The following is a 57,006-nucleotide window of genomic DNA, read 5'->3' as shown; positions in this document are numbered from 1 at the left end:
GCCGGGCAAGGTCGCATCACAGCCATCCTAGACAACAGCAGAAAGCGCGGCCTGATTGACCAAGACAAGCAGGAGGCTCTGACCGCCGCTTTATCAACCACGACCACATTCGAAGCTCTGACCGAAACCGATCTGATCATCGAGGCTGTATTCGAGGACATGGAGCTGAAAACGCAGGTCTTTCAGGAGCTTGATAAGCATATCCGGCGCGACGCCATTCTAGCCAGCAACACGTCGTATCTGAATATCAGCGCCATGGCCGCCCAAACCAGACACCCCGAACGTGTGATCGGCCTGCACTTTTTCTCACCCGCCCACATCATGAAACTGGTTGAGGTCATCATCCCAGACAATGCCGCCTCATCCGTTGTGGCCACTGGCTTTGCGCTGGCCCGCAGGCTTGGAAAGATCGCCGTACCCGCCGGAGTATGTGACGGATTTATCGGCAACCGCATCATGTCTGCCTATCGACGTGAATGCGAATACATGCTCGAAGACGGTGCCCTCCCATGGGACGTTGATCAGGCGATGCGCGATTTTGGTTTTCCCATGGGCGTGTTTGAGATGCAGGACCTTGCGGGCCTCGACATCAGATGGGCCAAGCGCAAAAGCCAAGCCGCGACCCGCGACCCCGCCCAGCGCTATGTTCACATTGCCGACAAGCTGTGTGAGGCGGGACGTTTCGGGCGCAAGGCTAGCCAAGGTTGGTACGATTACGCGGACGACAAAGCGACCCCATCGCAATGGGTGGAAAACCTTGTTCTCGCGGAATCCGCGCGCAAAAAGATCGCGCGCACTCCGATATCCGACACCGAGATCGTCCAGCGCATTCTGACCACTATGCAGACCGAGGCGCAGGCCCTTTTGACGGAAGGCATAGCGCGGCGCCCCGAGGATATCGACGTGGTCATGGTCAACGGTTATGGCTTTCCACGCTGGCGCGGCGGCCCGATGTTCCTGAAACACCACCCATAGTTGGATTGAACACCCTCAGAAACTCGGCGCGATCATGTTGGCATAGTTGTTGGCCAGCACCTCGGCATCAGCGCGGTTGAACTTGACCGAGGGCAGCGCCTGCATGTCGATCTGTGCCGCATTGTCGAATAGTTTCGCCAGATCGACGATCAGACGAACCTCTTGCTTTCCGTCTGCCAAAACCTCTGCCGGAACTGAAAATTCGACCTCGCGCGCGTTCTCGGAAAACCCCACGTGATAGACTAGGGGGGACACGTCCCCACCCACTTGCAGCGCCCCTTCGAATACAACGAACTTATACCCGACCTCCCAATTCCAGGCCATCTGACTGTTGGGGTCCAGGTCCCCGCGCACCTCAATCGAGCTGTTCGCAGCCGGATCGACACCGATCAGAAACCGCACAGTTTCAATCGATGGCAATGGCACGGCAGGCAAGGTGATCGAATGCGCGCTGTCCGCATTGTCAAAGCGCAGCAAATGATAACTTTCGGGTTCGGGATAGGTTTCATCCCCGTGCCCGAAAGACAGGTTGCTTAGGTAGAACCTGAAGTCGCGCACCCTGAAAAGACCCTGCCCGCCCGGATTATCATAGATGAATTGATCATAGATCAGAGGCTCATCCCCCATCTGGGCGTGGAATGTCAGCGTGATCGGCGTGGCTTTGTTTTGCCCCGGGTTCAGCACGAACCACCCCGCGATCAGGACCACCAAGGCTGAAACTACAATGATCGGACGCATCACGACCCTCCCTCGAACGGGTTGGAAAACTGCGGGTTGGTCAGAAACGCCTCATCCGTCAGAGTGTGCAAAAAGGCGATGATGGCCTGGATTTCATCGGGCGTCATGCGCAGGCCCACCGTTTCCTGCCCCGCCTCGGGCGCGTTGTCGGCCTCAAGGATCAACGGGCTGAGTGTATCGCTGACCACGATACCATCGTTGTAATGGTCCATTACATCCTCCAGCGTGTCGAACCGACCGTCATGCATGTAGGGAGCTGTGACGGCGATGTTGCGCAGGGTCGGAACCTTGAAAAACCCCTTATGCGCCGGGTTGCCCGTCACCGCCATCAGACCGTCGGGCAAGGTCTCATCCGGATCCAGCCCGTTGTTGGAAAACCCGTCCAGCGCATCGCGAAAGCCCGAGGTCAGGAACTGACTGTGGCAATCGATGCAATTGCCGCCCCTCAGGGACACCTTGGTATCGGGATGCGCCATGAACAGCTTGCGCCCATGTTCTTCCTGCGCGGTCAGCCGGACCTCACCCCGTAGGTATTGATCGTATTTCGAGTTTGACGAGATCAAAAGCCGCATGAAAGTCGCCAGCGCCTTGGCCGTATTTTCGGGCGTGACCGCACCATAGGCCTGACGAAACATCTTGCGATAAGACCCTGAGGCCTGAAGCTCTTCCATCAGCGCATCGATATCCTGCCCCATCTCATCCGGATGTTGGATCGGCATCAAAGCCTGCTCTTCCAACGAGGTCGCACGGCCGTTCCAGAAAAACCTCTCCTGCCCCCAAAGCAAATTGGCGAGGCTCATCGAACTAAAGTCCAGCTCACCCCCGGACAATGTCGGCGACTTTGCCAGCCCATCGGTAAACGCCAATTCCTGCACGTGACAGGTTGCGCAGGACACCTCATTGTTGCCCGACAGGATGGGGTCATAGAACAGGTGCCGGCCCAACGTGAACGCCTCTTGCGTCAGCGGGTTGTCGGGCGGAACGGCAAACCGCCCGAACACAAAAGGGGCTGAGAAATCGGCAATGGGCGTTGCCGTCGGGCCGCGCATCCGATCCCAGACCATCCAACCAGCCACCGCAATCCCTGCGGCGGCCAGGATCAACACAACCCAACGCATTCCGTCCCCCAACGGCCGTCAGTGGTGGTGAACAAACCCCGAGCCGAACAGTCCTTCGAGGTTATCCACTCCCTTGTTGTAACGCTCTTTGAAATCAATCGTGGCCAGACGCTCTCCGGTCTCCAGATCATGAACCGAGATCGTATGGCTGGCCAGATCGGCGATGAAATCCACATCGGTCGGATCATCTTCAGCCCCGTTGCCCAGATTCAGCAGATTGTTCTGAACGGCAATCAAATCGCGCCCCGAAGCCGAGGTGAAAAAGATCATATGATGCGCCCCCGGATCGGCGACGATATCCGGCCCGCTGGGCACCAGCTCGGGCAACGCGGCCAATTCATAGCGTTTCACCACACCCGGCAGGGCATGCGAGATGAACAGCTCATCCTCGGTGCCGTAGAATTCCAGAGGTACAGCCGTTTCATTGGCAACACCGCTATAGATCACTTCGGCCTCACCAAAACTCTTGGAACTGGCGTCATAAGGTACTTTCCACGTCTCGAACCCGAACATCGTATTGGCCAGAATGGCCGGTTCGATATCTGGATGGATGCCCGGGCGGGCAAACAGCACCTCGACCGGAGAGGACGGAAAGTCCAGCGGCTTTTCTTTCTCAACCACGATGTTTTCAATGGGCTCCAGCGCGTTCAGATCAATGATCGTCAACATGTTGCCAACACCGGTGGCCAGATCCGGATGCACGGTCGAGGTCACGACCATGCGGTCCTCAAAAGCCGAGATACCATGCGGATACATGATATAGGGCGCGCCTTCGCCCACCTGGCTTTTGCGGGCTTCGATCACTTTTACGACCTCATTCGTCTGTGGATCAAAAACGCCCACCGAACCGCCATCATCGCCGCCGGTTCCGCCCATGAAGGTCACGAACATGTATTCCTGACCGTTCGAATTGGCCCACATGATGTCTTCACCCACCATCTGTCCCTGCGTATCCAGACAGGTAAAGCCCGAAATTACCGGCGCACCGCCCGCATCGCGGGCCAACCCGACCTCGGCCAGGCTGCACGAGGGATCAAGCCCCGTGGCATAGAGCCTGCCATTCGGGCTGTAATACAGATGGTGCAAGGGATGCTCCATCTCAGGCTGTTCAACCTCGCTGAGGATTTCTCCGAACCGATCCGACTCCGGGTCCAGCTCAATGATTGCGATACTGTGACTCGTATCCAGCGTCGGCAGCCCGCGCAGCAGCACCATGCCCTGGCTTTCCTCGCGGTCCTGCGACAATGCAGGCGACAGACCTGCCAGTATCAGGCCCGCACCGATCAGAACACTGCGTGTAGTATGGCTGAATTTCATAACTTCCCCCCCTGAGATGAAATTTAGGAATACTTGAGAATAAGATGCACCTTACCCTACGTCATATCACAATATTGGAATGGAACCAAATTCATGGGGGCCGAAAGATTTGTTGACGGATGGGGCATTCCTCACTCAATGTTCTAGGCATCAGAGGATAAGGAACCGAAGCTGTGACAGCCACCCTTCGACAACCGATGATGCGTCGCGACACCGGGTGCGATCTGGTCGTCTAACCCGCGGGGACAGACCGTTATCATCTGACCCGGCTTCGGGTTTGTTCCACCTTTTCAGGCTGATACCCAAATGATCCAACCAGATGGATTGCGCATGGCAATCGATATCGGCGGTACGTTTACTGATACCGTCCTGCTGAACAGCGCATCGCAGGTGGTGGCAACCACCAAAACTCCCACCACTCCACATCGCCCTGCCCTTGGTGCCGTTGCGGGTGCCACGCATGTGCTTGAAGCCGCTGGTGCCGATTGGCATCGGGTAACCGGTTTCATTCATGGCACCACGCTGGCCACCAATGCGTTGATCGAACGGCGCGGGGCCGCGACCGCCACCATAACCACGCGAGGGTTCCGGGATATCCTCGAAATCGCTTATGAACGGCGCTACAGCCAATATGCGATTGATCTGGTCAAACCCGACCTGATCGTGCCGCGTACCCATTCGCTGACCATCGGTGGGCGCATGGACGTCAACGGGCAGGAACTGGAACCGTTGGACGCTGCGGCCATCGCGCCTTTGGTGGACGAACTGACGGCGCTTGAGGTCGAGGCCGTCGCCATCTGCCTGCTGCACGCCTATGCCAACCCTGCACACGAACTGGCCCTGCGCGATCTGCTGGCGCTGCATATGCCCGATTTGGTCATCTCACTCAGCCACGAGGTCAGCCCCGAAGCGCGCGAGTTCGACCGGCTGTGTACCACCATTGCCAATGCCTACGTGCAGCCGCTCATGGCCGGATATCTGCAGGATTTTGAGGCGCGCTTTCGGCAGATGGGGTTAACCTGCCCGATCCTGATGATGACGGCAGGCGGCGGCATGACCACGCTCGACACCGCTGCCCGGCTACCGATCCGTCTGGTCGAATCCGGCCCCGCCGGTGGCGCCGTTCTCGCCGCCCGCATCGCCGAGGCCACTGGAGAGGCGGACGTGCTGTCCTTTGACATGGGCGGCACCACGGCCAAGCTGTGCCTGATCGACGAGTACCGCCCTCAGACCGCGCGCAAATTCGAAATCTCGCGGGCTGAACGCTTTATCAAGGGGTCGGGTATGCCGGTCCGGATACCGGTGATCGAGATGATCGAGATCGGTGCCGGGGGCGGTTCTATCGCCAGTGTAGACCGCCTGGGCCGCATTCAGGTTGGCCCCCATAGCGCGGGATCAGACCCCGGCCCGGCAGCCTTTGGAAAGGGTGGGGAAAACCCCACGGTCACCGATTCCGATCTGACGCTGGGCTTGATCGAGCCTGGGCATTTTGCCGAAGGACGTCTGCAGATCGATCAGACCGCAGCACAACAGGCGATGGCGAAGGATGTCGGCGAGCCGTTGGGTTTGAGCCCCGATCAGGCCGCCTTTGCGGTCAGTGAGATTGTCGACGAAAGCATGGCCAGCGCAGGTCGTATGCATGCGGTCGAATCCGGCAAGGACCTTGGCAATCGGCTTATGATCGCGTTTGGCGGCAACGGTCCACTGCACGCCACCCGTGTGGCCCGTCGCGCCCAGATGCGGCGCGTTCTGATCCCACGTGATCCCGGCGTCGGCTCGGCTGTTGGGTTTCTGTTCGCGCCGGTTTCGTACGAGGTCATCCGGTCACGCTATGCCCGGTTGGACAGCTTGGATATCGACGGATTGAACCGGTTCTTCGATGGTATGCAGGCCGAAGCGGAACAGGTTGTCCGCACCGGTGCGCCCGACGGCGAATTGCTGCAACGCCGGATCGCCTATATGCGATATCACGGGCAAGGGCATGAGATCGAAATCCGCCTGCCGGATCGGGCTATGGCCGCCTCGGACCTCGACGCGCTGAGGCAAGCGTTTGAGACGGAATACAGCCGACAATTCAGCCGGATCGTGCCCGGCATGACCATCGAGATTCTGAACTGGGGGCTGTCTGTTTCATCGCCCGCACCTGCGCATGAACCTTATCCCGATAACCCGGTCCATCAACAGGCTGAAACCACCGAACAGCGCCAGATCCTGTGCGACATCAACGGAGAATGGCGCTCTGCAGACGTCTACAACCGCACCGACCTGACGTCCGGAGCCGCGCTCAGCGGTCCGGCGCTGATTGTCGAGGCACAAACGACCACATTTGTTAGCGCAGATTTCAGCGCAACCGTGGATGGCCAGGGCAATATCTGGTTGACGCGGCAAGAGGAGGCACAGGGATGATCCAATCAAATACACGCCTGCAAGTGATGTGGAACCGACTTCTGGCCGTGGTCGAGGAACAGGGTCAGGCGCTGATCCGCGCGGCCTTCAGCCCCATTGTGCGCGAATGCGGCGATATCTCGGCCGGGATATTCGACATGCAGGGCCGGATGCTGGCACAAGCTGTCACCGGCACGCCCGGACATATCAACACCATGGCCGAGGCGGTCAAAACCCTGCGCGCCAGATTTGCCCAGACCGATATGAAACCCGGCGACATCTATATGACCAACGATCCTTGGATTGCCTCGGGTCACCTGAACGACTTTTTGCTGATGATGCCCGTGTTCTTCGGCGACACTGTTATCGGCTATACAGCCTGCACCTCGCATCTGGTCGATCTCGGCGGGTTGGGCATGGGGCCGGAAGGGTCGGATATCTATGACGAAGGGCTGCTGATCCCCCCCTGCAAACTGGTCAGCCAAGGCGAGGTCAACGCGCTGGTGCTTGAGATCGTCAAAGCCAACTCTCGCGAGCCCATAGCCAACGAGGGCGACATTTATGCCCTGATCGCCTGTTGCGAGGCCGGGTCAACAAGGCTGGTTCAGATGATGCAGGAATTTGGCATCACCGAACTGAGCGCGCTGTCCGATTACATCATCGAAACGTCACGTCGCGGCACGCTAGATGCTATCGCCGGCCTGCCCAAGGGCACATGGCAACACGTGCTGAAAGTAGATGGTTACGACGAAGAGATTGAACTGCACGCAGCGCTGACCATCGCCGATGATCACCTGTTGCTGGACTTCGATGGCACAGCGGCCTGTGTGGGTAAAGGGATCAACGTGCCACTGAACTATGCAACCGCCTATTCCGTCTTTGCCCTGCGTTGCATCATCGGGGCGGATATCCCGAACAATGCGGGTTCGCTCGATCCGTTTCGGGTGACGGGCCCCGAGGGTTGTATCCTGAACGCGCAACCTCCGGCACCGGTGGCGATGCGGCATACGTTGGGGCAGATGACCCCCGACCTGGTCTATGGCTGCCTGTCGCAGGCCCTGCCTGAAAAGGTTCCGGCCGAGGGGGCATCATGCATGTACGATCTGCCCCTGCGCCACGCGCCTGAAGCGATCGACCGGGGCGATAACCAGTTCGCGTTGGAATTAGTGTTCAATGGCGGCACAGGCGCACGCCCCGGGCTGGACGGTCTGTCGGCCACGGCCTTTCCCAGCGGCGTTTGGGGCAGTCAGGTCGAAACCACCGAGGCGGTTGCCCCTGTGCTGTTTCACCGTCGTGAACTGCGGCCCGATTCCGGTGGCGCCGGGCGTCTGCGCGGCGGTCTGGGGCAGCATATCGAACTCAGCGCGTCCAAGGATCAGGATTTGATGCTGTTCCTGTCGGTCGAGCGGATCAAGAACCCTGCCAACGGCCGAGAAGGTGGGTTGGACGGCGCGCCCGGTCGCATCACCGTGATGCCGGAAAACCGCCAACTGCCGGGCAAAGGTGAGGTTCGGATCAAGGCCGGTGAAACGCTGATCTTTGAAACTCCGGGTGGGGGTGGCTTTGGCCTGCCCGAGGAACGCCCGGAGGAGGCGGTGCAAAGCGACGTCCGCGCGGGTCTTGTCAGCGAGGCGATGGCCCAAACCCAGTATCGGAGGCAAACATGACCCAACCGCACCCGCATATTGCGTGCATGTCCCCCTATGCGCTGGCCAACCTTGACGCGCCCGAGGGCAAAACCCTGATCTCGCTGTCGCAAAATGAAAGCCTGCGCCCGCCCAGCCCCAAGGCGACCGAGGCGGCAGCGCAGGCGTTGGGCAGCTCGATGCTCTATCCCGATCCGGACTGGACGGACCTGCGGCACGCACTGGCCGAACTGCACGGAATAGATCCCGATGGTATTTTGTGCGGCAACGGATCGCTCGACCTGATCGGTTGCCTTGCGCGCGTGTTCGCAGGGCCAGACCGGGCGGTGCTGGCGCCCGCCCATGCCTATCCGTTCTTTCAAACGGCGGCGCAGGTGACAAACGCGCGGTTCGACCCTGCCGCCGAAGTAGATGCCGTCGTCAGTGTCGACGCCATGCTTGCCGCGGTCCAACCGGATACCGGGATCGTCTTTGTCGCAAACCCCGGCAACCCGACCGGCACGCGCATTCCGAAAGCCGAACTTGTCCGCCTGCGTCAGGGCCTGCGGCCTGACATCCTGTTGGTGATCGATGAAGCGTATGGCGAATTTTCTGATCACCTAGGCGAGCGGTTTTTCGATCTGGTTCAGGGCGGCAATACGGTCGTTTTACGCACGTTTTCAAAAGCATACGGCATGGCGGGGTTTCGCGTCGGGTGGGGTCTGTTCCCACCTGCCATCGCCAGCGAGTTGCGTAAAGTGATGAACCCGAACAACGTCCCGGCCAGCGCCCAAATAGCTGCCGCGGCAGCCGTGCGGGACGATGCCTATATGCGCGAAACCTGCGCGATCACCGCAAGCTTGCGGGATCAGGCAACGGCCCAGTTGAAACAGGCCGGGTTCGCGCCTTATCCCAGTTTCACCAACTTTGTGCTGCTCAACATGGGCAGCACCGAAGCCGCAGCAAGCGCGGATCAAAGGTTGCGGTCCGAGGGCGTATTCCTGCGCCCGCAAGGCGGCGCGGGCCTGCCTCATACCCTGCGCATGACCGTCGGTCCGCAGGCGGCGATGGTCAAAGCGATAGAAACCCTGACGCAATGGAAACAGGAGGGACAGATATGACAGCGTCCAGAGGGCGGGCCCGGTTCGGCCTGCTGGTGCCCTTCACCAACACCAATTTTGAGCCTGACCTGGCCCTGATGTCCCCTGCAGGCGTTTCACTACACGTAGCCCGATTGGGTGGGTATGACGAGGACGAAATTCCCGACGAATCCCAGATGCACGATCTAGGGGCCGCCGACTTGGATGAGCCTTTGCGCCTGTTGATGGGAACCAAGCCGGACGTTGTCTTTTATGGATGCACCTCGGCCACGCTGACTCATGGCCCCGAGTTCGACCGAGATCTGGCCAACCGGATCAGCGCCGATAGCGGGGCCAAGACGGTGACCGCAGCGGGGGCGTTGGTGCATGCGTTGTCCACCTTGGGGGCCAAGCGTATCGGTTTCGCCTCGCCCTATGTTCCGGCGATCAACGACATGGCGATTGCTTTTCTGGGCAAGCTGGGGGTGGACTCGATCCAACGCTCGGAAGTGTCTGAACCGCTTGGCAATGAAGGCCAGGGGGCGTTAGAGCCGGATGCCGTATTCGAACTGGGCCGCGGGGCTGATCACCCCGAGGCCGACGCGCTGGTTCTGTCCTGCACCGACATGCGCAGCGTCGAGGTCATAGCCCGGCTGGAAGACGCGGTTGGGAAACCGGTGATCAGCTCGAACCAGGCGATGCTGTTTCAGGCGTTGCAACTGTTGAATATCGATGAACCCATCCCCGGGTACGGACAGCTATTGGAACGCGAAAGGTGATCCGAGCGGTCAATCCTTCAGTTCACCAACGGATGTCACTCCGATTTGGGCCATGGTGATGCTGAATTCTTCGCTCAACACATCCCAAAGCTGCTGCAGGCCCGCCTCGCCTGCGGCGGCCATGGCAAATTGCAGGATGCGGCCAAAGAACACATAATCCGCACCCGCGGATATGGCCTTTATGGCGTCCTCACCGGACTGCAACCCGCTGTCATAGAACAACGGGTATTCGTCGCCCACAGCGGAGCGTATCTCTCGCAGCGCTTCAATCGCTGCCGGGGCGCTGTCCAGCTGCCGCGCGCCATGGCTTGAGACCTGAAGGGCATCAGCGCCCGCTGCTTTCACGGCCAGCGCGTCCTCGGGGTCCAGCACCCCTTTGACGACCAGCTTGCCCTCCCATTGATCGCGCAGACGGGCCAGCGTCTCCCATGTTGCCTTTGCGCGGCTTTCGGTGCGGTCGAACTCGTAACCCTCAGTCAGAAAGTTCGCCATCTGAGGTTTACCTGCCATCAGGGTTGAAAGGGACCACTTCGGATGCAGGGCAAAGTCCACGAATTGGCGTGGGCCGATCCGAAAGGGCATCTTGAACCCATGGCGCAGCTCACGTGGGCGCCGCCCGACCTCGGGAACATCCACGGTCAGCACCAGCGTCTCGTAACCTGCAGCGCGGGCGCGATCGACCAGCTTGAACGTGCCCGAGCCGTCGCCGCTGAAATAAAGCTGGAACCAGGCGTTGCCTTCGGCTTCGACAACAATCTCCTCCATCGACGTCGAAGCGACCGTGGACACACCCAACGGCACGGAATACCGCGCGGCCAGACGGGCCAGCATCAGATCAGCCCCGGGTGCGGACAGGTTACACATGCCCATTGGCGCGATGCCGAAGGGGCGTTGTGTGGGCTGGCCGAAGACTTCGGTCGCCAGAGACCGTTCGCTGACGTCCCGCAACACCCGCGGGCGTATTGTCATAGCGTCCAGGGCGGCACGGTTGCGGGCCGCGCCGGTTCCAAGCCCCGCCGCGCCGTCAATGTAGTCGAATACCATCCACGGCAGACGCCGCCGCGAAATGCGGCGAGCGTCTTCTGCGCTGTGGATCGCGTTGCTTGGGATCAAGCCTGAACGGCCTTCATAAAGCGGTCACGGATGACTACCGGATCCATTGTGATGACAGGCATCTTGGCATTCCCGCTTTCGCATTTGCTGACAATGATGGTCATCTGTTTGGCATCCAGCGCCTCTTGCAGCACACGGCCTGTATCTTCGGCCTGGCATTCGATCACACGTTCGCACCCGGCGGCCTCGGCCATTTTCGCCAGAGATGTTTTTTGCCCCGCATAGGTCGGTTGATCCCCGGTTGAGCCATAAGAGCCATTGTCGACGATCAGCAGGATATAGTTATCGGCCACGTTGTTGGCGATGGTCGGCAGCGTGCCGAGATTGGTCAGGATCGAACCATCCCCGTCAATCACGATCACCGGCTTCGGCTGCGACAGCGACAGCCCAAGACCGATGGATGAGGCCAGCCCCATCGTGCCCAGCATATAAAAATTGGTCGGCTGATCATCGATTGCGTGCAGTTCCTGGCTGGGGATACCGATGTTGCAGACAACCAGTTGATCACGCAGGATCGGGGCGATTTCTTTCAGAATCTCAGAACGGATCATTGGTCGCCGTAGCCTCCCCAGAAATTGGCATCGGTCAGGATTGCGACCGGCTTGTTGCACATGAAGGTGTATTTCAGGATTGCATCCAGTTCCTCGACATCCGCCTGATGGTGAAAGTGGTAGGTCGGGATGTTCATCTGCGCCAGCAAGGCTTTGGTGTGCACAGCCATCTCGACCTGGCAGGCCACGGGCTCGCGCAGCTCTCCACGATACGATATTAGCATAGGCAGCGGCATGCGATAATACTGGATCAGCGTTGCCAGCGTGTTGATGGTCACTCCAATCGCCGTGTTCTGCATGATGATGGCCGGGCGCTTACCGCCCATCCACGCGCCTGCGCACAGGCCCATCCCTTCGTCTTCCTTGTTTGACGGGATGTGGAAAATCTCTTCCCGCGCGTCGATCTCCTCGATCACGCCAGCAAGCTGCTTACACGGGACGGTGGTTACAAACGAAATATCGTTCGCCACCAGATCGTCAGTGATCTTCTTGTCTATGTTCATTTCCGGTCTGTCAGTCCTGTTTGGGGCGCCCGGGGCGCGATTGATGGTTCAGATGCCACGATGCACATGCACCGCACATCCGGCATGACGGACAACGCGCGACGCGGTCGATCCCAGAAAATAGTCGCTGAGGCCCGGCTTGTGCGAACCGATGACGATGCAGTCAAAATTATTGCTGTTGGCGTAGTCAATGATGCTCCGGGCGGTGTGGCCCTTGACGATCTCGGGCTGGATGCCCTCAAGATCCTCAGTCTTTTCTTTCAATACTCTGGCAGCGGCCCGAAAGCCTTCCGCGACCATCTCTTTGTCCAGATAGGCACTGACCGAACCCTGTGGCATCTCATAGACGTGCAGCGCGACGATCTCGCCACCCTCGGCGGTCAGCGCGCGGGCGACCTCTAGCGTGTGTTGCGAAATATCGTGATCCAACGCCATTGGAACCAGAATTTTCTTGTACATGAATCCCTCCGTTTCTTCCGGGCCTATGCCCACGGCATGAGGATGATTTTCGGTGCCGCAACGACCCCATTGCGCAAGTCACGAAACGCCTCGGCGCCTTCAGACAGGGCCCGTTCTTCAACCCAATCCAAACCACCCAATCGGCCATCAAAAATGGCCTGCGCGGTTTGCCGGAAATCCTCGGCCGTATATGTATAGGTGCCGATAAAAGTGATTTCCTGCAAGGTCATGCGGCGTATATCCAGCCCACCGGCGTCTTCGCCCAACCCGACATGGGCAATTACCCCGCCCGGCTGAACCATCGTTGAGGCCATGGACCTAGTGGCAGCAAAGCCGACCGCGTCGATCACAAGGGGGAAGTCTTGCATCGTCTCTTTGACCACGTTGAACGCACCAGTGCTCTGCAAATATGCGCGCCGTCCGTCGCTGGGTTCGACGATAACCACATCATCAACATCCATCGCAGACAATGCCAGCGCTGCGGCCACACCGATGGCGCCGCCGCCAATCACCAACGCTTTGCGATCCATCGTGGGATGCAGCGCCTCTAGGCCCAGCCGGACCGCGTGCCAACTGACCGCCAGAGGCTCGGCCAGCGCAGCCATTGCAAAGCTCACATGTGCCGGTACTTCGACCAGATTGCTGGCGGGCATGGCGACATATTGGGCAAAGGCCCCTTCACGCGGTGGCATTGAAATGATCTGACGGTCGGCGCACAGGTTCTCGCGCCCCGACTTGCACGCGCTGCACTTGCTACAACTCACCAGCGGGTTGATGGTGACGCGCGCGCCATCGCGTGGGCCGCCTACAATCGTGCCTGCGGCCTCGTGCCCAAGGATCAAGGGTGCCGGGCGGCGTGCATCGTGGCCCAGATAGGCGTGCATGTCCGATCCGCAGATGCCAGCGGCCTCGATCCGGATAAGATGTTCGGCTTCCCGCGGCGCAGCATCCGGGACATCCCGAAAGGCCACTTGTTCTACACCTTCATAGACTAGAGCTTTCATTTCGCCGTAAACCCTCCGTCAACCATCAGCACCTGCCCGGTGACGTAATCCGAGGCTTTCGAGCACAAAAACAGGATCGGCCCGTCGATATCCTCAACCCGCCCGTTGCGCTGGGTACAAGTCTGAGCCGCGTTGCGAGCGGCACGTTCGGGATCATCGAACACGGCTTGGGTCAGTTCGGTCGGGAAGAACCCCGGCCCGATGGCGTTGGCGGTGATCCCGTGCGGCGACCAAGCCTCGGCCATGGCGCGCGTTAGTTGCCCGATCCCGGCCTTGGTTGCACCATAAGCAATACCCCCCGGAAAAGCCCGTGTGGTTTGCAGCGAGGCGAAATTCACAATCCGTCCCCAACCGCGTTTCTTCATGGCAGGCACCATCGCCTGGCTCAGGAAAAACGGCGCGCTGAGGTTCAGCGCGAGCGTGGCATCCCAACCTTCAGCGGTGACATCATCCGCTGCTTCACGCGTGTTTACCCCGGCCGCGTGAATAACAATGTCCGGCGATCCGAATTTCGAGCCTATCTGTTCCACCAACGCCCCTGTCACCGACCGATCGGCCACATCGGCAACCACGGTTTCGGCACGCTCACCGATTTCGCGTTTCAAATCTGACAATGCCTCGGCCCGGCGGGCCACGCCAACCACCTGAGCACCGGCAGCAGCCAGAACAACCGCCACCCGGCGACCAAGCCCCGAACTGGCCCCGGTCACGCAGGCCACCTGCCCCGTCAGATCAAAGAGAGATCGGGGGTCATCCATCTGACGTCAGGTCAAACTGTTCATCAGGAAAATACTTGGCCAGACGAACATCTGCCGCCCGGGCGTGCCCCTCCATCCCTTCCAGGCGGGAAATCCGGGCAGTTGCCACAGCAATGGGCTTTGAACCTTCGCGCGTGGCCCTCTGCCAGGTGACGATTTTCATGTACTTGTGAACACTCAGACCGCCGGTATAACTGGCGGCACCCGATGTCGGCAGCACATGGTTGGTTCCGGTCGCCTTATCGCCGTAAGAAACCGTCGTTTCCTCACCCAGAAACAACGAGCCATAGCAGGTCAGCCGATTCAGCCACCAATCCAGATCTTCGGCCTGAACGGTCAAATGCTCGGGCGCGTATTCGTCAGAACAGGCCGCCATTTCTTCACGATCCGAACAAACGATCACCTCGGCATAGTCACGCCACGCGGCCGAGGCGTTTTCTCGGTTCAGTTCCGGCAAGTCTTCAATAAGCGTTGGCACCAACTCCATCACTTTTTCGGCCAGGGCACGATCATCAGTGACCAGCCAAACCGGCGAGTTGTAGCCGTGTTCAGCCTGAGAGACCAAATCGGTCGCAACCACATGCGCATCGGATGAACTGTCGGCAAGGATCAGGCTGTCAGTAGGCCCTGCGATCATGTCGATGCCGACCTTGCCGTAAAGGATACGTTTCGCTTCGGCGACAAACTGATTGCCAGGGCCAACAAGGATATTGGCGCGCGGCAATCCGAACAGGCCATAGGTCATCGCGGCCACACCCTGCACGCCGCCCATGGCCAGAATGCTGTCAGCACCACAGATATGCGCCGCATAAACTATCGCCGGGGCCACCCCTGCACCAGGGCGTGGAGGGGAACAGGCCGTGATATGGCGGCACCCGGCAACCTTGGCCGTCGTGACCGTCATGATCGCGCTGGCGATATGGCTGTACCGGCCACCAGGCACATAGCATCCCGCCGCATCCACCGGGATCGCCTTTTGGCCAGCGACGAAACCCGGCACGATCTCCATCTGAACATCGGACACGGTTGCCTTTTGCGTTTCCGCAAAGCGGCGCACGTTATCATGGGCAAATCGGATGTCAGCCTTCAGTTTTTCCGGCACCAGCGCGATGGCGGCGTCAATCTCGTCCTGAGTCATCAGGACATTGCCGTCGAATTTGTCGAACTTGGCGGCATATTCCATGGCCTTGGCGTCGCCACCTGCCTCGATATCGGCAAGGATGGTCTTGACCGTTTCATGCACTTCGGACGCATGAGATTCAGGGGTCAGCGTCGCCTTTTTCAGATAGTCACGAGGCATAGTCAGCAAGTCCTATTGGTAGATTTCAGGTAGCAAAGTGGTCGACACCGCCGGGACATACGCAATCAGCAGTACCACGATCAGCATCGTTAATACGAAAGGCACAGCACGCGCGGCAATCTTCAGAATGGACTCGCCTGTAATGCCAGATACGACAAACAGGTTCAGGCCCAGAGGCGGGGTAATGAAACCCACACCCAACGCGGTGATCATCATGATACAGAACTGAATTTCGTTCATGCCGATATTGTCCGCCAACGGCTTGAGGATGGGGGCAAGGATGACGATATTCGGTGTCGTTTCCATGACGCAGCCAGCGGCGATCAGGATGCCGATCATCAGCAGGATCAACAGATAGGGGTCATCGGTCAACGATGTGATCGAGGCCACGAAACCCTGCGGCACACCCATGATCGCCAGCGCCTCGGCTAAGGGGGCAGAGAAAGCGATGATGGGCAGGATAACGCCGTTCACCTTGGCGGAACTGACCAGCATTGAGGGGAAATCGGCCAGCGTCAGCGTACGCAGGATAAAGCCCATGATGATAGTGACAACAACGGCGGTGGCGCCGGCCTCCGTCGGAGTCAGACGCCCCGAGAAGATACCGTAAAAGATAATGCCTGGCACGATAAAGGCGTACCAGCCGGATTTCAGCGCTTTGCCTAGATTGGCCAGCCATTCGCCCATGGTCATCATGCCGCCGCCCTCATAGGCATAGAGGCGATTCATGATGATGTTGGTGACCAGAATCGACACCAGAATGGCCAAACCGGGGATCAACGCCGCCAAGAACAGGGTCGAGGCGGAAATTCCCAACACAAGGCCGATGATGATATAGGCGATGGACGGCGGGATCAGTATACCAGTACAGGCACCGGCGGCCACCAGCGCGCAGGCATAGGGGCGCGGATAACCACTTTCGACCAGCCGGTTGATGGTCATGCGGCCCACTGCGGCAGCCCCCGCCGCGTCCGAGCCGGAAATGGCCGCGAACATGCCGCAGACCAAAACGGTGGCGGATCCGAAACCGCCCTTGGCGAAACAGGTCAGCGCCTCGGCTACATCCAGAAACTTGCGCGATAGCCCAGTGCGCACCAGCACGTCGCCGGTCAGGATAAACAGCGGCACGGCGGTCAGCGCAAAAGCGTCGATGCCGGTGAACAGGCTTTCGCCAACAAGGCTGAGCGGCAGGTCGCCCGACATAATCAGCATGACAATCGCAGCCGTACCAATTGCGGCCCATACCGGAACCGCAAGCGCGATCAGGCCCACGAACAAGATTACAGGCAGATAAAAATCCCAGCCCAGCTCAACGGTTTGATTGAGGGAATTCCAGAGCATTCTGTTTCTCCTCAGTCAAACAGCTTGTCGCCTTCGAAAACGGGCGTGCCGTCACGAAGGGATTTCAAATCACGCAGGAAGGATTGGATCAGACGCCAGATCATCAGCGCGAATCCGGTGGGCACCGCCATCAGGAACCACACCTTGGACACTCGCAGCCCGTCCGTCACCGAGCCAAACTTGGCCGAAACGTGGACCGCCTCGAACGACCAGTAAAGTGCAATGATCGCCACGACGAACATCACCAGGTCGCCGAATATATACAACAGCGCTTTGGGTCGTTGCGGCAAGTAATGCATGATTACGTCGATGCGGATATGGGCGCGTTCCCGGACCGCAGCCGCAGCCCCGATCCACGCAAGATAAATGAAGGAATAGCGAACGATTTCCTCACCCCAGATCGAGGAAAACGCGAAAATCTCTCGTCGCAGAACCTCGATGGCCATCGTAATCACCAGCATCACGTAGAACACCAGCAGCAGCCAGCGTTCGGCGTTGCGGTCTATGTTTTGAAGAACGGTCATCGTATCCCTCGACAAAAGAGCAGTCAGGCGTTGGCCTTCTGTTACGGGCCGGTTTCGGCCTGACTGCTAAGGATGATAGCGGGCACGTTGGCTGCGCCCGTCGGCTTGGTATTACGCGTCGTGGACGTAGTATTTGCCCTGCGTTCCGGCCGCTTCGACCAGCTTTTCAAAATTGTCCATTGATCCGGCCAACTCGGTCTTGAACGGATCCCATTCCGACCGCTGATAGCCACCGACATCTTTCCACTCGGCCAACTGATCATCTGTCAGCGACTGGAATTGCACACCGGCCTTGTTCAGTTCAGCCATGGCAAAGGCGCGGGCCGAGGGTACTTTGGACAGGTTCTGGTGGCTGGTCATTTCCGCCCCCCACATGATGCCTTCCTGCACATCCGCAGGCATCGAGTTGAACCATTCCAGGTTACAGGAATAAACCTGACTGTCCGGCACCGCCTGCGTGAAGGTCACGTTGCTGAGAATGTCTTTAAACCCAAAGACATAAAGCGCGCCGACCGACGGATCGAGCGCATCGGCCACGCCTTGTTTGATTGCCGAAGGTGTTTCACCCCAGGCCACCGGCGTCGGGTTCGCGCCAACCATCCGGTAGTATTGTTGCAGCATTTTTGAGCCCGGCACGCGGAACTTCACGCCGCTCATATCTGCTGGTGTGACAATGGGGTTCCCGCCCTGACGCACCGCAACGACACGCGGGTCGATCACCACATAGAACAGCGCCTTGAACCCGGCGGCCTCGACCTTGGGATGGACCTCATTCTTCCAAGTTTCGGAATGCACCAGGTTGGTGAAACGCTGGTTCGAGCCGCACAGATACGGCATGTTAATCAGGTCAACGGTGGACGCGAAAGGCGCAAAGTTCGACAGCGAATGTTGCGCGGCCTGAATGGTGCCACCTTGCACTTTCTGCACCAGCGAACCGCCTGCACCCAACTGACCACCCGGCGCCAGTTTCACATAAACTTTGCCGTTGGTGGCATTCTGGATGTTTTCCTTCAGATCCAGCTGCATGATCGGATAGCTGCGCGACGCGCCCAGCACATAGGCCGTGGCGATCGTCATCACATGATCCGCAGCGTTTTCACGCTCTTTTTCCTCTTTTGCGGTTTGCGCTGCCGCTTCGGATGACCACAACACGCCGCCTGCTCCGGCCACGAGTGCAGCAGTGAATGCACCGCTAGCGCTGAGCTTCAGGAAATTGCGGCGCTCTGCAGAGGCCAGTTCTTTTTTGTCGTTGTTCATTAATTGCCCTCCCAAGCAAAAAAAGTCAGCCGTCGCTTTCTGCGTCGCGGTCAGCTTCCCTTTTCAGAATTGCGACAACGAACAGGATCGACGCCGCGAACAGGACCAACATCTCTCCTACGTCCCCAAGAAACGCGCTGCCCGCAAATGCCCCCATGGCAACGTTCGCAAAATAGATGACGAACACGATGATGGATGCGGTCAGAAACATTTCTCAGGACTCCCTTTGGAATCGGTCCGGCCTCATTTGTAAGCGCTTACATGAAAAATGCAAGCGCTTACATAACGGCTTTCCTTGCGACCCGGTTAAGTTTAGACTTATTGGCAAAAGTGAATGGCGGATTTGAAAATGTCGAAACTTGGATCGGCGCCAACATTGGATGATGTGGCCAAACTGGCTGGCGTTTCGACCGCAACCGTATCACGTTGCCTCAACAACCCAGATCAGGTGGTCAAGGCGACGCGCCAGCGTGTTCAGTCAGCTGTAGACGCGCTGGGTTACGTGCCAAACTTTGCTGCGCGCGTGATGGCAGCCAAGCGGTCCTCGACGATTGGTGCGATTATTCCGACGATGGAGAACGCCATCTTCGCCCGTGGCCTGCAGGCGTTTCAGGAAGAATTGCACCAGCACGGATATACGCTGCTGGTCTCAAGTTCGGCCTACAAGCCGGAGATCGAGGAAGAGCAGATCCGAACGCTGGTCGCGCGTGGCGCGGACGGCTTGCTGTTGATCGGACATGATCGCAAACCGCAGATTTACGAAAACCTTGAGCGATGGAAAATTCCAACTTTGGTCGCTTGGTCATACCTGCCCGATGGGCAGCTTCCCTGTATCGGCTTTGACAACCGTGCGGCAATGGCCGAACTGGCAAACCGTGTGATCGGTTTGGGCCACAGAAGGATCGGCGTGATTTCAGGCATCAGCGCAGGCAATGATCGCGCCCGCCTGCGGATCGAAGGTGTACAGGATGCGGTCAGACAGAATGATCTGACCTTGTCAGACCTGACTATCATCGAAACCCCTTATGAGATTGAAAACGGGGCCGCGGCCTTCTCGGGCTTGATGACGAAGGATATGCCGCCCACCGCGATCCTGTGCGGCAACGATGTTTTAGCCGTGGGCGCCCTGCATCGGGCGCAGGAAATGGGATTGAATGTGCCCGGGGATGTCTCCATCACCGGATTTGACGATATCGAGCTGGCCCGGATTGTCACGCCCCGCCTGACAACCGTACACGTCCCGCACCGGGAAATGGGCCGCAGGGCCGCATCAGAGCTGATCGGAATGCTTGAAAACCAGGCAGGTGGCAGCGGTAAGCGGCTAGACACACATATCGTAGAGGGCCAATCCCTCGGGCCGCCTGCTGACAGCTAGGCGGCTTCGGCCTCCATGGTGCGGAAATCGTCTTTTAGCCAGGCATGGCTCGCACTCATGGGGTCGGTGAAATGCTGCCGTATCAGCGTAGCCATTACCTTTTGGATAAGTTTCGAGGTTGTTTCGGGATACACCTCGGTTGTGAACAGCGACACGGTGCGCACAAAGTTCCGCCCCGGAAACGGGATCGCCCTAAGACTGTCGTGGAACCTCTGAGCGCGATGGAAACAGGCGGCGGTCGTAATTGCCCAGCCGCTACCCTCGGCAACCAGCCCGATGATCGAGTGATTGCATTCCAATTCGAACCGGTTGGGCAGGTTGTATTTGCTGCGGGTCAGCTGAATCTCGATCTGTTTGCCGATCATAAGGTCGCGTGAATAGCGCAGCAGAGGCAACTCTGCATCAGGCGTAAGCAGATCTTCGGGTGTACCCTGATATCCAATGGGCAGGATCACAATAAACGGATCGCGCATCAGCGGGTATTCGATCAGCCCTTCCGTCCGTTCCGAAGGCCGCGTCGCGACGCCAGCGTCCAGTTTATGCTCTTGCAGGTTGGCGATGATCTCGTGACTAGGGCGCGTATAATGGCGGAAACTGCATCGCGGCAGGGCCTGAGCCAGAAAGCGGAATAAATCAGGCGCGATCTGATTGTCGAAATCGTCGATCAGGGCCAGCCGCAGGTCTGTTGCATGCTGCCAGTTGCCGGATCGGATTTCAGCCTCGCCCCGTTTCAGCACAGTCAGCCCATCGCGAACATATCGCGCAAAAACCTCACCCGCAGGAGTCAGACCCATTGGGCGACGCCCGTGATCGACCAGATCGACGCCCAGCGCGCCCTCAAGGCTACGCAGGTGGTTCGAGACGGTGCTGATCGACAGCCCCGTCTCGGATGCGACCTGTTGGATCGACCCTGATTTGGCCACCAGCCGGAAGACTTCCAGCCAACGAAGGCTCAGAGATTTCGACACCGCAAACACCCATTGTTTCGATTTCTTCGAAACGAACCCAAGCAAAGTTTTGCGCTGGCGGCAATGGTGAAGTCGACTGACGGGCTGGAATTACTCTCGCATCCGCTCGAATCCCGGATCGTAAGGTGACGGCGGTATGACCGTAGCGCGCACGCGATGACCGCAGGAATCCAGCTCCATTTCAGCCCCGAAATCGGCCAGTTCGGGATCGACAAACCCATGTGCCAGATTGAGCCCGGTGCGGTGCCCCCAATCGCCCGAGGTAATTGTGCCCACAACACGCTCACCTTGCATCAATGACGCGCCGGGATGCGCAGGCTGTTGTGTTGCGTGGACCTGCAGAGCAACCAGTTTTTTGCGCGCGCCCTCTGCCTGCCGTTTCAGTAATGCGTCGCGTCCGATAAATTCACCCTTGTTCAGCTTCACAAAGCGATCCAGCCCCGTCTCAAACGGATCAAATTCGGTGATCAGATCGGCCTTCCAATGTAGAAAGCTCTTCTCCATGCGCATGGATTCCACTGCCCGCGCGCCGAACAGTTTCAACCCGTACGCGCCCCCGGCCTGACGCAATGCCAGATAGGCTGCATAAAGCGAGGCGTTGGGCACATGTATTTCATAAGCTAGCTCGCCCGAGAAACTGACACCCATTACCGTCGCCGGGGCGAACCCGACAAAACATTCCCGCACGCTGAGCCATGGAAAAGCCGCGGCGGACCAATCGCCACGTGCGCAGACGGACAATACTTCGCGGGCTTTCGGGCCAGCAAGCACCAGAATGGTCTGATCGCTGGTCAAGCTGCGCAGTTGCACATCTTCACTGGCCCTAACATGCTGTCCCAGCCAATCCATGTCGTGAAATTCACTGGCGGCGGCCGAGCCATACCACAGACGGGCAGACCCCCGATCGCTGGCCGGCAGGTTGGCAACGGTCGCCTCGGCCTTGACCATGCCGTGATGGTTCAACAAATACCCCAGCCCCACCCGGCCCTCGCGCCGGGTGACGGTGCCGCAGAACATCCGATCCAGAAATGCGTGCCGATCCGCACCCGTGATTTCGATCCGGTTGAAACCATTCACCTCGGCCAGCCCGACGCCGGTTTGCACACTTGCCACCTCAGCCGCGACCAGATCAAAGGTTTCGTCAAAATCGAAACTAAGCGTCGGAGAAAAGCTGGGGGAAGGCTTGATGTACTCCACCCTTTCCCACCCGTTGACCACGGTGAATTCCGCCCCTTCTGCCGCCAACACCGGCGTTAACGGCGTCGTCTTGGCCGGTCGTCCGGCAGGGCGATGTTCATGGGGGAAGTGAAACCGGAATTCGTTCTGATAGTCTTCAATTGCTTTCAGCGCCGTGAGTTCCACATTCGCATGACCCGTGAACCGGCGCGGGTCCAGACACCAAGTGTCATAACAGGCCTCGCCATGCACGATCTGCTGGGCCAGCAACCAGCCATGGCCGCCCCCTTCACCCAACCCCGCACGCAGCCCAATGATACAGAAGGCATTGCGCTTGCCGGGGATCGGCCCGACCAAAGGCGCGCCGTCAATCGTATAAGTAATCGGCCCGTTGACAATCGTGTGGACCCCGACCTCCATCAGTGCGGGCATTCGGGCAAACGCGCCTTCGAGCACGTCAGTCACCCGATCCAGATCATCAGGGCACAAGGCGTTGACAAAGTTTGGGTCGATCCCGTCCATCCCCCAGGTCTTGCAATCCTGCTCATAAAACCCCAGCAGCAGCCCGTTCTTTTCCTGGCGGCAGTAATAGTCGCTGATCGGACAGCGCAGCAGCGGCATCCGGTGTCCTGCGTCCCGGATGGCGGGGATTTCTTCGGTCAGGAAATACTGATGCTCCATCGACGCGACCGGATGGTGAACCCCCATCATCGCGCCAACCTCGTTAACCCTGTAGCCGCAGGCATTCACCACAACATCGCAGTCGATGTCGCCATGTTCGGTATGCACGGTCCAAGTGTCGTCGCTGTGTTGTGTCAAGGCCGTAACGGGGGTGTTGCGATAGACCTCGGCCCCGGCTTTGCGCGCCCTGCGCGCCAGCGCCTGACACAGCTGGGCCGGGTCGATGTCTCCATCCATGGGATCCCACAGCCCGCCAATCAGATTCTCGGTCGAGATCAGCGGGTGGCGACGGGCGCATTCCTCGGCGTCGATCACTTCGAATTCCACATCCATCCCGCGTGCCATCGATGCGAAATGGCGATAGCCTTGCATCTGCGCCTGCGTGTTGGCCAGACGGATACCACCATCGCCATGATGATAGTTGATCGGATAATCCGGGTCCTCGGCCAGTTCCTTGTACAACCGGATCGAATGAGATTTCAGACCAACCATTGTCTGGTTCATGCCGAAATTCGTCACCTGTGCCGCCGAATGCCATGTCGTGCCCGAGGTCAGTTCGTTCCGCTCGACCAAAACCACGTCCGTCCACCCTTCTTGCGTCAGGTGGTATAGCGTTGAACATCCGGCGATCCCGCCACCGATGACAACGACCTTGGTGCGCGACTTCATAGCTCTGCTCCCTCTTGTCCCCGACAAGTCTTGCGGAAAAAAGGGCTGAGCCGACAACAGAGGCATCGACTGTATTGAAAAATCGAAACTGCGATTGAGGATTTTGAAATTCGCAAATCCCCTTTGCCGTAGACTGGATTTGCCGATTAGGGTTTCCGAAAGACGTGCGGGAAAGGAAAGGGATGTCCTCGGAAGGTGCCAAACGAAGCGGTCGGCGAGCCCGGCATGCGCAGCGCGCGGCCAAGCCTGTGATCGATCCCTGTCCGCCCGGTCAAAAGGGCGGCGCGTTCAAGCCATTGACGCAGCCCGAGATCACACAAATCTACGACACCGCTCTGCGCCTGCTGGAAACATTGGGCATGGGCGAGGTGCCGGATCGGCTGGCCACAGATCTGCGGGCGGCTGGCGCGCAGCCGGGTGAACAGGGTCGGTTGGTGTTTCCACGTGAAATGGTAGAGCGCGTAATCCAGGGCGCCGCCAAGACATTCACCTTCCACGGTCGGGACGAAACCCGATCCATTCAGGTTGGCGGCGACCGCGTGTTCTTTGGCACCGGAGGGGCCGCCGTACAGACCCTGGACATGGATACCGGTCTGTACCGGCCTTCGACATTGGCTGATCTGCATGATTTCGCGCGGTTGCAGGACACGTTGGCCAATGTCAGCTGGTTCACTCGCTGTTGTGTGGCAACCGACCTGCCGGATGTACGTGATCTGGATGTCAACACGGTCTATGCGCTGGTGCGCAACACGACCAAACCAGTGGCAACTTCATTCACGCTGGCCGAGAATGTCGCCCCGATTGTCGAGATGCTGGATATCGTGGCCGGCGGGCCGGGTGAGTTCGCAAAACGCCCCTTTCTGAAGGCCCATATCAGCCCGGTAATATCTCCGCTGCGTTACGGCGAAGATGCTGTGGACGTGGTCTATGAATGTATCGCAAACAACATACCCATGTCCTGCATCACCGCAGCGCAAGCAGGTGCAACCGCCCCTGCAACACTCGCGGGGTTTCTGGCGCAATCGCTGGCCGAGACACTGGCCAGTTTGGTCATGGTCAACGCGATCCAGCCCGGCTTTCCGATGGTGTTTTCCAACTGGCCCTTCATCGTGGACCTGCGCACCGGCTCGTTTGCCGGGGGCAGCGGTGAAACCGCCATCCTGAACGCCGCTTCGGCGCAGATCACCAACTGGCTGGGTCTGCCCTCGGGTGTGGCGGCGTCGATGGCCGACGCAAAGGCCATCGACGCGCAATACGGCGCGGAAAAGGGGATGACATCGCTGGCTGCCGCACTGGCCGGGGGCAACCTGATCTATGAAAGCTCGGGCATGACTGCCTCGCTATTGGGTGTCAGTTTCGAGGCTTTTGTGTTGGATAACGAAATGCACTCGCACACCTACCGGGCGTTGCGTGGGATCGAAGTGACTGAGGAAAACCTGGGCTTCGACGCGATCTGCCATTCGGTTCTGGGAGACGGTCATTTTCTGGGCAGTTCGCATACGTACGCGGCGATGGAGCGGGATTACTTCTACCCGGACCTGGCCGATAGGAACGAGCCGCGCACGTGGCAGGAAGAAGGCGCACCAGACGCTTGGTCGGCGGCACGCGAAAAGGCCAAAGAGGTGTTGGCCAAGCATCATCCGAAGTATCTGACCGACGCTCAGGATGCCGAAATCCGCAAACGCTTTCGCATTCTGATCTGAACGCGCCAAACCATTTTCAATCGACAATTCTGCCGCTAGGCTCACCCGCAACCGACAGAGAATGGGGACCTCATGACCAATTCGTTTTTTCAGCCGGTCTCGGCGATGGAGCTTGCCCGGTTCGCCGGCATTCCCACCTTCATGCGGCTGCCCAGCATGACACTGGATCACGACCGCATTGCCGAGGTTGAACTGGGTCTTGTTGGCATTCCTTGGGATGGCGGCACCACCAACCGCCCAGGCGCGCGGCATGGTCCGCGTCAGCTGCGGGATTTTTCGACAATGATCCGCGCGATGAACCCGGTGACCGGGGTCGCGCCATTCTCAATGGTCAATTGCGCCGATCTCGGCGACGTCGCGCCGAACCCGGTGGATATCGGGGATACGCTGGAGCGGGTGACCGCGTTCTACTCGGATTTGCAGGATCGCGGCATCACCCCCCTGACCGCTGGAGGGGATCACCTGACCACCCTGCCCGTCCTGCGCGCGATGGCCAAATCCGGCCCGCTTGGCCTGATCCAGTTCGACAGCCATACCGACCTGTTCGACACCTATTTCGGTGGTCATAAGTTCACCCACGGCACCCCGTTCCGCCGCGCGGTCGAAGAAGGACTGGTCGACCCGAAACGTTTTGTTCAGGTCGGCATTCGCGGTACCGCCTATAACACGGAAGACATCGAATGGGGCGAGGCGCAGGGCATCCGCATCATCCGCATCGAGGAACTGTTCGATCGCGGCATCGACGACGTCATGACCGAAGTGCGTAGTATTGTCGGAACGGCACCGACCTATTGCACCTATGACATCGACTTCGTCGACCCGACCTATGCGCCCGGCACCGGCACGCCCGAAATCGGCGGGCCGAACAGTTTTCAGGCGCAGCAGGTCATTCGCAAGATGGCTGGCGTCAATTTGGTCGGGGCCGATCTGGTCGAGGTCGCGCCGCCTTTCGATCCCGAGGGCGGCACAGCCTGGCTTGGTATTTCGCTGATGTTCGAACTGCTCTGCGTGCTGGCACAGGCAGTGGATGCGCGGCGGTCTTAGGCCGCGCTGACGTTCTCAGCGATCATCGAGATCATCTCGAACATCACCGCCGCTGCTGTCAGGGCGGTGATGTTGTTGGGGCTGTCCTTGGTGGGCATCATGCAGACGACGTCGCCGCCCACAATGTTCAACCCGCGCGCGGCGTGCAGAATGCCGACGGCTTCGTCTATGTCGAAGCCCTTCTCACCGGGCTCCAGATTGGACACCGCAGGCGCAACCGTCGGGTCGAGGCAATCTAGATCAAAGGTGATATAGACCGGACGATCACCCAGAACCTCTTTAGTCTGCGCCACCACATCTGCAAGCCCGCGCTGGCGGAATTCGCGCATGGTGACGATGTTATAGCCATAGTCGTATGAGGGTTGCAGCCAGTCCAGACTGCGCGGATGGCCACGAAGACCGATCTGCATGGATCGTGTCGGGTCGACCTGCCCCTGATCGGCCAGATAAGCCCCCCAATGCGCCGCAGATTTCTTGGCACCCAGAAAGTGATCGACCTTGGTGAACACATCCGTGTGGGCGTCCAGATGCAGAAAGCTAATCGGCTCACCGCCCGCCAGCTTGCCCCGGCCCAACGCTTGCACGATTCCGCCCGTTATGGAGTGATCGCCACCCACCGAAACAGGCCGCGCACCAGCTGCATCGATATCTTTGTAAAACTGCGTGATGCGCTCGATGCAGTCCTCGTTGTCATTGGCCCTGGGGAACGGCACGTCGCCCACATCGGCAATCCGCGCAGTGTTCCAGGGATCGATCCCAAACAGCGAATGAACACGGCGCTGCACGGCCGAGACATGGCGCAAGGCGCGCGGACCGAGATGCTGATCCCGCTCGGTCGTGCCATTGCCGGTGGAATGGGGCACGCCAGCCAGCGCGATATCCTGCCCTTCAGGCCCGACATTCGGGCAGCGGAACAGGGTGGGCACCCCCCACCAGTAAAGGTTTTCCATCATGGATTGTTCATAACGGTCTGTCATTGTTGTCCCCGGTAAAAGAAAAACGCCCCCGGCGGAAACCGGGGGCGAGTATGTTCAGAGTTTCTCGTCTTCTCGCCGGAAGGCCCCTTGCACGATCCGGTCCATGACCATGGCCAGGAACAGGATTGCAAAGCCGCCCAGCAGGCCCGGACCCTTGGCGGCGTATTGCAGCGCCTCAAGGATTTCCTTGCCCAAACCACCACCGCCGATCAGCGAGATGATCACCACCATCGACAGACACATCAGGATGGTCTGGTTCACCCCGGTCATGATGGACGGCAAGGCCAGCGGGATTTCCACATCTTTCAGCAACTGCCATTTGGACGCGCCAAAGGCGACGGCCGCTTCCTTGATGCTTTCCGGAACCCCGCGCATACCCAGCGCAGTCAGACGGATCACCGGTGGCATGCCAAAGATGATCGTGGCCAGAATGCCCGGCGGGTTACCCGTGCCAAAGAAGGCAATGATCGGGATCAGATAGACGAAGGCCGGAAGCGTCTGCATCAAGTCCAGCACAGGTTCCGCTGCGCGATAGGCGCGTTTGGACTTGCCAAACCAGATGCCCAGCGGGATGCCGAACACAACACACAGCAGAACCGCAGCCCCAACCAGGGCCACTGTCTCCATCGCCACATCCCAGTAGCCCAGCAAGGCGATATAGGCCAGCGAAGACGCGGTGAAGATCGCCACGCGCGGACCCGCCGCACGCCATGCGGTCACGCAGATGACCAGCATCACAACCGGCCACGGCGACCCGATCAACGCCACCGTCAACGCATCCAGAACCGAACGGACACCGGCGACAATCCCGTCAAAGACGTCTCCCCCAGCAGCGGCAGCAGCGTCAATCCTCGCCTCCATCCAACTGGCCAGGTTAGAAAACAGCGTTCCCTCGCCCGGGCCCAAAATGATCTCGGACACCTGTTCCTCGGGGAAGGCATCCAACAGGGGCAACGAAGCGTTCACCGTGAACTTATAGACGATCAATGGCGCAATCGCGGCCACCAGAATGGCACCCATCACTGTGTTGCGCGTGGAACGGCCGCTTTCCGTACTGGCCGGATCCGTCCGCCATTTCGAATACTGCTTTTCATAGACCCGATCCGCGTAAAACCCCTGCACCAGTTTGAACACCAGCAGCATCAGCAGGCCAGTGACCATAATACCCACAGCCTCGGACTGTGCAGCAGCAGCCTTTTCAAAGCTGGAATCGGCGGCCTTTTGGATGTTTTCAGCCAGTTTGGTGAATCGGTCTATGTCGGCCTTTTCCGTGGCTTCCCCAGCCCGTTCCAGCAACTCGTTCGCGCGGGCCTGCTGGCGCTCGGCACGCTCGGCCAGGTCGGCCCCGGGGTTACCCCAGGCACCTCTACCGATCTGAACCCACGCGATGATTTCCAGGATCAGGAAGGTCCAGAACATGCCCCAGATTGCGCGCGACGCCGACCAGAAAGGCCCAAGCACCGCTGCCCACAGGTTGAACGTGTTCGGAACCGGGCTGGTTGCGTCATGGATTTTGTGGAACGCGTTGATATAGTAATCACCGCTCGGCCCGACGAAATCGTGAATGGACTGGTCCAGCGCCTCGCGGTCGACCTCGATATCTGAGGCCGCCGTTACTTTGACCTCTGTGGTTGCATCAGTCATTTTTGCCCCCCTGAATTCCGCGCAGCAGGCGCGGTTTGGTCACAACGCCCACATCGGCACCCGCGTCAGTGATGATCACTGGCATATCCGTATTGACGGCCAGGTCGATCAACTGATCCAGATCCGCCCCTTCGTCTGCACGTGGCGCGCCCTCGGTCGGGCCGGAATAGCTTTCCATGGGTTCCATGATCGAATGCGCCTTGACCAGTTTGAGCTTGGAGATGCCCTGTACAAACTCGCGCACATAGTCGTCCGCCGGGTTCATGACGATGTCTTCCGGCGTGCCGATCTGAACGATCACGCCGTCTTTCATGATCGCAATCCGGTGACCGATGCGAATGGCCTCATCCAGATCGTGAGTGATAAACAATGTCGTCTTCTGCAACTGCGCCACCAACGCCTTGAACTGATCCTGCAATTGCAAGCGGATCAGCGGGTCAAGGGCCGAAAACGGTTCGTCCATCAGCAGAATTTCCGGGTCCGAAGCCAACGCGCGGGCAATCCCCACCCGCTGCTGCATACCGCCCGACAGTTCTTTGGGCAGGCGATCCTCATATCCAGTCAGGTCCACCAGACCCAGCGCGTGATCGGAAACCGCCCAGCGTTTCGATTTGGAAACCTTTCGAATTTCCAGCGGATAGGCCACGTTATCGCGCACCGAACGGTGCGGCATCAGCGCCATATGTTGGAACACCATCCCGATCTGCTGTGCCCGAATGCGCCGCAGTTCATTTTCGGAAATCTTGGACACGTCGTGCCCCAGAATTTCGATCTTGCCTGCGGTCGGCTCGATCAGGCGGTTCACGTGCCGCACCAGCGTCGACTTGCCCGAGCCCGATAGGCCCATGATGCAGAAAATCTCTCCCCGAGGCACTTCGAAGGTGGCACCCTGCACACCCACGACACAATTAAATCTTTCCAGAACTTCGGGCTTTCCTATGCCCTCGTTCCGCACTGCGGTCATGGCTTCTTCGGCCCGTGCGCCAAAGATCTTCCAGACATCCGTCAGTTTTACGACTGTTTCTGTCATTTTTGTCCCTTCGATGCAGAACAGGCCGCCGGTCAACTCCGGCGGCCTGTTCGAGTTTCAGCCCTGATTGGCGTCACTCACTGTGACATCCAGTCCAAAACGGCATCTTCGTTGGCTGCCACCCACTCTTCCGCATAGGCAGCAGGCTCTTTGCCTTCGATCACCAGCGCATAGGTCATGGCGGAAACCGAATCGGTATCCAGCTTCATGTTGGCCAGCAATTGGGCAACTTCGGGATATTCATCCTCAAGCGCCTTTGCATAGTGCAGGTGCAGATAGGCCAGATCCCAGGCTACACCGGCCTCGGACTTTTCAAGCCAATCCGGATCGTCGGTGGGCTGAAGCACATTCCACTTGGACGCGTCATAGGCCGGCTCTTCCAGAATCTGCATATCGTGCAGGGCAAACACGTAGTGCGGCGTGTAGCAGAACCCGACCCATGGGTCGCCTGCCTTGATCGCATTGTCGAGGTTCGCATAGGCGACGGTCTCGTCAATCTCGGTCAGCTCCATAACCTGATCGTAGCCGTAGGACTTGGCCCGGATTTTTTCGACATTGGTCGAGGCCCAACCCGGCGCACCGATCCATACTTCACCCTGGCCGTCACCATTGCTGTCGAACAGCGCGGCAATGTCGGGGTTGGTCAGATCGTCGATCGAACGGATGTCGTTGGCATCCGCTGTCGCCTTGTCGACACACATGCCCTGGAACGCTTCAACACCATTGGGGTTGAACGCAACGGTGCCTTTGTCGGTCACATAGGTGTCGTGCAGGTTCTGCTGGTTCGGCATCCAAACTTCGGGGTGAACATGCATCGCGCCCGAATCCATCGCCTCAAAAACGATTGGGTTGGTACCGTTCTGCAGTTCGACCTCAAGCCCGAGGTTCTGTTCAATCGCTACCTTCAGGATATGCGCTGTCGCATTCACCGATGGCCAGTTCGGCACACCGATCACGATGTCCGCCGCCATAGCAGGCCCGGCGATCGCCATTGATGCGCCTCCCAGTAGCGTTGCAAATTTTTTCATCTGATATCTCCATGTTGGTCGTCTTTAGTGCTTATTGTTGTCCCCGGTCTGACCGAGACGCACCTTTCGAACAAATGCCGGAAAGCCGAATTACCTGTCTTCTTAGGTAAACAACTTGCTACTCCGGGATTGCCCGAAAATTCAAACATGCCAGCACGCCGCCCATCAAGAGCTTCGCGCGACAAATTCCTTAATACGACATTATCGTAGGTTAGTTTCGCTTTTTTGCAAATCGAATGGCTGTGACGTCTGAATTCTTTGCATGAAGGCTTCTGGCATAACTTTGTCCATTTTGTTTAGAAAGATAACAACCGTGATGATAACCATGAAACGGTTGCGGGTTGGACCTACCCCAACCGGAAGATCAATTGTCATGGCCGCCAGAATAGCCAACCCTTCAGGGTCGCTCAGCAATACTGCTTGGTCCTGGCAGTGCATCAACGGGCACTTTCAAATCTTTTCGAATAGAGCTGTCGCCTCTTTGTGGGTGGTCGATGGATGTCACCGGCGCATATTTTAGAGCAAACGGTTATTCTTCAGGAGCATACATGAACGCCAAGTATTTCGCGCCGCACGGGGGCCATCCCGCGCAGGACCAACTGTTGACTGACCGCGCTGTTTTTACGGACGCTTATGCCGTCATTCCCAAAGGCACAATGCGGGACATCGTGACCAGCTTTTTGCCGTTTTGGGACGACACGCGCTTGTGGGTAATCTCGCGCCCGCTGAGCGGCTTTGCCGAAACATTCTCGCAATACATAATGGAGGTGCAGCCGGGCGGGGGTTCTGACCGGCCTGAGGTCGACCCCGAGGCCGAAGGCGTTTTGTTCGTTGTCGAAGGAACAGCGACGTTGAACGTCGAAGGCGAAACCTACGAATTGACCCCTGGTGGCTATGCCTATTTGCCTTGTGCAAGTGAATGGACGCTGCACAACCACGCTGAAGAAACGCTGCGGTTCCACTGGATCAGAAAAGCCTATGAGGCGGTCGAAGGGCTGGATAAGCCCGATGTTCTGATCCTCAACGAAAACGATATTGAGCCGACAACCATGCCCGGCACAGACGGCAAATGGGCCACAACACGGTTTGTCGACCCAAGTGACCTGCGTCACGACATGCATGTCACGATTGTCACGTTTGAGCCGGGTGCAGTCATCCCATTCCTCGAGACGCATGTAATGGAGCACGGGCTCTATGTCCTCGAAGGAAAAGCTGTTTACCGGTTGAACAATGACTGGGTCGAGGTTGAGGCCGGCGATTACATGTGGTTGCGCGCGTTTTGCCCCCAGGCCTGTTACGCAGGTGGTCCGGGCAAGTTCCGGTATCTTCTTTACAAGGATGTAAATCGACACATGGCACTGAGACCGGGATCGGTTGCCTACCCTCAGCAAAAGCGCCTCAGTACGGCGGCTAAATAGCAACTATATAGCCAGGAACATACGATGGGCCGCCTCGATTTCGGGGCGGCTTGGTCGTTCAGCCTCTGGTTCCTCAAATCTGATCCTGACAGTAGGATTTAGGAACAAACAAAAGCGGCGTACCTCGGCACGCCGCTTTTTTTACTGTGTCATGTGGAATGCCAATTCAGGCATCATTAGACGTGATCGTCATGTCCAATCGACCCCTGACCGTGACCCGCCATACCACCTGAAACCTCTTCGGTTGCCTCGTCCGAAAGTTCCTCGGGCAGAACCAGGTTCAAAACAATCGCGATGACAGCGGCGGGAAGGATGCCCGAGGTGGCCAGAACCTTTAATGTGCCGGGCAGATACTGCAAAGCACCGGGCTCAAGCTGCAATCCAAGGCCAAGGCTCAGCGCAATCGCAAAGATCACCATGTTGCGACGGTTCCAGTTCACGTCCGACAACATCGAGACACCCGCCGCGACCACCATGCCGAACATAACGATTACGCCACCGCCAAGCACTTCGATCGGGATGGATGAGATAATCGCACCAATTTTCGGGATCAGGCCACAAATGATCAAGAAAAGCGCACCGATGGTGACAACCATGCGGCTCATGACACCGGTCATGGCGATCAGACCGACGTTCTGGCTGAACGACGTATTTGGCAACGCGCCAAAAAGGCCCGAGATTGCGGTGCCGACACCATCGGCATAGGTCGCGCCCTGAATTTCCTTGTCGGTCGCTTCTCGTCCAGCGCCGCCCTTGGTGATACCGGACACGTCGCCCACCGTTTCGACCGCTGATACAAAGGACATCGCGCAGAAGCCAATGATCGCCGCGACCGAAAATTCAATGCCGAAATGCAGCGGGTTCGGCAGTGCGAAGGAAGCGGCGTTGCCAACATTGCCCAGATTCACCTGACCAAGTGCAAATGCCACCGCGTACCCGACCAACAGGCCGATCAGCACCGCCGACACAGACAACATACCCCGCGCAAAGAATTTCAGACCAAGCGTGACCACGATCACGGTGCTTGCCATGAACCAGTTAAGGCCCGAGCCGTATTCTTCGGTACCGATGGCGGGCACACCGCCAGCGGCGTATTGAACGCCGACCTTCACAAGCGCCAAACCAATCATGGTCACCACTAGACCTGTCACCAGTGGCGGCAGCGCAAATCGAAGACGTCCGATAAACAGCCCTAAGAACGCATGGAACAGCCCACCAACAACAACGCCGCCCATCAGGACAGCAATGGCATCAACGCCCTTTCCAACCACCAGCGGGATCATGATCGGGATAAAGGCGAACGATGTCCCCTGCACGATGGGCAAACGGGCACCGACAGGACCCACACCAATGGACTGGAACAACGTGGCGACGCCCGCAAAGAACATCGACATCTGGATCATATAGATCATCTGCGGAAAATCAGGACTGTTCGAGCCGAACCCAAATCCGGCCGCGCCGCAAACGATAATGGCTGGCGTAACGTTCGAGACGAACATCGCCAGCACATGCTGAATGCCCAGTGGGACCGCTTTGATAAGTGGTGGTGAGTAATTCGGATCGCGGAGCTGCTCCGGCGTTCCGATGGTTGCATCTGACATTTTGTCTTTCCTCCCTTGAGAGACGTTAACCGGCTCCTCTTCCGGCTAGGTTTCTCATTCTGTGATTGTGAAGGGCTCCTCGAACCAATGCTCCTGAAGGTTGGGCCCGGTTCCAATTCGGTCGACCACTGCAAAAAGCCCGGGCGCGTGGAGCGGGGTCAGAACCCCATGCCACGTGTTGCGGTGATAATTCACGCCCTGCCCCGGTGCTGTTTTGAATGCGATAGGCTGTCCGGGGACTCCATCTTCGTCGGGCGCCACGACCACAACAAAGGGTTTGTCCGACAAGGGCAGGAAGGCCTGACTTCCATCCGGGTGACGTTCGACCATGTCCAGTTTGATCGGCAGGCTGAACGCCTCGGACTGAAACACGCTGATCCCGGCGCGCCCGTCACGGAAATCCAGCGCGGCGCGGTCATGATACCGCGCGCACTTGCCCTGATTGATGTATTTGTCCACATCACCAGCCACTTCGATGACATCGCCGAATGGCGCAAAGGCCTCGGACGTCAGGGGCAGAAGATTCAGGACAGTCGTCATCCCGCGAACTTCTCGATCAGGCGCAGTTCCGCGATCCGTTCGACCTGGCGGCAGGCTTCGGCAAATTCGGTGTCGCGGTCGCTGTCGATACGGCGGTTGAAGGCGTCTAGAATGCTGGCTTTCGTGTTGTCCTTGACCGCGATGATGAAGGGAAAGCCGAACTTGGTTGTGTATGCCTCGTTCAGCGCTGTGAAATTCGCGCGTTCTTCGTCCGTCAGCATATCCAGACCGGCCCCGGCCTGTTCAGCCGTGCTTTCCTTGGTCAGACGACCTGCTGCGGCAAGCTTGCCCGCCAGATCCGGGTGGGCAGTCAGAACACCCAGACGTTTTTCGGCAGAGGCCGTGCGGAACACCCGCGCCAGCACGTTGTGAACTCCGGCAGCATTGTCATGGGTCGGCCCAAGCTCCAGATCATACGCGCCTTCGGCAATCCATGGGCTGTGTTCGAATATGTCGCCGAATTCGGCAACAAAGGTGGGCTGGTCCATTTCGGAAGGGGTCAAGCGTTGCATCGGGGGGTGCTCCTTTGCCCAGTGATCGGCAATCTGTTCGCGCGTCGCGAACCAGACACCGTCATGTTTCATGAAATGCTCCAACGCGCGTTTCAGCGCCATGGCGCGGCCCGGCCGGCCAATCAACCGACAATGCAGACCAATTGAGAGCATCTTGGGCGCACCGGCTTCGCCTTCGGCATACAGCATGTCGAAGCTGTCTTTCAGATAACTTTCGAACTGGTCGCCAGTGGTGAACCCCGCCTGAATCGCAAAGCGCATGTCGTTGCAGTCCAGCGTATAGGGCATGATCAACTGATCTTTGCCACCGGCCTTTGTCCAATAGGGCAAATCGTCGGCATAGCTGTCTGCGATATAGGCAAAGTCGCCTTCCTCGGCGGCCAGATCGACTGTATTCATCGAGCAACGGCCCGTGTACCAACCGCGCGGCGGCTGGCCCGTGACCTCGGTATGCAGACGGACCGCTTCGCGGATTTGCGCGCGTTCTTCGTCTGGGCTCATGTCTTTGTGTTCGATCCACTTCAAGCCATGGCTGGCGATTTCCCACCCTGCGTGCTGCATTGCCGCAACTTGTGCCGGTGCGCGGGCCAACGCAGTGGCCACGCCATAAACAGTGATGGGGAGGTCTTGGAGAAGCTGGTGAACGCGCCAGAATCCGGCACGGCTGCCGTATTCATAGATCGTCTCCATGTTCCAGTGTCTTTGGCCGGGCCAAGGGGCGGCACCGGTGACCTCGGACAAAAATGCCTCGGACGCGGCATCACCATGTAAGATGTTGTTTTCACCGCCCTCTTCGTAGTTCAGCACAATCTGAACCGCGATTTTGGCATCATTGGGCCAATTGGCTGTGGGCACTTGCCCACCATAGCCGGTCATATCTCGTGGATAACGCGTCACATCAATTTCCTTCTTCTTGAAATGATGAATACCCCAGATAATCGACGATGTTTTTCAAAAAATACAACAAAGAGTTTCGGCCAGTCAGCCTTTGCCTCTAGGGGAGTATTCGGATTAGTAATTTCCAAGTTTTAGAGAGAGGCGCAAATGTCAGGTTACCTAACTACACATGTTCTGGACACGGCGCGGGGGTGCCCTGCCGAGGGTCTGAAAATCGAACTTTTTCGAATTGAGGGGACTGGCCGTACATTGCTGAAAACCCTGGTCACCAATGACGACGGCCGCACGGATGAACAAATCCTGCCCGAAGCCGAGTTTTCATTGGGCGAGTACGAATTGATTTTCTACGCCGGGGAATACCTGGACGCATCTGGCACTCCGCCCGAGGATCCACGTTTTCTGAACATAATCCCAATCCGCTTCGGGATGTCCGAACAGTCGCATTACCATGTGCCGCTGCTTCTTTCGCCCTTCGGGTACTCAACCTATCGCGGCAGTTGAGCCGACTTTTAGGGCGTGTTTGTCTCAGCAATCGTTGAACCAATACGCTCGATTATGAACTCCATGAACAGGCGTGTCTTGGGGTCCTGCATACGACGGTGGGTAAACAAACACGCCATTTGAATCGGTTCCGGTGGTGTTTTAACCGCGACCGGAACCAAGGTGCCGGCGTTGAGGTACTTTGAAATCTCAAATACCGGCTTCAACGCGATGCCGTGCCCGGCCAGGGCCCAATCCGTCAACACGTCGCCATCGTCTGACTCGTACCGCCCTGAAACACGGAATCGCTTTGGTCCGGTTTCGGTTCTCAAAAGCCACTGGAATTCAGTTGCACCGGGAAACCGCAGGCTGAGGCATTCATGCCCGTTGGCGACAATATCGTCGCCACTTTCTGGCATCCCATGTTTCTTGATGTATTTCGGGGAAGCACACAGAACCCGTTCCACGTCAGCAATCTTTCGAATGCGCAAATTGCTGTCTTCGGGCTGACCAAGGAAGAAAGCCAAATCCAGGCCTTCGGTCGTGATATCCACATTTCGATCAGTCAGCCTTAGCCGAACATTCACCTCAGGGTATTCTGCCAGAAATTTTGGCACCTGCGGAGCTATCAGACGCCGACCAACCCCCAAGGGGGCGGCGATATACAGCGATCCCTTGAGGTTCTCTGTGATATTGACGATTTGCGCTTCGGCGTTCTGGACGGCTTCAAGAATTTCCGTCGCCCCCCGATAAAACGATTTTCCCTGTTCTGTCGGCGTCAGGCTGCGCGTTGTACGTTGAAACAGACGTACACCAAGATGTTCTTCAAGCTGGGAAATCCTAGCCGAGGTTACAGCCGGTGAAACCCGCAAATCGCGGCCCGCGGCAGACATGCTGCCCAATTCATAGACACGGACAAAAGTGCGGATGTTATCGAAGTAGGACATTTTTTTGCATTTTTTGATACTGCTTGGTCTTTCGCAGCAATACCAGAACAAACCTCTATCGCATAGAGTGCACAGGAACTTTGAACTTTAGGAGCAATGCCATGTACGACTTGGCCGTAATGTGGGAGTGGATCGCCTTTTCTGTCCGCTGGCTGCATGTGATCACCGCGATGGCGTGGATTGGCGCGTCATTCTATTTTATCGCGCTGGACCTCATGCTTAAGCCAAACCCTGCCCTACCGGACGGGGCTTATGGCGAGGAATGGGAAGTACATGGCGGCGGGTTCTATCACACCGTCAAATACCTTGTGGCGCCTGCCCGGATGCCCGAACATCTGACCTGGCACAAATGGCAGAGCTATACGACCTGGCTATCTGGAGCGGCCCTTCTGATGATCATCTACTGGGTCGGCGGTGAGCTGTTCCTGCTTGATCCAACCAAGGTGGATTTGGCGCTGTGGCAAGGCATCCTGATCTCTGGCGGTTCGCTGACTATCGGATGGTTGCTGTACGATCAGATGTGCAAGTCCAAGCTCAGCGACCACCCGACCGTGTTGATGCTGTTGCTGTTCGTGATCCTGGTGATCATGTCTTGGGGTTATAACCAGATCTTCACTGGCCGCGCTGCGCTTTTGCACCTTGGTGCGTTCACGGCAACGATCATGACGGCCAACGTGTTTTTTCAGATCATGCCGAACCAGCGGATCGTGGTCGAAGACCTCAAGGCCGGTCGGACGCCCGACGCGAAATACGGCAAGATCGCCAAGGTGCGTTCGACGCACAACAACTATCTGACCTTGCCGGTCGTTTTCCTGATGCTGTCGAACCACTACCCGCTGGCTTTCGGAACCGAGTATTCGTGGATCATTGCCAGCCTGATCTTCCTGACAGGCGTGACCATCCGGCATTACTTCAACACGATGCACTCAACCGGTACGGGCCCGCACTGGACCTGGGCTGTCACGGTCATTCTCATGGTCATTATCGCTTGGCTGTCTTCGGTCAGGCCAACAGAAACATGGGAAGACGCCGAAGCCCGCGAGCTGACGCCATATGAACAGAAATATGCGTCAGCCGCCGGTTTTGAGGCCGCGTATGACACGGTGCTGGGCAATTGCTCCATGTGTCATGCGCGCGAGCCGGTCTATGGCACAATGAAATGGGCCCCCAAGAAGGTTTACCTTGAAACCCCCGGTGACGTGGCCCGGCAGGCCGACCAGATTTATCTGCAGGCCGGGATCAGCCACGCGATGCCGCCACCATCGGCGGTTCAGATGGATGAAGAAGCACGCCAGACCATTGTTGCGTGGATCAACGAAGTCAGAGATCAATAGCACCAACAGAGAAATTGGTGACAGGCAAACTGGGTTTTCATACCCAGTTTTTTGTTTTTCAGCCCGGCGCGAAAAAGCGTTTGCTGTGCTGCGCGATATGTTCGACGAACAGGCGCACCTTGGGGTCCTGAAGCTTTTTATGCGGATAAAGGCACCCGAAAATCGTCGAAACTGGGGGTGTCTTCGGTAGGACCTCGACCAGTCGACCGCCCTCAAGATAGTCCCGCACGTCAAAGCGTGGTTTGTTAACGATCCCTTTGCCCGCCAGCGCCCAGTCCGTCAGCACGTCCCCATCATCCGCATCGTATTTACCGTGAACTTCCAGCTTTCGCGGTCCCATGTCGGTGTTGAGGGTCCAGAAGTATTCGGGCGATCTGGGATACCGCAGCAAAAGGCAGTTATGGGGCGTATGCAGAAGGTCATCCGGCGTATTGGGCACGCCAAAGTTCGACAGATATTCCGGAGACGCACACAGCACGCGATCGCAATCCGCAAACTTCCGCAGTTTCATGGTGGAATCGCCGGGCTCACCGATAAAGAACGCGATGTCCAATCCGTCGGCCATCATGTCCACCTTGCGGTCCGAAAGACGCATGCGAATCTCTGTTTCGGGGTAGAGTTCCGAGAATTCCGGCACCAGAGGCGCGACGATTCTACGCCCGACACCCAGCGGCGCGGTGATGCGAATGGCACCTCGCGGGGCATCGGAAAAGCTCGCAACGCGCGCTTCGGCGTGATCGATCGCCAGCAGAACGGCTTTGGCCTCATCGTAGAAAACTGATCCGACTTCGGTTGGGGTCATCGACCGGGTCGTTCTGTTGAACAGCCGCACACCCAAATGGTTCTCAAGCTCTTTCAATCGTTTGCTGGCCACCGCCGGGGTTAACCGCAGGTCGCGCCCGCCGGATGTAATGCTGCCCAGCTCCATCACTCTGACAAAAACACGCAGGCTTTCGATGTACGACATTCGATGCTCTCCTTGCGGAAAGACTGCGCCATGGCGTTTTCTTTTTCAACGATCTGTTGAAAGTATTTGCCGTTTCCGGCGATTTTAAGACTCAATCGTTGCGCCTATGGTCCCCCCGATCACCCACCTGAAAGGCAGGGGCATAGGGAGAATACCATGACGCATCGCACCGACATCCAATTTGTCCTGAATGGCAAGGATGTGTCCGTTCCAAACGTATCAGCAGACCAGACGCTTCTGGATTTCCTGCGGTTGGAGCGTCGGCTGACAGGCACAAAAGAAGGCTGCGCCGAGGGCGACTGTGGCGCGTGCACCGTTCTTGTTGGACGGCTTGGCGGTGAAGGTCTGGCCTATGTTCCCGTGAATGCCTGCATCCGGTTTCTTGCCTCGGTCGATGGCTGCCATGTCGTGACGGTTGAACACCTGTCCGGCCCGGACGGTCGTCTGCACCCGGTACAACAGGCGATGATTGATCACCACGGCAGCCAGTGCGGGTTCTGTACGCCGGGCTTCGTCATGGCGCTATATGCACTGTGGATGCAAACGCCCGAGCCGACCAAAGCGCAGGTTGAAACCGCGCTGCAGGGCAACCTGTGTCGCTGCACCGGGTATGAGCCAATCATCCGTGCCGCCGTTGCCGTCAGCCGCTATGGCACCCCGGCATCGGACCACCTGAATACCGAACGTGAAACCATGACCGCACGTCTAGCCGCGCTCAAGGACGATCGGCGCGTTGTATCCGGGCCGGAAGACAACCTGAGCATTATCCCCTCCAGCGTTGATGACCTTGCCGATTGCCTGCAGACCTATCACAAGGCCACGATCGTGGCCGGTGCCACGGATGTGGGTCTTTGGGTCACCAAATTCCTGCGTAACATCGGGCCTGCCATCTTCACCGGTCATCTCGAAGACCTGAAAACAGTCGAAAGACAGGGTTCCCTCCTCCTGATCGGTGCTGGCGCCAGCTACACCGATTGCCAGGAACTTCTGTCTGAACACCTGCCACACCTGTCCTCCTACTGGGATCGCATCGCAGGGTGGCAGGTGCGGAATATGGGAACCGTCGGCGGAAATATCGCCAATGGCTCGCCCATCGGGGATACGCCGCCGGTTCTTATCGCGCTTGGAGCGGAAATCACGCTGCGGCGCGGTTCTGAAAGCCGGACGCTGCCTCTCGCTGAATTCTTCATCGACTACGGAAAGCAAGACCGCCAACCCGATGAGTTCGTCGCAAGCATCCATGTGCCCCTGCCCGGACCCGATGATCTGAATGCAGCCTACAAGATTTCCAAACGTCGTGACGAGGACATCTCCTCGGTCGCTGCTGGCATTCACATGACGGTCACGGACGGCACCATCAGCAATGCGCGCATCGCATTCGGCGGTATGGCTGCCACGCCCAAGCGAGCCGCTGCTGCCGAAGCGGCGCTGAACGGTCAATCCTGGTCGCGGGAAAGCTTTGAGGCCGCCGCCGAGGCGCTGGCTGAAGATTTCAGCCCTCTCACCGATTGGCGCGCATCGTCTGACTACAGAATGCTATCCGCCCAAAACCTGCTGCGTCGCTTCTACCTTGAAAACGACGCCCAAACCGACGCCCCCGTTCAACTGGCTTGCGCCTGATAAGGAGACAAAAAATGAAAGATAACGTTTCCATCACCGGGGCGGCCCACACCAATGTCAAACATGACAGCGCGATCAAGCATGTCACCGGACGGGCCGATTACACCGACGATATTGCCCAGCCCGAAGGCACGCTGCACGCGTATCTCGGCGTCTCGGACGTAGCGCACGCCAAGCTATTGGGCATCGACTTCACCGACGTTCTGGCCACGCCCGGCGTTGTCGGAGTGTTGACCGCGGATGATGTGCCGGGGGCCAATGATATCAGCCCGACCCATCTGAACGATGAACCGGTTTTCCCGACCGATGCCATTCAGTTTCATGGGCAGCCTTTGTTTGCCGTTGTTGCCGAAACCCGCGACATCGCGCGCCGGGCCGCAGAACTGGCAAAAATCAACTACGAAACTCTGCCCCATGCGCTGGACCCGATTGCCGCGCAGGAGGCCGGTTACCCGCATGTCACGGCACCACTCAAGCTGGAGCGCGGAGATGTCGCCCCGGCGCAGGCTACCGCCCCCAACCGGATCAAGGGCCGCATGAGCGTTGGCGGCCAGGATCACATGTACCTCGAGGGTCACATCGCCTTTGCCATTCCGGGCGAAGACGACGATGTGGTCGTGCATTGCTCAACCCAACACCCGTCCGAGGCGCAGCATATGGTGGCGCATGTCCTGGGCGTGCCGTCCAACGCCGTTGTGGTCAACGTGCGCCGTATGGGCGGTGGCTTTGGCGGCAAGGAAAGCCAGATGAACCTGTTCTGCGCGGTTGCTGCCATGGCTGCCAAAAAGTGGAACCGCGCCGTGAAAATCCGCCCCGACCGGGATCAGGACATGACGGCGACCGGCAAACGCCATGACTTTGTGATCGATTATGACGTCGCCTTTGACAATGATGGCCGCATTCAGGCTGTCGAAGGCAGCTTTGCCGCGCGCTGCGGGTTTTCAGCAGACCTTTCGGGGCCCGTGACCGACCGGGCGCTATTTCACGCGGACAACGCCTATTTCTATCCGAACGTGCGCCTGAACAGCCATCCGATGAAAACCAACACGGTTTCGAATACCGCATTCCGTGGGTTTGGCGGCCCCCAAGGCGTGATCGCTGCCGAGCGGATGATCGAAGAGATTGCCTATGCCACCGGGCAAGACCCGCTGGATGTGCGCAAGGTTAATTTCTACGGCACCACGGACCGCAACATCACCCCCTACCACCAAGAGGTCGAAGACAGCATTCTCGACCGGTTAATCGGAGAGCTGGAAGAGACATCGGATTATCGCAAGCGCCGTCAGGAGATCATCGAATTCAACAAGACGTCGCCGATCCTGAAAAAAGGCATCGCGCTGACACCAGTCAAATTCGGCATTTCCTTTACAGCGACTTGGTACAATCAGGCTGGCGCACTGGTGCATGTCTACAATGACGGTTCGATCCACCTAAACCACGGTGGCACCGAAATGGGGCAAGGCCTGAACACCAAGGTCGCGCAGGTCGTGGCCGAAGCCTTTCAGGTCGATTTCAGCCGGATCAAGATCACCAAAACGACCACCGAGAAGGTTCCCAACACCTCAGCCACGGCTGCCTCGAGCGGGACTGATCTGAACGGCATGGCTGCGTTGAACGCGGTCGAGCAGATCAAAGCGCGCCTGGTGAAATTCGCCGCTGAGAACTGGGATGTTACACCCGAGAACGTGGCCTTCCACGCCAATCAAGTGCATATCGGCGACGAAGTTCTGCCTTTCGACACGTTCATCAAACAGGCCTATCTAGCACGTGTGCAACTTTCGGCGGCCGGGTTCTACAAGACGCCGAAAATCCACTGGGATCGGGCCAAAGGACAAGGCCGCCCGTTCTACTATTACTCCTATGGCGCGTCCTGTTCGGAAGTGACAATTGACACCCTGACTGGTGAGTACCGGGTAGAGCGTACTGATCTTTTGCACGACGTTGGACGCTCGTTGAACCCTGTGCTGGACAAGGGCCAGGTCGAAGGCGCGTTTATTCAGGGCATGGGGTGGCTGACCACCGAAGAGCTTTGGTGGGACGACGCGGGCCGTCTGCGCACCCATGCGCCGTCTACCTACAAAATTCCGCTCGCGTCCGACCGTCCGCGCATCTTCAATGTGAACCTCGCCGACTGGTCGGAAAACCGCGAGCTGACCATCAAACGCTCCAAAGCTGTCGGAGAACCGCCGTTCATGCTGGGCATTTCGGTGTTCGAGGCGCTGTCGATGGCCGTGGCCTCTGTCGCTGATTACCGCGAATGCCCGCGCCTTGACGCGCCAGCCACCCCCGAACGTGTGCTAATGGCAGTTGCGCGGCTGCAAGCGGGGCCCTGAGCCATGACTGCCCCCGGTTCCCTTAGCGAATTCCTGTCCACGCAGCACAGCGTGATCCGCGTAGCGCTGACACGCGTGCGCGGGTCGTCGCCGCGCAACGAAGGGACCGAGATGTTCGTGGCACCCGGGGCACTGTGGGGAACCATCGGTGGTGGCCAATTGGAGTTCATGGCCATCAACGCCGCCCGCGACATGCTGCGCGACGGGGTGTTGCATCAGGATCTGGATGTGCCGCTTGGCCCGGAAATCGGCCAGTGCTGCGGTGGGCGGGTCGAGATGAAACTGACCCGCATGCGTGCGTCCGACAAATGGGCCGCCGCAGAACGCGCGACCCAGCGCGACGAGGCTTTGCCACACGTCTATGTCATGGGCGCAGGTCACGTGGGGCGCGCTTTGGCCAATCAGTTTCAGCATCTGCCGGTGCGCTGCATCCTCGTCGACACCCGACCCGAAGAGGTCGAGCTTTGCACAGCCAATGTCGAAACCCGCGTCAGCGCGATCCCCGAGACGGATATCTGGGGTGCGCCTGCGGGCAGCGCCTTTATCGTTCTGACTCACGATCATGGATTGGATTTCCTGCTGACATCCGCCGCACTGGAACGTCAGGACGCCGCTTATGTGGGGATGATCGGGTCCGCCACCAAGCGGGTAAAGCTCAGGAACTGGGCGCACAAACACTGTGACGGACAGTCTATCGAACACTTGAAATGCCCTATCGGGGCAAGCGGTAGCCGCGACAAGCGGCCCAGCGTCATCGCCACCTTCGTGGTGGCCGAGGTGATGGCTGAATTGACCTCTGAAACTGCCGCGACCGCCCCGACCGGGGCAAACCAGGCGCCCCTGCGGGGCCACCATCACGACCGGAAAGGGAGATCGGCCTGACATCTGTCGGGCCATTCCGGTCACATCAGAGGAGGAGACCGTCATGGACGGGAGGACCTACGAATACAAGCTGTTTACCCGCAGCGACTTCAGCGCTTTCTGGGCGCTGTTTACTGACAACCTCGTGAATCTGCTTATCCTTTCCGGGGTCTGCCAGTTCGTGTTTCAGATGCCCGCCGAAATCGTGTTTGGCCGCATTGTTCCCGGTGCCGCCGTCGCGATTTTGGCCGGTGTTGCCGTTTATACGTACCTCGCCAAATGGGCCGCAAACAAACGGGGTGAAGACGTCACCGCCTTGCCCTACGGCATCTCGACGCCGGTTATGTTCGTCTACTTGTTCGGTGTGATCGGACCCATCTACTGGGCAACCAATGATCCCATGCTGGCATGGCAAGTGGGCATCGGCGCCGGGTTCATGGGCGGCATCGTTGCGGCCTTGGGTGCCATTGTCGGGCCTTATCTGAAGCGGATCACGCCGCGCGCCGGGATGCTGGGCACGCTGTGCGGTATTGCGCTGGTCTTTATCGGTTCCGTTCCGTTGGCCGAGGTGTTCGAAAACCCCATCATCGGCTTCACGTCGCTGCTGTTTATCCTATGGGGTCTGATCGGGCGTTTTCGCCTGCCGGGCAATGTTCCGGCCGGTCTGGTGGCGATTGCTGCCGGTACGGTGATTGCTATCATCCTTGGTGAATCCAAAATCGACGTCAGCGGCATCGGCTTTTACCCGCCGGTCCCCTATTTCGGTGACCTCATCGCCGGTGTGCAATACCTGTTTGCCAACCCCGAGCTGTTCCTGGTGCTGATCCCGGTACAGATCTACAACTTCATCGAAACCATGAACAACGTGGAATCGGCCGAGGCTGCAGGCGACCACTACCCGGTTGGACTGTGCCAAGTAACGGACGGCGCAGGCACAATGTTGGGTGCGCTTTTTGGTTCGCCCTTCCCGACAACCGTTTACATCGGGCACCCTGCCTACAAGCGGCTTGATGCACATGCCGGTTACATCGTTGGTGTGGCTGTTGTGATCGCTGCCGCCGCTTTCCTGGGCTTCTTGTCCTTCCTTGCGGGCCTGATCCCGATTGCCGCCGCGGCTCCGGTCCTGGTCTTTGTTTCGGTCAGCCTGATCACCAACACGGCCTGGGCTGTAAAGCCGATGCACATGGCTGCCGTGTCCTTTGCGATCCTGCCTCACATCTCGGCCTTCCTGATGGTCAAGTGGGGGTCTCTGATGAACGCTCTGCGCAGCACCGGTGTCGAGGGACTGCCCTCGCTGGGTGACGAAGGCCTGACCGCAGCACTACTGATGGAAGGGGCCCATTACGAAGGACACCTTGCCCTGAGCCAAGGTGCGATCATCACGGGTCTGGTCTGGGGTGCCATTGTGGCCGACGTAATCGACGGTCGGTTCCGGATGGCGGGCGCGTTTGCTGTCGCTGGTGGGCTGATGTCCTCTGTCGGGATCATCCATTCCTACACGTTGCAGGTGCCTCAGTTCGACGGGATCACCATTGGTTACTTGATCATCGGCGCGTTCCTTTACGTCTATCCGATGTTCGCACCCAAAGAGGATCTTGAGCATCGTGTGATCGTACCGGATGAGCCTGATCTGATCGACGACGACTCACCTGCACAACAGGCCTAATCCATAGCGGGGCAGTCACAGGGCTGCCCCCTACTCTTTCCCTATCCTACAAACGAGACCTTTCATGACACAGAGATTGCTTCGCGGTCGTCTGCTGACCTTTCATCGCGAACCCCTAAGCGGCGAAGATTCCGGCGCGTATACCTATCTTGAGGACGGCGCCCTGCTGATCCAGGACGGAATCATTCAGGATACCGGACCCTTCGCCGAGATCAGCGAGAAAGCCGGGGATGTGCCTGTGACAGACCATCGCCCACACCTTATGATGGCCGGGTTTATCGACACGCATATTCACTTCCCCCAAGTGCAGGTGATCGCCTCATGGGGCGCACAGCTTTTGGACTGGCTCAACAATTACACCTTCCCGGAAGAAACCCGTTTTGCCTCGGATGCACACAGCGCGAACATGGCCCGGGCATTCTACGATCAGCTCGTCACGCATGGCACCACGACCGCGGTGGCCTATTGCTCGGTCCACAAAACCTCGGCGGATGCGTTTTTTACTGAAGCGACCAGACGAAACATGCGCATGCTTGGCGGTAAGGTCCTGATGGACCGCAATGCGCCAGAAGGTCTGCAGGACACGCCGCAAACCGGGTACGATGACACCAAGGCGCTGATTGCGGACTGGCATGGCAAGGGCCGCAACGGCTATGTCATCACACCTCGGTTCGCGATCACATCGACGCCGGAACAGATGGCCATGGCGCAGTCCTTGGCGCAGGAGCATCCGGATTGTCACATCCAGACGCATCTGTCGGAAAACAAAGATGAGATTGCCTTTACCAAGCAGCTTTATCCGCAGGCGCGCGATTATCTGGATGTCTACCAATCCTTTGGTCTGCTGGGGCAAAAGACTCTGTTGGGGCACTCGATCCATCTGGAGGCACGCGAGATCGACGCGCTTGCAGAAACCGGTGCACATCCCGTGTTTTGCCCGACCTCGAACCTGTTCCTGGGCAGCGGCCTCTTTGATCATGGCGGGCTGAGCGCGCGCGGTATCTCGAACGGGATCGCAACGGATGTCGGTGCTGGCACCAGCTACTCGATGCTGCAAACCTTGAACGAAGGGTACAAGATTCTGCAATTGCAAGGGCTGGCTCTGCATCCCCTGCAGGCCTTCCACTGGGCTACGCGCGGTAATGCCTGCGTTCTGGGTCTGGAAGACAAAATCGGAAACCTCGACCCCGGAACCGAGGCGGATGTCGTTGTTCTGAACGCCCGCAGCACCCCCGCCATGGCCCTGCGTATGGATCGCGTTGGCAGTCTTGCAGAAGAATTGTTCGTCCTGCAGATGATGGGAGACGATCGCGCTGTTGAAGAGGTCTATGTATCAGGTACGCCCAGCAAGTCTGTGACCGGCCAAACCTCCGAAACCAACTTTGTGTTCGATCCCGCGTAAATGATAACTGACCTGTGTTTGGCCGTTCCGTGACCGGTTAACGGCCAAGCATTTCACCGAACTGCCGGTGCAGCCCGGTGCGGCCCGGCGCAACTAACGATCCTTTCCGCTTTCCATCATTACTAACCGAGATCGGGTTTTCACCGCTCTCAGTTCGAAAAATAAATTGTCATGGTTGACAAAGTATATTTCTCGATTATTTGTCATTCGTGACAATAAACGAGATCCTGATGCCCAGACCTTCTCTAAAAGACCAAAGATCGCACGAAATACTCGACGCCTATCTAACCTGCGTGGCGCGGTTCGGGCTGGAAGGCGCGACCCAGGCGCGGATCGCCGATGAAGCCGGCGTCAAGCGACCGCTCTTACGCCATTACCTTGGAAACAAGGACGAAATGATAACCGCGCTGGCCGAATACGTGATTGCCGGATTTACCGCGTCATTGGACGGTTTGCGTCAGGCTTTGCCAGACACGGCGACACCTTCGGACCTGGTGGACACCTTGTTTTCCGAAGATAGCGGAACCGATCCACGGCTGATGCTGGCCTATCAGGCACTGGTCACCACAGTGCCCGATCGCCCCGATCTGCGCCAAGGTCTGATGGACAGCCTCACAGATTTCTTCGACGTGGTCGAAGCAATCCTGCGGCGCGCGGCACCAATGGCACCAGACGCAAGCATACGCGCAGCAACACAGGGCATTTCGGCAATCTTTGTCAGTATGGACGCCCTGTCCCCGCTGGACCCGCCCGAAGCATGGCGCGCCGAATTGAAACTGGCCGCCTCTCTACTGGCATCGACACTGGAGGCTAAAGTATGACCCCGACGCGAACGGTGAACTACATTGCCCTGCCCATCCTGCTGGTGGCCACTGTGCTTGGTCTCTACTGGGTTTGGGGGCTGCTCTTTGTCTGGTGGATCGTCCCAACCATCATGAACGGACAAGCCTTTCTGGTGTTCGAAATTAACCGCGACGATGACCCGGTTCTGTACTGGGCCATCGTCTGCCTCTGGGCTGTGCTGGGTCTGATGATGATCGCCGCCAGCCTGTTTCCCCAATATGCCCATCTTCTTGCCTGAGGTACTCTGATGACCAAAATGTATCACCATCTACCGGTTGAAGCTTACACCTCGCAGGACTGGTTCGACCGCGAACAGCGCCAGATCTTCTCGCGCACTTGGCGTTTTGCCGGGCTGGTCGAAGATATCGAAGGACCGGGCCATTACCTGTCGGTTCAGGCCGGGCTGAACAATCTGTTCATCGTCATGGGGCGCGATCACCGGCTGCGCGCCTTTCACAACATCTGCCGGCATCGGGGTACCCAGTTGATCCGCGCGGTCGGCAAGACACAAAAAGCGCTGACCTGCCCTTATCACGACTGGACCTATGATCTTGAGGGCAACTTGATCTCGGTCCCGGATGAGGCCTCTGAATTTCCCGGCGGCGTCGACAAATCCTGCCTTGGCCTCAAACCGGCCAGCGTGGATGTCTGGCGCGGGATGCTGTTCGTGCATCCGGACCCTGACGCCCCCACCCTTGCCGAATGGTTCGGAGAGGTCGATCCCCTGTTGGGCCCGCACAAGCCCGAGGAACTGGTCGAGTATACCGACGGGCGCAACAGCTATGAAATCAAGGCCAATTGGAAGATCGTTGTCGAGAATTACATCGACGTCTACCACTTGAGCCATCTGCATTCGAATACGCTGCATATGTATGACCATGCCAAGGCGGAATACGGATGGAAGGGGCCGCATTACCACTTTTGGGAACCCCCGTCCGAGGCCTACGCGAAGGACCACGAAGCCAAACTTCCGATGCCGCGTGTGATCGCTGAACTTCATACCGGTGCGTGGGTTCCTATGCTGTTTCCCGGCATTGGTATCGGGGCCAGCGAAGAAAGCTGGAATCTGTTCATCATCACACCGTTGGCCCCCGATCTGACACGGATCGAGAACCGCACAAAGGTTGCCAACGCTTCGAACTGGGAGTTCCAGAAGCAACAGTGGAAAAGCGCGGGCTTTTGGAGGGATTTTGGCGGCCCAAAATATCAAGGCGACGATGCAGCAGGCGCAGATGATCCGATGGCATCGGGCGATTTCACGACCGAAGATATCTATGCCTGCGAACAGCAACAGAAATCGCTGAAAAGTCCGTATCTGGAAATCGGCCCCGCTGGGATTGGCGAAAGCCCGATCACGCAGCACCAGAAAGTGGTGCTGGATTTCATGCAAGACAGCTGAATGCCCTGGAGATTGATCATGAAACCAATCCAAGCCACCCTGATCGGAGTTGCGCTTGCATCGGCTCTGGTGCTGACGGCGCAAGCTGACGCACCGGAAGACATTGCCGCGCGTATCCTACAAGCGCAGGATGAACAAAGCCTGCTTGCCACCTGGAGCGATTGGCACCCCGATGCCACGCATCAGATCATCCTCAAATACGGGATGGGGCAGCCGGACGACGTGTTCTCGTACCGTGTCGGGGATGACACCGACGCGGAAGACCCCGAGATCGCGAAGGCGTTGGAAGGTTACTCAGAAACAGCCCGATCAGCGCCCGTGATTTCATCGCACACCGAGGATGGCGTGTCGCACGTCACCGCCGTGACCGATGTCGATTATGATTGGCAGGGATACAGCGGCAGAATGCGTCAGACAGACAACTTTGTCTTTGCGCCTTATCTTGGCGGGACGGTGATCCAGTCCTTGACCACGACCTATGATTACCGATGACGGGACCTTGTTATGCAACGTGACTTTCATACCCTGACCGTGTCCGACACTCGCCGAGAGATCGGCGGCGCGGCCACCAGTGTAACTTTCGACGTCCCGCCCGATCTGACCGATCTGTTTCAATGGACGGCCGGGCAACATCTGACGCTCAGGTTTCAGATTGCCGGTGCGGAGCAAAGGCGCAGCTATACCATCTCCAACCCGCCGGGATCTGCGCTACGCATCACGGTCAAGCGCGTAAAGGATGGGATCGTTTCCAACCACATAGGCGACACCCTGTCGCCCGGTGACACGGTCGAAGTTATGCCCCCATTCGGGCATTTCACATTACAGACCGGGGCCCTGAAACGCCGCACCCACTATTTCTTTGGAGCCGGCAGCGGTATCACGCCGCTTTACGCGATGATCAATTCCGTTCTGACCGATGAACCCCATTCTTCGGCCCATCTGGTCTTTGGCAATGCCAATGCGAACAGCATCATTTTCCAGGATGAGCTTGAGCAGTTGCTGGAACAACATCCGAACCAGTTCACCCTACGCCATGTCCTGTCGCACCCCTCCATGCTCAGCTGGTTTTCACCGTGGCGCACAGGGCGGTTGGACGCAGATGTCATTCAGGCGGCAATCACTGAAACGCCTCCGGTGGCGCAAGACACTCACTATTGGATCTGCGGCCCCGGCAGTATGAATACGGATATCCGGGCGGCGCTGCGGAATCTGGATGTGCCAGACGATCGCATCCACATGGAAAGCTTCGGCGGAGACGCCCAAGACGACCTGAGCGAACCCGGCATGGCCGCAACCGCCCGGATCAGGCTTGACGGCAAGGTCTCGGAGGTGCCTGTTGCTGCTGGGCAAACCCTCCTTGACGCGGCGATTGCAGCCGGTCTGAACCCACCGTTCAGCTGCCAATCCGGTGTGTGTGGTGCCTGCGTTGCCCAGCTTGAGGACGGCGCCGTTCATATGCGCAATCGGATGGCTCTGGAGGATCGTGACGTCGAGAAGGGGTTGATCCTGTGTTGTCAAAGCGTCGCAACACAAAAGGAGCTGTCCCTGCGGTTCGAAGATTAGGTTATGTCAGGGCGTTTTGACATAACCCACCTTACTTGAACGTCAGATCAGGTGCGCCGCGCGTGACGTTTTGTGTGCGGCTTTTACCAGCTTGATCAACCCGCACGGCCAGCTTTTCGGCCGTCGGGAATCGTTCGAAATATGCAAAGTGGATGGCCTCAATCACGTCGATATTCTTGCACCTTATCAGGTATTCAGCTTGAAATTCGTTTGTGTCATCACCATCCGTCCGCGTGGTGTCTGTGTCTTGCCCCAAACCTATGGCCGAAAGTGTGACATTGGCCATCGCGGCAAAACACTCGGCCTCTTCGGGCACAACAAACAACTCCAGAGGTTTGGACAGGTCGGAAATGGCGACGGCAATAGAGTCCCGCCCTTCATCGTTTTGTGCAGGCTTCTCGGTGCCAAGAATGCCGGCGGCGGGGACTGCCAGTGACAAGGTGAACTCGGCCCCGGAAACCACAATGTCCAGATCACCCGCGGCATGATCCTGCGCGACAGCGGTATGAGCCTGCGACACAAAAACCGCAGAGATCAGGATCAGGGCGAAAGCTGCGCTTTTCATAAACAGGCACCACTAAACAAAGAATCACCCGGATTATTCTAATATGTTTCAAATCCCGTGCAATCTTGGCCCCACGCATCGCGCCCCACCAATATTGGGGAGTATCGGGGTGACCAATATTATCCGACTATAAAACTCAGGTTGACATAGGTGACTAATTCACTCAGTTAATACATCATACGCGCCACATAACCGGCGTATGAAAACCTTTTTCTGACTGGAAAGTGTCACCCCCATGACCCGATTTTTCACCGCCACCAGCATCCTTACAATTGGTGCTGCCTCCGCAGCTTTTGCAGCTGACGCACCCTCGAAAGCCGAAGTTCTGAATACCTACGCAAACATCGCCGAAGCCAAATATGACGATAGCTTGATCGCTGCCAAAGTGCTGCAAGAGGCCGTAAACGCGCTGATGGCCGACCCATCCGATGCCACCCTGAACGCGGCCCGCGCCGCCTGGGTCGCCGCCCGTGTGCCCTATCAACAGACCGAGGTTTACCGTTTTGGAAACGCTATCGTTGATGACTGGGAAGGCAAAGTGAACGCCTGGCCGCTGGACGAAGGCCTGATTGATTATGTCGATGCCTCCTATAGCGGACCCACTGATGAAAACGAGTTTGCCGCGCTGAATGTGATCGCCAATCCAAGCTTTGAGTTGTCGGGCGAGGCCATCGACGCCAGCGAAATCACCCCCAATCTGCTGGGCGAAACCCTGCACGAGGCTGACGGGATCGAGGCAAACGTCGCCACCGGTTACCACGCCATCGAATTCCTGCTTTGGGGTCAGGACCTGAACGGTCACGGCGCGGGCGCGGGCAATCGCCCGTATACCGATTATGTTCAAGGTAACGCCTGCACCGGCGGCAACTGTGATCGCCGCGCCCAGTATCTGAGCGCCGCGACCGCCCTGCTGGTCAGCGACCTGGAATGGATGGCCGCACAATGGGCCGAAGGTGGTGAGGCGCGCGCTGCACTGAACGCGAATGAAACCGCTGGCGTCAGCGCGATCCTAACCGGCATGGGCTCGCTGTCCTATGGCGAGCAAGCAGGTGAACGTATGCGCCTTGGCTTGATGCTGAACGACCCCGAGGAAGAGCATGATTGCTTCTCGGACAACACCCACAACAGCCACTATTACGACGGCTTGGGCATTCAGAACGTGTATCTGGGCAGCTATACCCGCATCGACGGCACCCCGGTTTCGGGCGCTTCGCTGTCGGACTTGGTGATCTCGTCCGATCCGTCGCTGGACGCCGAGATGAAGGTCAAGCTGGCCAATACCATGCAGGCCCTGGGCCGTCTGAAGTCGACCGCCGAGGCCGGTTTCGCCTATGACCAGATGCTGGAACGCGGCAATGAGGGCGGCGAGCAACTGATCATGGGCGGCGTCAACGGTCTGGTCGATCAGACCAAAACGATCGAGCGTATCGTGACCGCTCTGGAACTGGATCAGATCGAGTTCGAAGGCTCCGACAGCCTAGATAACCCTGACGCGGTTTTCCACTAAGCAAACCCCGGATCTGGGGCGTGCGCAAATTCACGCCCCCGGCTTTCCTGTCACGCAAAATTGTGACTTGCAGCTGGACCCGAAACAAATAACTTACTAATTAAGTAAGAAATCTATCGAGCACAGATTCGCTATGATCGTATGTCACTGCACAAATATAACTGACCATGATATCCGCGCCGCGATCGATTGGATGCGGACAGCAGATGCACACACGATCATCACCCCCGGCAAGGTCTACCACGCCCTTGGAAAATCGGCGGATTGTGGCGGCTGCATGCCGCTTTTTCTGGACACAATGCGATCGAACGATAATCTGGAAGTCCCCATGCAGCTCCGTGCCCTACGCACCAGAGCAACTCAGGAGAAAGCAGATGAAGGGCAACCCCAAGGTAATAGAATACCTCAACAAATCTCTGCGGCATGAGCTGACAGCCGTCAGCCAATACTGGCTCCATTACCGACTGCAGGAAGATTGGGGCCTTGGCCACATGGCCAAGAAAAGCCGTGAAGAATCCATCGAAGAGATGGGGCATGCCGACAAGCTGATCGAACGGATCATCTTTCTGGAAGGCCATCCCAACCTGCAGAAACTGGACCCGCTGAGAATTGGTCAGAACCCCAAGGAAACACTGGAATGCGACCTGGCAGCCGAGCAGGACGCGCGCGCGTTGTACGTAGAAGCGCGGGATTACTGTAGAGAAGCACAAGACTATGCCTCTATGTCGCTGTTCGAAGAATTGATCCGCGATGAAGAAAGTCATATCGACTTTTTGGAAACGCAGCTCGACCTGTACGAAAGGATTGGCGACGCCAATTATGCGCAACTCAACGCATCGAAAATGGACGAGGGCGAGTAGCCTTTTCATCCTGTCGGTGGTCGCCCTTGCGGCCACCCAAACCCCAGCCGCCGAGCTGCGGGACTATCACCTGAATTTCGAAACTAGAACCGAGGATGAGCGTGCGCGCATCGCCCGTGTCACCGCTGCGCCCACCGATTTCAGCACGCCCCAAAGGTTCGAGGACTTGCCCGCCGGTGCCGCCACCGTTCGCGCCCGCGCCGACGCTGATGCATTTTCGCAGCCCTCGGGCAACCTGAGCTTTGAGCAAGAGCTGGACTTTAAGGTTGGAAACGGACTGTTCAAGAAAATCTGGGTGTCTTCTCCGGCCTCAACTCTGGCCTCGGATGGGCTGGGACCGCTGTACAACGCCCGCTCGTGCCAGCGCTGCCATATCAAGGACGGGCGCGGGCACACGCCCAACGGTCCGGATGACAATGCAATTTCGATGTTCCTGCGGGTCTCGATCCCCGGTGGCGGTGGGTATGACGAGATCGAGGATTACATCGCCACCCAGCCCGAACCAAATTACGGGGGCCAGATGCAGGATTTGGCACTGCCCGGTCATCCGGCTGAATATCGTCTGGATATCACTTACAAAGACGTCCCGGTCACTTTGTCAGATGGCGAAACCGTCACTTTACGCAAACCGACCTACGCGGCGGCTGACCTTGGATACGGGCCGCTGCATCCAGAGGCGATGCTCAGTCCACGTGTGGCGCCGCAAATGATCGGCCTTGGATTGCTCGAAGCGATCCCGGTCGCGGATCTGCTGGCCAACGCTGATCCCGACGATGCCGATGGGGATGGGATTTCCGGGCGTCCCAATATCGTCTGGGCGATGGAATATGGCGCCCCGATGATGGGTCGGTTCGGGCACAAGGCCGGGATGCCCACGATCATGGAACAATCGGCGGCGGCCTTTGCCGGTGATATCGGCATATCAAGCCCACTTTACCCCGCCAGCCAAGGCGATTGCACCGATGCTCAGATTGGTTGTGCGACCGCCCCGCACGGGGACGGTGACGTGCGCGAGTTCGAGATCGACCAGATCGGAATGGACCTTGTTGCCTTTTACAGCCGCAACCTGGGCGTTCCCGCCCGGCGGGACATGGACGACCCTCAGGTGCTGCACGGTAAGCAGGTGTTTTACGACACTGGCTGCGCGTCCTGCCACACGCCTGCCTTTGTCACCCATCGCATGTCAGACCGGCCCGAACAGAGTTTTCAGCTGATCTGGCCTTACTCCGACCTGTTGCTGCACGATATGGGCGAAGAGCTGGCTGATAACCGCCCCGAGGGTCGCGCCACAGGGCGCGAATGGCGCACGCCACCGCTTTGGGGCGTTGGGCTGACTGAACAGGTTTCGGGCCACACCCAGTTCCTGCATGATGGTCGCGCGCAATCCTTGCTGGAAGCCATCCTCTGGCATGGGGGTGAGGCACAGGCAGCCCGCGATACGGTCGTGGCCATGCCCAAACCCGACCGCGATGCCCTGATCCATTTTCTGGAAAGCCTCTGACACATGCGTATCCTTGTTGCTGCTGTCGCATTGACGCTGCCCCTAACTGCGCTGGCGCAGGACCGTGAGCCGATCTTGTCGGATGCGGTCGAAGGGCACATCCTTCCCGGCTTTGCCGCACTGGCTGAAACGACCGGGGTGTTGGCCCAAACAGCACAAACCGATTGCACCCAAACCTCGCCCGAATTGCGGGGCGCCTATCACGCGGCCTTTGACGACTGGATTTCGGTCAGCCATCTGCGCTTTGGCCCGTCCGAGGTGAACGACCGCGCCTTTGCGCTGGCCTTCTGGCCCGACACCAAAGGGTTCACCCCCAAAGCACTGTCCAGCCTGATCGCGACCGAGGATGCGGCTGTGGAAAACCCCGAAGGTTTTGCCGAGACATCCGTCGCCGGGCGTGGCTTTTTTGCGTTAGAGCAGATGCTTTATGAGCCCAATTTTGCTGATCAGGGCAGCGCCACATATCGCTGCGCGTTGATATGGGCCATCACCACCGATATCGTCAGCAATGCCCGCGCGATAAACGCAGATTGGGGCGGCTATGCAACCGCCCTAACCCAACCGGGCGACGACAGCCCCTATCGGTCCGACGATGAGGCCATGCAAGAGCTTTACAAGGCGTTGGTGACCGGACTTGAATTCACTGGCGACACCCGCCTTGGTCGTCCGATGGGCACCTTCGACCGCCCGCGCCCCAACCGGGCCGAGGCACGCCGTTCGGAACGCGCGCTTCGTCATGTGGAACTGTCCCTGATCGCCCTGCGCGATCTGGCTGCGCACCTGTCAACGGACCACCCCAAGATTGCCGCCGATCTGGACAGCGCCTTTGACAAGGCCATCATCCGCGCGCAATCGCTGGACGACCCGGTGCTGGCCGGGGTCGCCACTCCGCAGGGCCGCCTTAGGGTCGAGGCGTTGCAGCAAGCCATCAACGATATCCGTGCGATTGCCTCGGCCGAGCTGGGTCCGACGCTAGGCATCAGCGCCGGGTTCAATTCACTGGACGGGGACTGACCTGTTGCCCAGCCGTCGTCATTTTCTGGCCGGTCTGGCCGCGACCAGCCTTTCG

The 57,006-nt window shown here is 58.3% G+C and carries 54 protein-coding genes (2 of these 54 cut by a window edge); 27 read left to right on the top strand and 27 right to left on the bottom strand.

Going from position 1 to position 57,006, the window contains the following annotated elements; translation table 11 throughout:
• Positions 1-975: the 3' end of a 3-hydroxyacyl-CoA dehydrogenase NAD-binding domain-containing protein gene (locus ACR0LY_RS16015; RefSeq protein WP_170350923.1), read on the top strand. It extends 978 nt beyond the left edge of the window; only the last 975 of its 1,953 coding nucleotides appear in the window; its start codon lies off the left edge, out of view; the stop codon is at positions 973-975.
• A gap of 15 nt (positions 976-990) precedes the next feature.
• Here the strand turns inward: ACR0LY_RS16015 and ACR0LY_RS16010 are convergent, their stop codons facing one another.
• The 3 genes from ACR0LY_RS16010 to ACR0LY_RS16000 are packed head-to-tail and all read right to left on the bottom strand — an operon-like array spanning position 991 to position 4,148.
• A complete protein-coding gene (locus ACR0LY_RS16010) occupies positions 991-1,713 on the bottom strand; it encodes an MbnP family protein (RefSeq protein ID WP_170350922.1) in 723 nt (240 codons plus the stop codon).
• The gene (locus tag ACR0LY_RS16005; RefSeq protein WP_170350921.1) at positions 1,713-2,831 is read right to left on the bottom strand and encodes a cytochrome-c peroxidase; all 1,119 of its coding nucleotides are present in this window, start codon (positions 2,829-2,831) and stop codon (positions 1,713-1,715) included. The genes ACR0LY_RS16010 and ACR0LY_RS16005 overlap by 1 nt, the downstream gene beginning before the upstream one ends.
• A gap of 18 nt (positions 2,832-2,849) precedes the next feature.
• Positions 2,850-4,148: a hypothetical protein gene (locus ACR0LY_RS16000; protein ID WP_170350920.1), complete on the bottom strand. Its 1,299-nt coding sequence runs from the start codon at positions 4,146-4,148 to the stop codon at positions 2,850-2,852.
• Positions 4,149-4,478: 330 nt separating this feature from the next.
• Between ACR0LY_RS16000 and ACR0LY_RS15995 the strand changes: the two genes are divergently transcribed.
• From ACR0LY_RS15995 to ACR0LY_RS15980, 4 genes are read left to right on the top strand one after another with little or no spacing between them, the layout of a single operon-like run.
• A complete protein-coding gene (locus ACR0LY_RS15995) occupies positions 4,479-6,554 on the top strand; it encodes a hydantoinase/oxoprolinase family protein (RefSeq protein WP_254440247.1) in 2,076 nt (691 codons plus the stop codon).
• Entirely contained in the window at positions 6,551-8,200 is a 1,650-nt protein-coding gene (locus ACR0LY_RS15990) for a hydantoinase B/oxoprolinase family protein (RefSeq protein WP_170350918.1), read from the top strand. The genes ACR0LY_RS15995 and ACR0LY_RS15990 overlap by 4 nt, the downstream gene beginning before the upstream one ends.
• Positions 8,197-9,279, top strand: coding sequence for a pyridoxal phosphate-dependent aminotransferase (locus tag ACR0LY_RS15985; protein ID WP_170350917.1), 1,083 nt, complete (start codon positions 8,197-8,199; stop codon positions 9,277-9,279). The genes ACR0LY_RS15990 and ACR0LY_RS15985 overlap by 4 nt, the downstream gene beginning before the upstream one ends.
• The gene (locus tag ACR0LY_RS15980; RefSeq protein ID WP_170350916.1) at positions 9,276-10,016 is read left to right on the top strand and encodes a maleate cis-trans isomerase family protein; all 741 of its coding nucleotides are present in this window, start codon (positions 9,276-9,278) and stop codon (positions 10,014-10,016) included. Before ACR0LY_RS15985 ends, ACR0LY_RS15980 begins: the two co-directional genes overlap by 4 nt.
• A 9-nt stretch (positions 10,017-10,025) precedes the next feature.
• On the opposite strand, the gene ACR0LY_RS15975 is transcribed toward ACR0LY_RS15980, so the two are convergent.
• From ACR0LY_RS15975 to ACR0LY_RS15925, 11 genes are all read right to left on the bottom strand, one after another.
• On the bottom strand, positions 10,026-11,126 hold the full coding sequence (locus ACR0LY_RS15975) for an alpha-hydroxy acid oxidase (protein ID WP_170350952.1): 1,101 nt from the start codon (positions 11,124-11,126) through the stop codon (positions 10,026-10,028).
• Positions 11,126-11,680, bottom strand: a complete 555-nt coding sequence (comE, locus tag ACR0LY_RS15970; RefSeq protein ID WP_170350915.1) for a sulfopyruvate decarboxylase subunit beta — start codon at positions 11,678-11,680, stop codon at positions 11,126-11,128. The genes ACR0LY_RS15975 and comE overlap by 1 nt, the downstream gene beginning before the upstream one ends.
• Positions 11,677-12,183 (bottom strand): sulfopyruvate decarboxylase subunit alpha, encoded by a 507-nt coding sequence (comD, locus tag ACR0LY_RS15965; protein ID WP_170350914.1) that lies wholly within the window; start codon positions 12,181-12,183, stop codon positions 11,677-11,679. The genes comE and comD overlap by 4 nt, the downstream gene beginning before the upstream one ends.
• 48 nt (positions 12,184-12,231) lie before the next feature.
• A complete protein-coding gene (locus ACR0LY_RS15960; protein WP_170350913.1) occupies positions 12,232-12,642 on the bottom strand; it encodes a universal stress protein in 411 nt (136 codons plus the stop codon).
• A 23-nt stretch (positions 12,643-12,665) separates the two neighbouring features.
• Entirely contained in the window at positions 12,666-13,646 is a 981-nt protein-coding gene (locus ACR0LY_RS15955) for an alcohol dehydrogenase catalytic domain-containing protein (RefSeq protein ID WP_170350912.1), read from the bottom strand.
• Positions 13,643-14,404: an SDR family NAD(P)-dependent oxidoreductase gene (locus ACR0LY_RS15950; protein WP_170350911.1), complete on the bottom strand. Its 762-nt coding sequence runs from the start codon at positions 14,402-14,404 to the stop codon at positions 13,643-13,645. The genes ACR0LY_RS15955 and ACR0LY_RS15950 overlap by 4 nt, the downstream gene beginning before the upstream one ends.
• Positions 14,397-15,704, bottom strand: coding sequence for a histidinol dehydrogenase (hisD, locus tag ACR0LY_RS15945; RefSeq protein WP_170350910.1), 1,308 nt, complete (start codon positions 15,702-15,704; stop codon positions 14,397-14,399). Before hisD ends, ACR0LY_RS15950 begins: the two co-directional genes overlap by 8 nt.
• Positions 15,705-15,716: 12 nt before the next feature.
• Positions 15,717-17,045, bottom strand: coding sequence for a TRAP transporter large permease (locus ACR0LY_RS15940; RefSeq protein ID WP_170350909.1), 1,329 nt, complete (start codon positions 17,043-17,045; stop codon positions 15,717-15,719).
• A gap of 11 nt (positions 17,046-17,056) precedes the next feature.
• On the bottom strand, positions 17,057-17,569 hold the full coding sequence (locus tag ACR0LY_RS15935) for a TRAP transporter small permease (protein ID WP_170350908.1): 513 nt from the start codon (positions 17,567-17,569) through the stop codon (positions 17,057-17,059).
• Positions 17,570-17,680: 111 nt separating this feature from the next.
• Complete coding sequence (locus ACR0LY_RS15930) at positions 17,681-18,826, bottom strand: TRAP transporter substrate-binding protein (RefSeq protein ID WP_170350907.1); 1,146 nt, start codon at positions 18,824-18,826, stop codon at positions 17,681-17,683.
• A 25-nt stretch (positions 18,827-18,851) separates the two neighbouring features.
• Positions 18,852-19,037, bottom strand: coding sequence for a hypothetical protein (locus ACR0LY_RS15925; protein WP_170350906.1), 186 nt, complete (start codon positions 19,035-19,037; stop codon positions 18,852-18,854).
• A gap of 138 nt (positions 19,038-19,175) precedes the next feature.
• Between ACR0LY_RS15925 and ACR0LY_RS15920 the strand changes: the two genes are divergently transcribed.
• Positions 19,176-20,201 carry a LacI family DNA-binding transcriptional regulator gene (locus tag ACR0LY_RS15920; protein WP_170350905.1) on the top strand — a complete coding sequence of 342 codons (1,026 nt, stop codon included), beginning with the start codon at positions 19,176-19,178 and terminating at the stop codon, positions 20,199-20,201.
• On the opposite strand, the gene ACR0LY_RS15915 is transcribed toward ACR0LY_RS15920, so the two are convergent.
• Both ACR0LY_RS15915 and ACR0LY_RS15910 read right to left on the bottom strand, forming a co-directional pair.
• On the bottom strand, positions 20,198-21,169 hold the full coding sequence (locus ACR0LY_RS15915; protein ID WP_170350904.1) for a LysR family transcriptional regulator: 972 nt from the start codon (positions 21,167-21,169) through the stop codon (positions 20,198-20,200). The genes ACR0LY_RS15920 and ACR0LY_RS15915 overlap by 4 nt on opposite strands.
• Before the next feature lie 90 nt (positions 21,170-21,259).
• A complete protein-coding gene (locus tag ACR0LY_RS15910; protein ID WP_170350903.1) occupies positions 21,260-23,695 on the bottom strand; it encodes a GcvT family protein in 2,436 nt (811 codons plus the stop codon).
• A 182-nt stretch (positions 23,696-23,877) separates the two neighbouring features.
• On the opposite strand from ACR0LY_RS15910, the gene ACR0LY_RS15905 reads away from it, so the two are divergent.
• Both ACR0LY_RS15905 and ACR0LY_RS15900 read left to right on the top strand, forming a co-directional pair.
• Positions 23,878-25,398 (top strand): trimethylamine methyltransferase family protein, encoded by a 1,521-nt coding sequence (locus ACR0LY_RS15905; RefSeq protein WP_170350902.1) that lies wholly within the window; start codon positions 23,878-23,880, stop codon positions 25,396-25,398.
• Positions 25,399-25,470: 72 nt separating this feature from the next.
• Positions 25,471-26,442 carry an agmatinase gene (locus tag ACR0LY_RS15900; protein WP_170350901.1) on the top strand — a complete coding sequence of 324 codons (972 nt, stop codon included), beginning with the start codon at positions 25,471-25,473 and terminating at the stop codon, positions 26,440-26,442.
• Here ACR0LY_RS15900 and ACR0LY_RS15895 read toward each other — a convergent pair.
• The 5 genes from ACR0LY_RS15895 to ACR0LY_RS15875 form a co-directional block, all read right to left on the bottom strand.
• Entirely contained in the window at positions 26,439-27,419 is a 981-nt protein-coding gene (locus ACR0LY_RS15895; protein ID WP_170350900.1) for an arginase family protein, read from the bottom strand. The two genes, ACR0LY_RS15900 and ACR0LY_RS15895, sit on opposite strands and share 4 nt — an antisense overlap.
• Positions 27,420-27,473: 54 nt before the next feature.
• Positions 27,474-29,063, bottom strand: a complete 1,590-nt coding sequence (locus ACR0LY_RS15890) for an ABC transporter permease (protein ID WP_170350899.1) — start codon at positions 29,061-29,063, stop codon at positions 27,474-27,476.
• Positions 29,056-30,093, bottom strand: coding sequence for a quaternary amine ABC transporter ATP-binding protein (locus ACR0LY_RS15885; protein WP_170350898.1), 1,038 nt, complete (start codon positions 30,091-30,093; stop codon positions 29,056-29,058). The genes ACR0LY_RS15890 and ACR0LY_RS15885 overlap by 8 nt, the downstream gene beginning before the upstream one ends.
• Before the next feature lie 77 nt (positions 30,094-30,170).
• Positions 30,171-31,121 carry an ABC transporter substrate-binding protein gene (locus tag ACR0LY_RS15880; protein WP_170350897.1) on the bottom strand — a complete coding sequence of 317 codons (951 nt, stop codon included), beginning with the start codon at positions 31,119-31,121 and terminating at the stop codon, positions 30,171-30,173.
• Between the two features lie 201 nt (positions 31,122-31,322).
• Positions 31,323-31,559: a hypothetical protein gene (locus tag ACR0LY_RS15875; RefSeq protein ID WP_170350896.1), complete on the bottom strand. Its 237-nt coding sequence runs from the start codon at positions 31,557-31,559 to the stop codon at positions 31,323-31,325.
• A 110-nt stretch (positions 31,560-31,669) separates the two neighbouring features.
• On the opposite strand from ACR0LY_RS15875, the gene ACR0LY_RS15870 reads away from it, so the two are divergent.
• Positions 31,670-32,539: a bifunctional allantoicase/(S)-ureidoglycine aminohydrolase gene (locus ACR0LY_RS15870; protein WP_170350895.1), complete on the top strand. Its 870-nt coding sequence runs from the start codon at positions 31,670-31,672 to the stop codon at positions 32,537-32,539.
• 176 nt (positions 32,540-32,715) lie between these two features.
• On the opposite strand, the gene ACR0LY_RS15865 is transcribed toward ACR0LY_RS15870, so the two are convergent.
• Genes ACR0LY_RS15865 through puuE form a run of 3 tightly spaced genes read right to left on the bottom strand, consistent with a single transcriptional unit; the run spans position 32,716 to position 36,089 of the window.
• Positions 32,716-34,140 (bottom strand): uracil-xanthine permease family protein, encoded by a 1,425-nt coding sequence (locus ACR0LY_RS15865; protein WP_170350894.1) that lies wholly within the window; start codon positions 34,138-34,140, stop codon positions 32,716-32,718.
• 54 nt (positions 34,141-34,194) lie between these two features.
• Entirely contained in the window at positions 34,195-34,680 is a 486-nt protein-coding gene (locus ACR0LY_RS15860) for an ureidoglycolate lyase (protein WP_170350893.1), read from the bottom strand.
• Positions 34,677-36,089, bottom strand: a complete 1,413-nt coding sequence (gene puuE / locus ACR0LY_RS15855; protein WP_170350892.1) for an allantoinase PuuE — start codon at positions 36,087-36,089, stop codon at positions 34,677-34,679. Before puuE ends, ACR0LY_RS15860 begins: the two co-directional genes overlap by 4 nt.
• A gap of 147 nt (positions 36,090-36,236) precedes the next feature.
• Here puuE and uraH point away from each other — a divergent pair, with 147 nt between their 5' ends.
• Positions 36,237-36,590: a hydroxyisourate hydrolase gene (gene uraH / locus ACR0LY_RS15850; protein WP_170350891.1), complete on the top strand. Its 354-nt coding sequence runs from the start codon at positions 36,237-36,239 to the stop codon at positions 36,588-36,590.
• Positions 36,591-36,598: 8 nt separating this feature from the next.
• Here the strand turns inward: uraH and ACR0LY_RS15845 are convergent, their stop codons facing one another.
• Entirely contained in the window at positions 36,599-37,516 is a 918-nt protein-coding gene (locus ACR0LY_RS15845) for a LysR family transcriptional regulator (RefSeq protein ID WP_170350890.1), read from the bottom strand.
• A 101-nt stretch (positions 37,517-37,617) separates the two neighbouring features.
• On the opposite strand from ACR0LY_RS15845, the gene ACR0LY_RS15840 reads away from it, so the two are divergent.
• Positions 37,618-38,850, top strand: a complete 1,233-nt coding sequence (locus tag ACR0LY_RS15840; RefSeq protein WP_170350889.1) for a urate hydroxylase PuuD — start codon at positions 37,618-37,620, stop codon at positions 38,848-38,850.
• A gap of 58 nt (positions 38,851-38,908) precedes the next feature.
• Here ACR0LY_RS15840 and ACR0LY_RS15835 read toward each other — a convergent pair whose 3' ends face one another.
• A complete protein-coding gene (locus tag ACR0LY_RS15835) occupies positions 38,909-39,817 on the bottom strand; it encodes a LysR family transcriptional regulator (protein ID WP_170350888.1) in 909 nt (302 codons plus the stop codon).
• 156 nt (positions 39,818-39,973) lie between these two features.
• On the opposite strand from ACR0LY_RS15835, the gene xdhA reads away from it, so the two are divergent.
• The 10 genes from xdhA (at position 39,974) to ACR0LY_RS15785 (ending at position 51,504) form a co-directional block, all read left to right on the top strand.
• Entirely contained in the window at positions 39,974-41,437 is a 1,464-nt protein-coding gene (gene xdhA / locus ACR0LY_RS15830) for a xanthine dehydrogenase small subunit (protein ID WP_170350887.1), read from the top strand.
• Positions 41,438-41,451: 14 nt separating this feature from the next.
• A complete protein-coding gene (gene xdhB / locus ACR0LY_RS15825) occupies positions 41,452-43,770 on the top strand; it encodes a xanthine dehydrogenase molybdopterin binding subunit (protein ID WP_170350886.1) in 2,319 nt (772 codons plus the stop codon).
• A gap of 3 nt (positions 43,771-43,773) precedes the next feature.
• A complete protein-coding gene (gene xdhC, locus ACR0LY_RS15820; RefSeq protein WP_170350885.1) occupies positions 43,774-44,652 on the top strand; it encodes a xanthine dehydrogenase accessory protein XdhC in 879 nt (292 codons plus the stop codon).
• 43 nt (positions 44,653-44,695) lie between these two features.
• On the top strand, positions 44,696-46,297 hold the full coding sequence (locus tag ACR0LY_RS15815; RefSeq protein WP_170350884.1) for a xanthine/uracil/vitamin C permease: 1,602 nt from the start codon (positions 44,696-44,698) through the stop codon (positions 46,295-46,297).
• A 64-nt stretch (positions 46,298-46,361) separates the two neighbouring features.
• Positions 46,362-47,699, top strand: a complete 1,338-nt coding sequence (gene guaD / locus ACR0LY_RS15810; protein ID WP_170350883.1) for a guanine deaminase — start codon at positions 46,362-46,364, stop codon at positions 47,697-47,699.
• A 230-nt stretch (positions 47,700-47,929) separates the two neighbouring features.
• Complete coding sequence (locus tag ACR0LY_RS15805; protein ID WP_170350882.1) at positions 47,930-48,520, top strand: TetR/AcrR family transcriptional regulator; 591 nt, start codon at positions 47,930-47,932, stop codon at positions 48,518-48,520.
• Complete coding sequence (locus ACR0LY_RS15800) at positions 48,517-48,780, top strand: hypothetical protein (protein ID WP_170350881.1); 264 nt, start codon at positions 48,517-48,519, stop codon at positions 48,778-48,780. The genes ACR0LY_RS15805 and ACR0LY_RS15800 overlap by 4 nt, the downstream gene beginning before the upstream one ends.
• Before the next feature lie 9 nt (positions 48,781-48,789).
• Entirely contained in the window at positions 48,790-49,941 is a 1,152-nt protein-coding gene (locus tag ACR0LY_RS15795) for an aromatic ring-hydroxylating oxygenase subunit alpha (protein ID WP_170350880.1), read from the top strand.
• An 18-nt stretch (positions 49,942-49,959) separates the two neighbouring features.
• Positions 49,960-50,433: a hypothetical protein gene (locus tag ACR0LY_RS15790; RefSeq protein ID WP_170350879.1), complete on the top strand. Its 474-nt coding sequence runs from the start codon at positions 49,960-49,962 to the stop codon at positions 50,431-50,433.
• Positions 50,434-50,445: 12 nt separating this feature from the next.
• Positions 50,446-51,504, top strand: a complete 1,059-nt coding sequence (locus ACR0LY_RS15785) for a ferredoxin--NADP reductase (RefSeq protein ID WP_170350878.1) — start codon at positions 50,446-50,448, stop codon at positions 51,502-51,504.
• A 31-nt stretch (positions 51,505-51,535) separates the two neighbouring features.
• On the opposite strand, the gene ACR0LY_RS15780 is transcribed toward ACR0LY_RS15785, so the two are convergent.
• Entirely contained in the window at positions 51,536-52,069 is a 534-nt protein-coding gene (locus tag ACR0LY_RS15780) for a ZrgA family zinc uptake protein (protein ID WP_170350877.1), read from the bottom strand.
• Positions 52,070-52,304: 235 nt separating this feature from the next.
• Between ACR0LY_RS15780 and ACR0LY_RS15775 the strand changes: the two genes are divergently transcribed.
• The 6 genes from ACR0LY_RS15775 to ACR0LY_RS15750 all read left to right on the top strand — a co-directional run.
• Positions 52,305-53,576, top strand: coding sequence for an imelysin family protein (locus tag ACR0LY_RS15775; protein WP_170350876.1), 1,272 nt, complete (start codon positions 52,305-52,307; stop codon positions 53,574-53,576).
• Between the two features lie 133 nt (positions 53,577-53,709).
• Positions 53,710-54,003: a (2Fe-2S)-binding protein gene (locus ACR0LY_RS15770; protein ID WP_170350875.1), complete on the top strand. Its 294-nt coding sequence runs from the start codon at positions 53,710-53,712 to the stop codon at positions 54,001-54,003.
• Positions 53,951-54,436, top strand: coding sequence for a bacterioferritin (bfr, locus tag ACR0LY_RS15765; RefSeq protein ID WP_170350874.1), 486 nt, complete (start codon positions 53,951-53,953; stop codon positions 54,434-54,436). The genes ACR0LY_RS15770 and bfr overlap by 53 nt, the downstream gene beginning before the upstream one ends.
• Before the next feature lie 16 nt (positions 54,437-54,452).
• Positions 54,453-55,937: a di-heme oxidoreductase family protein gene (locus tag ACR0LY_RS15760; protein ID WP_480641125.1), complete on the top strand. Its 1,485-nt coding sequence runs from the start codon at positions 54,453-54,455 to the stop codon at positions 55,935-55,937.
• Between the two features lie 3 nt (positions 55,938-55,940).
• The gene (locus ACR0LY_RS15755) at positions 55,941-56,951 is read left to right on the top strand and encodes an imelysin family protein (protein WP_170350872.1); all 1,011 of its coding nucleotides are present in this window, start codon (positions 55,941-55,943) and stop codon (positions 56,949-56,951) included.
• A 4-nt stretch (positions 56,952-56,955) separates the two neighbouring features.
• Positions 56,956-57,006: the 5' portion of a DUF1513 domain-containing protein gene (locus tag ACR0LY_RS15750; protein WP_170350871.1), read on the top strand. It continues 1,032 nt past the right edge of the window; the window shows 51 of its 1,083 coding nt (coding positions 1-51); it begins with the start codon at positions 56,956-56,958; its stop codon lies beyond the right edge, outside the window.

This window comes from Ruegeria sp. BC5 (assembly GCF_056539205.1).
Note: the sequence above shows the minus strand (reverse complement) of the source record. Positions and strands in the feature narration are given on the sequence as shown.

Excerpts from the sequence above, each read along its gene's own strand:
- ACR0LY_RS15800 (WP_170350881.1), top strand. The coding sequence starts at position 48,517 with ATGACCCCGACGCGAACGGTGAACTACATTGCCCTGCCCATCCTGCTG.
- ACR0LY_RS15755 (WP_170350872.1), top strand. The coding sequence starts at position 55,941 with ATGCGTATCCTTGTTGCTGCTGTCGCATTGACGCTGCCCCTAACTGCG.
- ACR0LY_RS15770 (WP_170350875.1), top strand. The coding sequence starts at position 53,710 with ATGATCGTATGTCACTGCACAAATATAACTGACCATGATATCCGCGCC.
- ACR0LY_RS15805 (WP_170350882.1), top strand. The coding sequence starts at position 47,930 with ATGCCCAGACCTTCTCTAAAAGACCAAAGATCGCACGAAATACTCGAC.
- ACR0LY_RS15930 (WP_170350907.1), bottom strand. The coding sequence starts at position 18,826 with ATGAACAACGACAAAAAAGAACTGGCCTCTGCAGAGCGCCGCAATTTC.
- ACR0LY_RS16005 (WP_170350921.1), bottom strand. The coding sequence starts at position 2,831 with ATGCGTTGGGTTGTGTTGATCCTGGCCGCCGCAGGGATTGCGGTGGCT.
- ACR0LY_RS16000 (WP_170350920.1), bottom strand. The coding sequence starts at position 4,148 with ATGAAATTCAGCCATACTACACGCAGTGTTCTGATCGGTGCGGGCCTG.
- ACR0LY_RS15885 (WP_170350898.1), bottom strand. The coding sequence starts at position 30,093 with ATGACAGAAACAGTCGTAAAACTGACGGATGTCTGGAAGATCTTTGGC.
- ACR0LY_RS15780 (WP_170350877.1), bottom strand. The coding sequence starts at position 52,069 with ATGAAAAGCGCAGCTTTCGCCCTGATCCTGATCTCTGCGGTTTTTGTG.
- xdhA (WP_170350887.1), top strand. The coding sequence starts at position 39,974 with ATGACGCATCGCACCGACATCCAATTTGTCCTGAATGGCAAGGATGTG.
- bfr (WP_170350874.1), top strand. The coding sequence starts at position 53,951 with ATGAAGGGCAACCCCAAGGTAATAGAATACCTCAACAAATCTCTGCGG.
- ACR0LY_RS15860 (WP_170350893.1), bottom strand. The coding sequence starts at position 34,680 with ATGACGACTGTCCTGAATCTTCTGCCCCTGACGTCCGAGGCCTTTGCG.
- ACR0LY_RS15925 (WP_170350906.1), bottom strand. The coding sequence starts at position 19,037 with ATGTTTCTGACCGCATCCATCATCGTGTTCGTCATCTATTTTGCGAAC.
- ACR0LY_RS15865 (WP_170350894.1), bottom strand. The coding sequence starts at position 34,140 with ATGTCAGATGCAACCATCGGAACGCCGGAGCAGCTCCGCGATCCGAAT.
- ACR0LY_RS15985 (WP_170350917.1), top strand. The coding sequence starts at position 8,197 with ATGACCCAACCGCACCCGCATATTGCGTGCATGTCCCCCTATGCGCTG.
- uraH (WP_170350891.1), top strand. The coding sequence starts at position 36,237 with ATGTCAGGTTACCTAACTACACATGTTCTGGACACGGCGCGGGGGTGC.
- hisD (WP_170350910.1), bottom strand. The coding sequence starts at position 15,704 with ATGCCTCGTGACTATCTGAAAAAGGCGACGCTGACCCCTGAATCTCAT.
- ACR0LY_RS15870 (WP_170350895.1), top strand. The coding sequence starts at position 31,670 with ATGAACGCCAAGTATTTCGCGCCGCACGGGGGCCATCCCGCGCAGGAC.
- ACR0LY_RS15940 (WP_170350909.1), bottom strand. The coding sequence starts at position 17,045 with ATGCTCTGGAATTCCCTCAATCAAACCGTTGAGCTGGGCTGGGATTTT.
- ACR0LY_RS15875 (WP_170350896.1), bottom strand. The coding sequence starts at position 31,559 with ATGCACTGCCAGGACCAAGCAGTATTGCTGAGCGACCCTGAAGGGTTG.
- ACR0LY_RS15775 (WP_170350876.1), top strand. The coding sequence starts at position 52,305 with ATGACCCGATTTTTCACCGCCACCAGCATCCTTACAATTGGTGCTGCC.
- guaD (WP_170350883.1), top strand. The coding sequence starts at position 46,362 with ATGACACAGAGATTGCTTCGCGGTCGTCTGCTGACCTTTCATCGCGAA.
- ACR0LY_RS15995 (WP_254440247.1), top strand. The coding sequence starts at position 4,479 with ATGGCAATCGATATCGGCGGTACGTTTACTGATACCGTCCTGCTGAAC.
- ACR0LY_RS15955 (WP_170350912.1), bottom strand. The coding sequence starts at position 13,646 with ATGAAAGCTCTAGTCTATGAAGGTGTAGAACAAGTGGCCTTTCGGGAT.
- ACR0LY_RS15890 (WP_170350899.1), bottom strand. The coding sequence starts at position 29,063 with ATGACTGATGCAACCACAGAGGTCAAAGTAACGGCGGCCTCAGATATC.
- ACR0LY_RS15980 (WP_170350916.1), top strand. The coding sequence starts at position 9,276 with ATGACAGCGTCCAGAGGGCGGGCCCGGTTCGGCCTGCTGGTGCCCTTC.
- ACR0LY_RS15900 (WP_170350901.1), top strand. The coding sequence starts at position 25,471 with ATGACCAATTCGTTTTTTCAGCCGGTCTCGGCGATGGAGCTTGCCCGG.
- comD (WP_170350914.1), bottom strand. The coding sequence starts at position 12,183 with ATGAACATAGACAAGAAGATCACTGACGATCTGGTGGCGAACGATATT.
- ACR0LY_RS15950 (WP_170350911.1), bottom strand. The coding sequence starts at position 14,404 with ATGGATGACCCCCGATCTCTCTTTGATCTGACGGGGCAGGTGGCCTGC.
- xdhC (WP_170350885.1), top strand. The coding sequence starts at position 43,774 with ATGACTGCCCCCGGTTCCCTTAGCGAATTCCTGTCCACGCAGCACAGC.
- ACR0LY_RS15905 (WP_170350902.1), top strand. The coding sequence starts at position 23,878 with ATGTCCTCGGAAGGTGCCAAACGAAGCGGTCGGCGAGCCCGGCATGCG.
- xdhB (WP_170350886.1), top strand. The coding sequence starts at position 41,452 with ATGAAAGATAACGTTTCCATCACCGGGGCGGCCCACACCAATGTCAAA.
- ACR0LY_RS15960 (WP_170350913.1), bottom strand. The coding sequence starts at position 12,642 with ATGTACAAGAAAATTCTGGTTCCAATGGCGTTGGATCACGATATTTCG.
- ACR0LY_RS15990 (WP_170350918.1), top strand. The coding sequence starts at position 6,551 with ATGATCCAATCAAATACACGCCTGCAAGTGATGTGGAACCGACTTCTG.
- ACR0LY_RS15935 (WP_170350908.1), bottom strand. The coding sequence starts at position 17,569 with ATGACCGTTCTTCAAAACATAGACCGCAACGCCGAACGCTGGCTGCTG.
- ACR0LY_RS15845 (WP_170350890.1), bottom strand. The coding sequence starts at position 37,516 with ATGTCCTACTTCGATAACATCCGCACTTTTGTCCGTGTCTATGAATTG.
- comE (WP_170350915.1), bottom strand. The coding sequence starts at position 11,680 with ATGATCCGTTCTGAGATTCTGAAAGAAATCGCCCCGATCCTGCGTGAT.
- ACR0LY_RS15785 (WP_170350878.1), top strand. The coding sequence starts at position 50,446 with ATGCAACGTGACTTTCATACCCTGACCGTGTCCGACACTCGCCGAGAG.
- ACR0LY_RS15835 (WP_170350888.1), bottom strand. The coding sequence starts at position 39,817 with ATGTCGTACATCGAAAGCCTGCGTGTTTTTGTCAGAGTGATGGAGCTG.
- ACR0LY_RS15795 (WP_170350880.1), top strand. The coding sequence starts at position 48,790 with ATGACCAAAATGTATCACCATCTACCGGTTGAAGCTTACACCTCGCAG.
- ACR0LY_RS15790 (WP_170350879.1), top strand. The coding sequence starts at position 49,960 with ATGAAACCAATCCAAGCCACCCTGATCGGAGTTGCGCTTGCATCGGCT.
- ACR0LY_RS15880 (WP_170350897.1), bottom strand. The coding sequence starts at position 31,121 with ATGAAAAAATTTGCAACGCTACTGGGAGGCGCATCAATGGCGATCGCC.
- ACR0LY_RS16010 (WP_170350922.1), bottom strand. The coding sequence starts at position 1,713 with ATGCGTCCGATCATTGTAGTTTCAGCCTTGGTGGTCCTGATCGCGGGG.
- ACR0LY_RS15910 (WP_170350903.1), bottom strand. The coding sequence starts at position 23,695 with ATGAAGTCGCGCACCAAGGTCGTTGTCATCGGTGGCGGGATCGCCGGA.
- ACR0LY_RS15840 (WP_170350889.1), top strand. The coding sequence starts at position 37,618 with ATGTACGACTTGGCCGTAATGTGGGAGTGGATCGCCTTTTCTGTCCGC.
- ACR0LY_RS15815 (WP_170350884.1), top strand. The coding sequence starts at position 44,696 with ATGGACGGGAGGACCTACGAATACAAGCTGTTTACCCGCAGCGACTTC.
- ACR0LY_RS15895 (WP_170350900.1), bottom strand. The coding sequence starts at position 27,419 with ATGACAGACCGTTATGAACAATCCATGATGGAAAACCTTTACTGGTGG.
- ACR0LY_RS15920 (WP_170350905.1), top strand. The coding sequence starts at position 19,176 with ATGTCGAAACTTGGATCGGCGCCAACATTGGATGATGTGGCCAAACTG.